Origin of the sequence: Bacillus sp. CH140a_4T (genome assembly GCF_008923725.1) — a bacterium.
Lineage (GTDB): Bacteria > Bacillota > Bacilli > Bacillales > Bacillaceae_G > Bacillus_A.
The window spans coordinates 1,065,109-1,122,779 of sequence record NZ_WBPF01000013.1; the positions used below are offsets into that span (position 1 = coordinate 1,065,109).

Annotated in this window: 58 protein-coding genes, 2 pseudogenes and 1 riboswitch (1 of these 61 running past the window's edge); of the genes and pseudogenes, 21 read left to right on the forward strand and 39 right to left on the reverse strand. The window is 36.3% G+C overall.

Annotation, left to right across the window (positions count from 1 at the left end; genetic code table 11):
* The first annotated feature begins 692 nt into the window (after window positions 1-692).
* Window positions 693-1,730 carry a YdcF family protein gene (locus F8162_RS14415; protein ID WP_151631680.1) on the forward strand — a complete coding sequence of 346 codons (1,038 nt, stop codon included), beginning with the start codon at window positions 693-695 and terminating at the stop codon, window positions 1,728-1,730.
* A 44-nt stretch (window positions 1,731-1,774) separates the two neighbouring features.
* On the opposite strand, the gene F8162_RS14420 is transcribed toward F8162_RS14415, so the two are convergent.
* A complete protein-coding gene (locus tag F8162_RS14420; protein ID WP_151631681.1) occupies window positions 1,775-2,104 on the reverse strand; it encodes a zinc-ribbon domain-containing protein in 330 nt (109 codons plus the stop codon).
* A gap of 240 nt (window positions 2,105-2,344) precedes the next feature.
* Here F8162_RS14420 and F8162_RS14425 point away from each other — a divergent pair, with 240 nt between their 5' ends.
* Window positions 2,345-3,217, forward strand: a complete 873-nt coding sequence (locus tag F8162_RS14425) for a YitT family protein (protein WP_151631682.1) — start codon at window positions 2,345-2,347, stop codon at window positions 3,215-3,217.
* A gap of 160 nt (window positions 3,218-3,377) precedes the next feature.
* Here the strand turns inward: F8162_RS14425 and F8162_RS14430 are convergent, their stop codons facing one another.
* The 5 genes from F8162_RS14430 to F8162_RS14450 all read right to left on the reverse strand — a co-directional run bounded on the left by F8162_RS14430 (window position 3,378) and on the right by F8162_RS14450 (window position 6,357).
* On the reverse strand, window positions 3,378-3,596 hold the full coding sequence (locus F8162_RS14430) for a hypothetical protein (protein WP_151631683.1): 219 nt from the start codon (window positions 3,594-3,596) through the stop codon (window positions 3,378-3,380).
* Between the two features lie 99 nt (window positions 3,597-3,695).
* Window positions 3,696-4,511: a DUF4247 domain-containing protein gene (locus F8162_RS14435; protein WP_151631684.1), complete on the reverse strand. Its 816-nt coding sequence runs from the start codon at window positions 4,509-4,511 to the stop codon at window positions 3,696-3,698.
* 12 nt (window positions 4,512-4,523) lie between these two features.
* Complete coding sequence (locus tag F8162_RS14440; protein WP_151631685.1) at window positions 4,524-5,030, reverse strand: DUF4178 domain-containing protein; 507 nt, start codon at window positions 5,028-5,030, stop codon at window positions 4,524-4,526.
* 22 nt (window positions 5,031-5,052) lie between these two features.
* Window positions 5,053-5,457 carry a DUF350 domain-containing protein gene (locus tag F8162_RS14445; protein WP_000220323.1) on the reverse strand — a complete coding sequence of 135 codons (405 nt, stop codon included), beginning with the start codon at window positions 5,455-5,457 and terminating at the stop codon, window positions 5,053-5,055.
* A gap of 234 nt (window positions 5,458-5,691) precedes the next feature.
* Window positions 5,692-6,357 (reverse strand): PspA/IM30 family protein, encoded by a 666-nt coding sequence (locus F8162_RS14450; RefSeq protein WP_151631686.1) that lies wholly within the window; start codon window positions 6,355-6,357, stop codon window positions 5,692-5,694.
* A 402-nt stretch (window positions 6,358-6,759) separates the two neighbouring features.
* On the opposite strand from F8162_RS14450, the gene F8162_RS14455 reads away from it, so the two are divergent.
* Window positions 6,760-7,338, forward strand: a complete 579-nt coding sequence (locus tag F8162_RS14455) for a lipoprotein BA_5634 family protein (protein ID WP_151631687.1) — start codon at window positions 6,760-6,762, stop codon at window positions 7,336-7,338.
* Window positions 7,339-7,374: 36 nt separating this feature from the next.
* Here the strand turns inward: F8162_RS14455 and F8162_RS14460 are convergent, their stop codons facing one another.
* The 3 genes from F8162_RS14460 to F8162_RS14470 are packed head-to-tail and all read right to left on the reverse strand — an operon-like array spanning window position 7,375 to window position 9,774.
* On the reverse strand, window positions 7,375-7,545 hold the full coding sequence (locus F8162_RS14460; protein ID WP_151631688.1) for a FeoB-associated Cys-rich membrane protein: 171 nt from the start codon (window positions 7,543-7,545) through the stop codon (window positions 7,375-7,377).
* 16 nt (window positions 7,546-7,561) lie between these two features.
* Complete coding sequence (gene feoB, locus F8162_RS14465) at window positions 7,562-9,550, reverse strand: ferrous iron transport protein B (protein ID WP_151631689.1); 1,989 nt, start codon at window positions 9,548-9,550, stop codon at window positions 7,562-7,564.
* Window positions 9,547-9,774 (reverse strand): FeoA family protein, encoded by a 228-nt coding sequence (locus F8162_RS14470; RefSeq protein WP_075311249.1) that lies wholly within the window; start codon window positions 9,772-9,774, stop codon window positions 9,547-9,549. The genes feoB and F8162_RS14470 overlap by 4 nt, the downstream gene beginning before the upstream one ends.
* Window positions 9,775-9,968: 194 nt before the next feature.
* Window positions 9,969-10,070: riboswitch (TPP riboswitch) on the forward strand.
* Between the two features lie 85 nt (window positions 10,071-10,155).
* Here F8162_RS14470 and thiT point away from each other — a divergent pair.
* Complete coding sequence (gene thiT / locus F8162_RS14475) at window positions 10,156-10,824, forward strand: energy-coupled thiamine transporter ThiT (protein ID WP_151631690.1); 669 nt, start codon at window positions 10,156-10,158, stop codon at window positions 10,822-10,824.
* A 208-nt stretch (window positions 10,825-11,032) separates the two neighbouring features.
* On the opposite strand, the gene F8162_RS14480 is transcribed toward thiT, so the two are convergent.
* The 6 genes from F8162_RS14480 to F8162_RS14505 all read right to left on the reverse strand — a co-directional run bounded on the left by F8162_RS14480 (window position 11,033) and on the right by F8162_RS14505 (window position 15,721).
* Entirely contained in the window at window positions 11,033-12,886 is a 1,854-nt protein-coding gene (locus F8162_RS14480) for a sensor histidine kinase (protein ID WP_151631691.1), read from the reverse strand.
* Complete coding sequence (locus F8162_RS14485) at window positions 12,883-13,572, reverse strand: response regulator transcription factor (RefSeq protein WP_000041848.1); 690 nt, start codon at window positions 13,570-13,572, stop codon at window positions 12,883-12,885. The genes F8162_RS14480 and F8162_RS14485 overlap by 4 nt, the downstream gene beginning before the upstream one ends.
* A gap of 39 nt (window positions 13,573-13,611) precedes the next feature.
* Window positions 13,612-14,232, reverse strand: coding sequence for a class D sortase (locus F8162_RS14490; RefSeq protein WP_151631692.1), 621 nt, complete (start codon window positions 14,230-14,232; stop codon window positions 13,612-13,614).
* 89 nt (window positions 14,233-14,321) lie between these two features.
* Entirely contained in the window at window positions 14,322-14,810 is a 489-nt protein-coding gene (locus tag F8162_RS14495; RefSeq protein ID WP_151631693.1) for an LPXTG cell wall anchor domain-containing protein, read from the reverse strand.
* 179 nt (window positions 14,811-14,989) lie between these two features.
* Window positions 14,990-15,322, reverse strand: a complete 333-nt coding sequence (locus F8162_RS14500) for a hypothetical protein (RefSeq protein ID WP_151631694.1) — start codon at window positions 15,320-15,322, stop codon at window positions 14,990-14,992.
* A 183-nt stretch (window positions 15,323-15,505) separates the two neighbouring features.
* On the reverse strand, window positions 15,506-15,721 hold the full coding sequence (locus F8162_RS14505; RefSeq protein ID WP_002073368.1) for a hypothetical protein: 216 nt from the start codon (window positions 15,719-15,721) through the stop codon (window positions 15,506-15,508).
* Window positions 15,722-15,882: 161 nt separating this feature from the next.
* Between F8162_RS14505 and hpt the strand changes: the two genes are divergently transcribed.
* Window positions 15,883-16,410 (forward strand): hypoxanthine phosphoribosyltransferase, encoded by a 528-nt coding sequence (gene hpt, locus F8162_RS14510; protein ID WP_151631695.1) that lies wholly within the window; start codon window positions 15,883-15,885, stop codon window positions 16,408-16,410.
* A gap of 87 nt (window positions 16,411-16,497) precedes the next feature.
* Window positions 16,498-17,400 (forward strand): diacylglycerol/lipid kinase family protein, encoded by a 903-nt coding sequence (locus F8162_RS14515; protein WP_151631696.1) that lies wholly within the window; start codon window positions 16,498-16,500, stop codon window positions 17,398-17,400.
* 95 nt (window positions 17,401-17,495) lie between these two features.
* Here F8162_RS14515 and F8162_RS14520 read toward each other — a convergent pair whose 3' ends face one another.
* A complete protein-coding gene (locus F8162_RS14520; RefSeq protein WP_151631697.1) occupies window positions 17,496-17,675 on the reverse strand; it encodes a hypothetical protein in 180 nt (59 codons plus the stop codon).
* Window positions 17,676-17,750: 75 nt separating this feature from the next.
* Window positions 17,751-18,098 (reverse strand): YxeA family protein, encoded by a 348-nt coding sequence (locus F8162_RS14525; protein ID WP_151631698.1) that lies wholly within the window; start codon window positions 18,096-18,098, stop codon window positions 17,751-17,753.
* A gap of 216 nt (window positions 18,099-18,314) precedes the next feature.
* Here F8162_RS14525 and F8162_RS14530 point away from each other — a divergent pair, with 216 nt between their 5' ends.
* On the forward strand, window positions 18,315-18,773 hold the full coding sequence (locus F8162_RS14530; protein WP_151631699.1) for a helix-turn-helix transcriptional regulator: 459 nt from the start codon (window positions 18,315-18,317) through the stop codon (window positions 18,771-18,773).
* A gap of 74 nt (window positions 18,774-18,847) precedes the next feature.
* Window positions 18,848-19,231: a hypothetical protein gene (locus F8162_RS14535; protein WP_151631700.1), complete on the forward strand. Its 384-nt coding sequence runs from the start codon at window positions 18,848-18,850 to the stop codon at window positions 19,229-19,231.
* A gap of 54 nt (window positions 19,232-19,285) precedes the next feature.
* Here F8162_RS14535 and F8162_RS14540 read toward each other — a convergent pair whose 3' ends face one another.
* From F8162_RS14540 to F8162_RS14555, 4 genes are all read right to left on the reverse strand, one after another.
* A complete protein-coding gene (locus tag F8162_RS14540) occupies window positions 19,286-19,885 on the reverse strand; it encodes a DedA family protein (protein ID WP_151631701.1) in 600 nt (199 codons plus the stop codon).
* Window positions 19,885-20,463: a class I SAM-dependent methyltransferase gene (locus F8162_RS14545; protein WP_151631702.1), complete on the reverse strand. Its 579-nt coding sequence runs from the start codon at window positions 20,461-20,463 to the stop codon at window positions 19,885-19,887. Before F8162_RS14545 ends, F8162_RS14540 begins: the two co-directional genes overlap by 1 nt.
* Window positions 20,464-20,607: 144 nt before the next feature.
* On the reverse strand, window positions 20,608-22,557 hold the full coding sequence (locus F8162_RS14550) for an ABC transporter permease (protein ID WP_151631703.1): 1,950 nt from the start codon (window positions 22,555-22,557) through the stop codon (window positions 20,608-20,610).
* Entirely contained in the window at window positions 22,544-23,314 is a 771-nt protein-coding gene (locus F8162_RS14555) for an ABC transporter ATP-binding protein (RefSeq protein ID WP_000859656.1), read from the reverse strand. The genes F8162_RS14550 and F8162_RS14555 overlap by 14 nt, the downstream gene beginning before the upstream one ends.
* 307 nt (window positions 23,315-23,621) lie before the next feature.
* On the opposite strand from F8162_RS14555, the gene F8162_RS14560 reads away from it, so the two are divergent.
* Window positions 23,622-24,494: an AraC family transcriptional regulator gene (locus F8162_RS14560; protein WP_151631704.1), complete on the forward strand. Its 873-nt coding sequence runs from the start codon at window positions 23,622-23,624 to the stop codon at window positions 24,492-24,494.
* 52 nt (window positions 24,495-24,546) lie between these two features.
* Here F8162_RS14560 and F8162_RS14565 read toward each other — a convergent pair whose 3' ends face one another.
* Window positions 24,547-25,245, reverse strand: coding sequence for a MerR family DNA-binding transcriptional regulator (locus tag F8162_RS14565; RefSeq protein ID WP_151631705.1), 699 nt, complete (start codon window positions 25,243-25,245; stop codon window positions 24,547-24,549).
* 150 nt (window positions 25,246-25,395) lie between these two features.
* Here F8162_RS14565 and F8162_RS14570 point away from each other — a divergent pair, with 150 nt between their 5' ends.
* The 7 genes from F8162_RS14570 (at window position 25,396) to F8162_RS14600 (ending at window position 35,126) form a co-directional block, all read left to right on the forward strand.
* The gene (locus tag F8162_RS14570) at window positions 25,396-26,271 is read left to right on the forward strand and encodes an alpha/beta fold hydrolase (protein ID WP_151631706.1); all 876 of its coding nucleotides are present in this window, start codon (window positions 25,396-25,398) and stop codon (window positions 26,269-26,271) included.
* A gap of 273 nt (window positions 26,272-26,544) precedes the next feature.
* A complete protein-coding gene (locus tag F8162_RS14575) occupies window positions 26,545-27,240 on the forward strand; it encodes a response regulator transcription factor (protein ID WP_000276736.1) in 696 nt (231 codons plus the stop codon).
* 2 nt (window positions 27,241-27,242) lie between these two features.
* Window positions 27,243-28,265 (forward strand): sensor histidine kinase, encoded by a 1,023-nt coding sequence (locus F8162_RS14580; RefSeq protein WP_151631707.1) that lies wholly within the window; start codon window positions 27,243-27,245, stop codon window positions 28,263-28,265.
* Between the two features lie 94 nt (window positions 28,266-28,359).
* Entirely contained in the window at window positions 28,360-30,330 is a 1,971-nt protein-coding gene (locus tag F8162_RS14585) for an FtsX-like permease family protein (protein ID WP_151631708.1), read from the forward strand.
* Between the two features lie 72 nt (window positions 30,331-30,402).
* The gene (locus F8162_RS14590) at window positions 30,403-32,358 is read left to right on the forward strand and encodes an ABC transporter permease (RefSeq protein WP_151631709.1); all 1,956 of its coding nucleotides are present in this window, start codon (window positions 30,403-30,405) and stop codon (window positions 32,356-32,358) included.
* Between the two features lie 18 nt (window positions 32,359-32,376).
* Complete coding sequence (locus F8162_RS14595; protein ID WP_000393250.1) at window positions 32,377-33,129, forward strand: ABC transporter ATP-binding protein; 753 nt, start codon at window positions 32,377-32,379, stop codon at window positions 33,127-33,129.
* Window positions 33,126-35,126, forward strand: coding sequence for an FtsX-like permease family protein (locus tag F8162_RS14600; RefSeq protein WP_151631710.1), 2,001 nt, complete (start codon window positions 33,126-33,128; stop codon window positions 35,124-35,126). Before F8162_RS14595 ends, F8162_RS14600 begins: the two co-directional genes overlap by 4 nt.
* A 54-nt stretch (window positions 35,127-35,180) precedes the next feature.
* Here F8162_RS14600 and F8162_RS14605 read toward each other — a convergent pair whose 3' ends face one another.
* The 7 genes and pseudogenes from F8162_RS14605 to F8162_RS14635 form a co-directional block, all read right to left on the reverse strand.
* Window positions 35,181-35,372: a YjcZ family sporulation protein gene (locus tag F8162_RS14605; RefSeq protein WP_151631711.1), complete on the reverse strand. Its 192-nt coding sequence runs from the start codon at window positions 35,370-35,372 to the stop codon at window positions 35,181-35,183.
* A 168-nt stretch (window positions 35,373-35,540) separates the two neighbouring features.
* Window positions 35,541-36,867 (reverse strand): annotated as a pseudogene (gntP, locus tag F8162_RS14610) (gluconate permease GntP).
* A gap of 109 nt (window positions 36,868-36,976) precedes the next feature.
* The gene (locus F8162_RS14615; protein WP_151631712.1) at window positions 36,977-37,702 is read right to left on the reverse strand and encodes a GntR family transcriptional regulator; all 726 of its coding nucleotides are present in this window, start codon (window positions 37,700-37,702) and stop codon (window positions 36,977-36,979) included.
* Window positions 37,702-38,718 (reverse strand): sugar kinase, encoded by a 1,017-nt coding sequence (locus F8162_RS14620; RefSeq protein WP_151631713.1) that lies wholly within the window; start codon window positions 38,716-38,718, stop codon window positions 37,702-37,704. The genes F8162_RS14615 and F8162_RS14620 overlap by 1 nt, the downstream gene beginning before the upstream one ends.
* Window positions 38,711-39,466: a 2-dehydro-3-deoxy-phosphogluconate aldolase gene (gene dagF / locus F8162_RS14625; protein ID WP_151631714.1), complete on the reverse strand. Its 756-nt coding sequence runs from the start codon at window positions 39,464-39,466 to the stop codon at window positions 38,711-38,713. Before dagF ends, F8162_RS14620 begins: the two co-directional genes overlap by 8 nt.
* A 1-nt stretch (window position 39,467) precedes the next feature.
* Entirely contained in the window at window positions 39,468-40,571 is a 1,104-nt protein-coding gene (locus F8162_RS14630; protein WP_151631715.1) for a DgaE family pyridoxal phosphate-dependent ammonia lyase, read from the reverse strand.
* Complete coding sequence (locus tag F8162_RS14635; RefSeq protein ID WP_151631716.1) at window positions 40,549-41,649, reverse strand: amidohydrolase/deacetylase family metallohydrolase; 1,101 nt, start codon at window positions 41,647-41,649, stop codon at window positions 40,549-40,551. The genes F8162_RS14630 and F8162_RS14635 overlap by 23 nt, the downstream gene beginning before the upstream one ends.
* Window positions 41,650-41,842: 193 nt before the next feature.
* Between F8162_RS14635 and F8162_RS14640 the strand changes: the two are divergent.
* Window positions 41,843-43,070: pseudogene (locus tag F8162_RS14640) on the forward strand (translocation protein TolB).
* A gap of 251 nt (window positions 43,071-43,321) precedes the next feature.
* Here the strand turns inward: F8162_RS14640 and F8162_RS14650 are convergent.
* The 9 genes from F8162_RS14650 to F8162_RS14690 all read right to left on the reverse strand — a co-directional run bounded on the left by F8162_RS14650 (window position 43,322) and on the right by F8162_RS14690 (window position 53,862).
* A complete protein-coding gene (locus F8162_RS14650) occupies window positions 43,322-44,182 on the reverse strand; it encodes a D-alanyl-D-alanine carboxypeptidase family protein (protein ID WP_151631717.1) in 861 nt (286 codons plus the stop codon).
* Between the two features lie 82 nt (window positions 44,183-44,264).
* Window positions 44,265-45,371 carry a sensor histidine kinase gene (locus F8162_RS14655; RefSeq protein WP_151631718.1) on the reverse strand — a complete coding sequence of 369 codons (1,107 nt, stop codon included), beginning with the start codon at window positions 45,369-45,371 and terminating at the stop codon, window positions 44,265-44,267.
* A complete protein-coding gene (locus F8162_RS14660) occupies window positions 45,364-46,062 on the reverse strand; it encodes a response regulator transcription factor (protein ID WP_151631719.1) in 699 nt (232 codons plus the stop codon). Before F8162_RS14660 ends, F8162_RS14655 begins: the two co-directional genes overlap by 8 nt.
* Before the next feature lie 208 nt (window positions 46,063-46,270).
* Entirely contained in the window at window positions 46,271-47,377 is a 1,107-nt protein-coding gene (gene menC / locus F8162_RS14665) for an o-succinylbenzoate synthase (RefSeq protein WP_151631720.1), read from the reverse strand.
* Complete coding sequence (locus F8162_RS14670; RefSeq protein WP_151631800.1) at window positions 47,378-48,823, reverse strand: o-succinylbenzoate--CoA ligase; 1,446 nt, start codon at window positions 48,821-48,823, stop codon at window positions 47,378-47,380.
* Window positions 48,824-49,020: 197 nt separating this feature from the next.
* On the reverse strand, window positions 49,021-49,839 hold the full coding sequence (gene menB, locus F8162_RS14675) for a 1,4-dihydroxy-2-naphthoyl-CoA synthase (protein WP_000963888.1): 819 nt from the start codon (window positions 49,837-49,839) through the stop codon (window positions 49,021-49,023).
* Between the two features lie 68 nt (window positions 49,840-49,907).
* Entirely contained in the window at window positions 49,908-50,720 is an 813-nt protein-coding gene (gene menH, locus F8162_RS14680) for a 2-succinyl-6-hydroxy-2,4-cyclohexadiene-1-carboxylate synthase (RefSeq protein ID WP_151631721.1), read from the reverse strand.
* A complete protein-coding gene (gene menD / locus F8162_RS14685; protein WP_151631722.1) occupies window positions 50,717-52,471 on the reverse strand; it encodes a 2-succinyl-5-enolpyruvyl-6-hydroxy-3-cyclohexene-1-carboxylic-acid synthase in 1,755 nt (584 codons plus the stop codon). The genes menH and menD overlap by 4 nt, the downstream gene beginning before the upstream one ends.
* Entirely contained in the window at window positions 52,468-53,862 is a 1,395-nt protein-coding gene (locus tag F8162_RS14690) for an isochorismate synthase MenF (RefSeq protein WP_151631723.1), read from the reverse strand. The genes menD and F8162_RS14690 overlap by 4 nt, the downstream gene beginning before the upstream one ends.
* A 194-nt stretch (window positions 53,863-54,056) precedes the next feature.
* Between F8162_RS14690 and F8162_RS14695 the strand changes: the two genes are divergently transcribed.
* A complete protein-coding gene (locus F8162_RS14695; RefSeq protein ID WP_098498991.1) occupies window positions 54,057-55,010 on the forward strand; it encodes a 1,4-dihydroxy-2-naphthoate polyprenyltransferase in 954 nt (317 codons plus the stop codon).
* Between the two features lie 109 nt (window positions 55,011-55,119).
* On the forward strand, window positions 55,120-55,851 hold the full coding sequence (locus F8162_RS14700; RefSeq protein WP_151631724.1) for a yteA family sporulation protein: 732 nt from the start codon (window positions 55,120-55,122) through the stop codon (window positions 55,849-55,851).
* A 44-nt stretch (window positions 55,852-55,895) separates the two neighbouring features.
* Here the strand turns inward: F8162_RS14700 and cspD are convergent, their stop codons facing one another.
* Window positions 55,896-56,096, reverse strand: a complete 201-nt coding sequence (gene cspD, locus F8162_RS14705; protein WP_001193052.1) for a cold-shock protein CspD — start codon at window positions 56,094-56,096, stop codon at window positions 55,896-55,898.
* Window positions 56,097-56,417: 321 nt separating this feature from the next.
* Here cspD and F8162_RS14710 point away from each other — a divergent pair, with 321 nt between their 5' ends.
* Window positions 56,418-57,200 (forward strand): TIGR00266 family protein, encoded by a 783-nt coding sequence (locus F8162_RS14710; RefSeq protein WP_001147830.1) that lies wholly within the window; start codon window positions 56,418-56,420, stop codon window positions 57,198-57,200.
* A 163-nt stretch (window positions 57,201-57,363) separates the two neighbouring features.
* On the forward strand, window positions 57,364-57,671 hold the 5' end (the start) of the coding sequence (locus F8162_RS14715) for a lipase family protein (protein ID WP_151631725.1). It continues 415 nt past the right edge of the window; the window shows 308 of its 723 coding nt (coding positions 1-308); the start codon lies at window positions 57,364-57,366; its stop codon lies beyond the right edge, outside the window.

Below are 57,671 nucleotides of genomic sequence, written 5' to 3' on the forward strand. Positions count from 1 at the left end.
CCGATAATAACCATTTAACAATATAACAAATTATATAAATGTAATTTGTCATATTCTGTCGAACACAAAAAAGAATCCAGCAGGATTCTTTTTTGCTAAGCATGAATAGCAAGTTTGGAGACAGTTGACTTCTTCAAAATTTTATTAGGGGTAATATTTTGAAAAAGAAAGCCTTTCATATGTAGGTTAACACTACTGGAATATATAGTAAATTGATAATCTTTATACGGAAGATTGCTAATGTTTAGTATAGATAATTTCCACTATATTAACAGTGGAAACTCATCTACATTAAAACAACAAAAAAAGTGCCTTCAAAGAAGACACTTTCATAAACAGACACTATAAAACAGAATTATTTATTGTTATACGATTGTTAGATACAAAAAGTAGAGGGAAATGTTTGTATAAAATTCTGCTTTATAAAGTCTGTCTACACTTCATATTTTAATCCTCTTCACTTGAAAATAAATATAATATGCATAATTACATACAAAAAAGAAAAGACACTCCATAGAGTGCCTCTTCAACCATTTTACTTTTAATATATCGCCTTGAATACATTGTAACATATGTATCTATATATTTTATTGAGAAAATTCAAAATCATTTTTCCTTTCATTTTCAATTATAACATCATGTATTATAGAAGGTATGTCAAATTATTATACAAATTGAGGTGTACTATATTTATGATGTATTTAGGAATTATTCCCCTTATATTGTTTATTATTTTTCTTATTTCTTACTTAAAGGATCCGCGAAAAATAATAAACGGTTTTTTATTTAATGCCTTTTTCTGTTTTTTCCTTCTTTTTTGCACGGCTGCATCTTATGACTCTGGCAATGATGCCCTACGCTACATTATATTTTTACCCATTTTAGCACTTATCATTATGCTTCCTTTTGCAGTTATCGCTTTAATGGTTGGGTTATTTCTTAATGCTAGAATTTTAATGAAACGCGAAGGAAGACGCTTCACGAACTGTTTAACACTTATTGCGGCTTTAGGGATTTTATTCTTGATGTTAGTCCCTATTATAAATCCAGCAAGCTTAGTTTCACCGCAGTTAACGCCTATTTTTGCTGGAATTTCTCTTATAACCGTATATTTCTTTATACATCTATCTAACTTCTTAACAGCTTATTTCCTATATCAATTCAACAGACCAAGACGTAACCAAGATTTCATCATCGTTCTCGGTAGCGGCTTAATTAATGATAAAGTACCGCCTTTACTTGCAAGTCGTATTAATAAAGCAATCGACTTTTATTGGAAGCAAGCAGCTGTGAATACAGCGCCAACAATCATTTTCTCTGGTGGACAAGGTCCAGATGAAGGCCTTCCAGAGGCAGAAGCGATGCAAAAATACGCTATTGAAAAAGGGATTCCGCTTGAACATACAGTGCAAGAAAATCGCTCTGTAAACACATATCAAAATATGTCGTTCTCTAAAAAAATTATGGATTCTTTAAAGCCAGAAGGTAAATATAGAAGTATTTTTACAACAAATAATTTCCACCTTTTCCGCGCTGGTATATATGCAAGACAAGCGGGTCTTAATAGCCAAGGAATCGGATCCAAAACTGCCTTTTATTACTGGCCTAATGCAATGATTCGTGAATATGTCGCAATTGTTGTGATGGGACGTAAACGTCATATGAAGTTTTGCGGAGCTATTTTAGGATTCTCCTTATTCGTATCCGTAATCAGTATTATATTTTCATAGCAATGAAGAAAGTCCCCTATCTATAGATAGGGGACTTTCTTCATTCAAACAAGTAACATAACCGCATACAACACATTAATAATTCCAGAAACTATTCCAACAATAGCAAATGTTTTACTCGTGCCCGTCACATTTTTATTTAAACCTAATATAGAGAATACGATAGCTACACTACCAATAAGCCCCCATAAGTTAATAAACCATGATATTAATCCGGTTATAAAACCAACTAAAGAAAAAATTTCTATACTACTATTAGAAGTGCTATTCACAAAACCTCCCTCTACCGTTTTATATGTAAGACCCTGACCGCACTGTCCACAAAACTTGTTACCGTCATTCGTTTCATTCCCACATTTCGTACAATATCTCAAAGAATCTCCCCCTTAAGATCAGTGGTCAAAATATACATATCATACTATTATATTTCAATTGAAAACATTCCTATATGTATGCGCATCAACCATATAAGAATGCATTTTAAATAAGAATATGGTGATAATATTCCCTGCATACATCCATTAAAGGAGAATTTTTTCAAATTAAATGTTAAAATGGAATTTAGGTGTGAATTACGTAACAAATAAGAAACTAGTTTGAATCGAGGAAATTATATGGATAAAATTATCAAAAACAAACCCAATAAGCTAAAAATTGCTTCAAAAGCTTTAATGATTATTATTGGGGCATTTATCACAGCGTACGGATTAGAAGCTGTATTAATTCCAAATAACGTATCAGACGGTGGCGTAACTGGTTTAAGTATCGTTAGTTCAAGATTATTTGGATTGCCATTAGGAGCTCTAATCGCAGTTATTAACATTCCTTTCGTTTGGTTAGGATATAAACAAATTGGTAAAAGCTTTGCAATTTATTCTATTATCGGGATTGCTTCATTAGCAATAGGTACCGTTCTCATGCACCACGTACCAACGATTATCGAAGGCGATACACTTTTAGTTACTGTAGTCGGTGGTATTATTATCGGTTTTGGTATGGGACTAGCATTACGTAACGGCGGCGCATTAGATGGAATCGATATGCTAGCTGTATTACTTTCTCGTAAGTTACCTTTTGGAACGAGTGACCTTATTTTATTCTTAAACATGTTCGTATTTATTTTCGTATCAACAGTATTCGGTCTTCAAGGTGCTATCCTTTCGGCAATTGCTTACTTTATCGCTTCGAAAGTCATTCATATCGTTGAAGTTGGTTTAAGTGGTTCGAAAACATTTAAAATCATCACGAAAGAACCTGAATTAATGGTAGAAACAATTCGCGATCGTTTAGGACGAAGCGCAACATATAACGAAGTATATGGTGGTTATTCAAGAGAGAAATTTAAAGAAATTTCTTGTGTAATTAACCGTTTAGAAGAAAGTAAAATGAAAGAATTGATTCATGAAATTGATCCAAATGCCTTTATTACAGTTTATGATGTAGCAGAAGTAAAAGGCGGTAGCTTTAAGAAACGTGATATTCATTAATCATTATGAATAAAGAGGGTGTGCCAACAATTTGGCATACCCTCTTCTTATTATGAACTTGCTATCGTTGTCAGTTTTTGTCGGTAAGTCGATATATTTCAATAATCGCTGATATATTTTGAGTTGTGGTCGATATATTCCGATAATCGCTGATATATTTTTACTCTCCCCATCTTCCCCCGCTCTTAATCCATGCTACGTATTTTTGAAAGGCCGGCACTTCTTGTTGAAAACGCAGCGGAACATATAGAAAGAGAGTACATGTACAAAGTATCCAGAGAATACCTACTACAAAGTGAAATTTCATCGTTGTGCTAATAAACAAACTGAGGAATAAGACGAGGAACATAATTAAACTAAACTTTTTATATGTAGTCATACTAATCTCCTCCTTATAACTTAATTGTACCAGCTACAAGGAATTAATTTCCATAATAAAAAAGACCGAAAAGCAAATTCTACTCTTCGGTCTCTATACCTATCTTCTCTTCGTAATCTTTCCTGAACCACCAACCCTCGTTTTCGGGGGAGATGTATTCTTTGGCGGCGTTTTAATAGATGATTTCGGCTTCACATCTGATCCGCTCGAGCCACCTGGTGTTTTTGTAATTTTCCCTTTGCTTCCAGTAGAAGGCGGAGGTGTACTACTTCCTTTTTTCGTAATACTTCCTGTATCTCCTACCGAAGATTTCGAATCTACATTATCGCCTCGCTTAATGATAGATCCTTTCCCTTCCTTCGTAATTGGAGGTGGGGTTTTCTTTTCTTCTTTCGTAGGCGGTCTCTCTGGAACAACTGGCTTATGATTTTGCCTGTCATTATATCCTCGGTAATCACCGTATGATGATTTTCGTGAACCAAATATATCGTTTAAAATACTCCCCATAATATATCCTTGCAGGAAGGATGGTTGGTAATTTTGACGAACAAATTCTTCATTACTTACTTCAATTAACGTATCAGATGGTTTCTCTTTATCCTTTTGAAGATTGTATATTTTATCAGAATAAACGAGGAACATTTGATTTTCGTCTTCTTTAGATGCTTGCTTCGGTTTCCTTTCAGCTATAAGTTCCTTTGCGACTTCAGGAACTGACCGATTGGCGGCCCTATACACGTAAGATTCTTGTTTACCTTCCTTTGCGACAGATTCAAGCGGATAACGGTCTTGCATCGATTTTGTCTGCCCGCCTTGACAACCTGATAAGGCATATCCAGCAACAACAAGTAATATAACGATAGCAAGTATAGGGATCACGAACGATTTAATCATGGTAAACAATCGGTTTGACATGATTACGCCCCCTTACGTTGCTCTTATAATTTGTACATCAGCAGGAATAATTGCTTCTCCCTCATACATCATTGTGCGACCATTTTGCCATTCAATACGTAATAATTTTCGGTTATCTGATTGAAATTCCCATACGTGCTGTTCTTCTGAAGCAGAGAATGGTGTTTTTCCCATCACAACGACACGTCCGTTATATTGCTCTTCCATATGGTACTCTGTATCATCCATTTCAATGGTCGTCGGAATTTCATCAATCGAATCTAAGCGACCATCAATTGGTGTATATAATTTGTAATACGTATTTTCACGGTCTTCAATTTTTAAATACCGAATATCTTTCCCGTCTTGCAGTGTTAAAACAATTTCTTTACGAGAATGCATACTCGTTTTCCCCGTTAATTCGTACATGATTAATGAAACTTCAACCATATCGCCAGGAGCTAACGTTAACAAACTCTTCTCCGGTTTCGGTGGCTCTGGGCTCTTCATTATATTTTTAATTCGTTTAAATAAACTCACGATCTACCCCCTCCTTCTCTCTTTATAAACAAGCACCTAAAATAAGTGCACCAACGATATGTAATGATCCGGCCAACATCGCATGCGCAACACTGCCTTCTTTCGTACCTTCTTCTAAATCTAAACCAGACATTTTCTTTAACACAAATTCGATAAACATTTCTACCACTAATAAAATAACGAAAGAAACTGCTGATGCAAGTAACGCTTGCCATAAATCATTTGCTTTCGTTATCGATTGAGATAAAATGTACCCTTGCGCGAATAATTTCATAACGAAACGCGTTGTTACAGCTGTATTCCCATTCTTTATTTCTTTTAAATCATTGTATTTCGTAAAAATTGAATCAACCCACATAATTGCAAATAACAGTACTGCACTCGCTCCAGTCCATACAAGCATGGCTAACACATTTGTCCATGTCATTGCAAAACCTCCTCTAAAAAGATAAAGTGAAACTTTAATCGGTGGGGAAATGTTCATTCCCCGCTGATTATCAGCCCCCACCAATCGGGCATTTACGGGCAGTTGACCTCCCACTCCCACCTCTCTGCTTTCACAAAATGTAGGAGTGGGCGTCTTACTGCCCACAAATAGCGGGGTAATAGAAAACCGACATGAATTCTCTTCAGACATGTCGGTTTCTTTGTCTATTCTATATTATTTCTCGTACTGCTTCATAATACGAGCTAATTCATCGTCAACAGCAGAATTTTTGTTTAAGCTTGCGAATTCATCATCTAATGACTTTTCTTTCTTGTAAATTTCACCGCTTGCTTCTGCTTCAGCCTCTAATTGAAGAGCTTTCTCTTCCATACGGCTTAAACCAGCTTTTGCTGAGTTTGAATCAAATCCAGACATCGCCTGATTAATATTCTTTTGTGCTTTTGCCGCATTTACACGTGCTACAAGTGTTTCACGTTTATTTTTCAGCTCTGTTAATTGCTTACGCATTTCTTCTAGCTTCAGGCGAAGGTTATCAGCAGCAGCTTTGTTTTGCTCATAGCTTGCCTTATACTCATTCATCTTTTGCTCTGCATTTTGTTTTTCTTCAAGAGCACGACGTGCAAGGTCAAGATTGCTTGCTTGAACAGCCATATGAGCTTGCTCTTCACGCTTTTTCACAAGTGCTTCTTGCTCTTCAAATAATATTTTGAATTTCTTCTCAAGCGCGATTTGAGCTGCTACACTTTTCTCAGCTTCTTGTACATCCGCTTGCATATCACGTAAATATTGATCCGTCATCTTAACTGGATCTTCCGCTTTTTCAATTAATGAATATACATTCGACATTGTTAAATCTCGTAATCGTTTAAATACAGACATCCAAATTCCTCCTATGATATACCTCATATTTCAAATTCACTACTTGGAAAACTGAAAAATCTCCCTTTACAGTAAAGAATATTCATTTTTACAGCCTATGTGTTTATTATAACAAAACAAAGATGTCCTTACATGTTATTTCCAAAATACATCCAATATAATATGACATTCTAGATACAATATTGTTTTCCCAATATATTCTCATTAACCCTCTTTAGAATTGACTAATTTTAACCTACTTTCACTAAATTACATTATTGTAATGTTACTGTAAGCTAACTCGATAGTTACGTTTCAATATTTCTTATACACTAATACCAGAAGCAACAAACAAGCTTCTCATCATTTCAGAACTAATACAAAAACGTATTTACTATAAAACATATAAAAGGAGAAATCATCATGAAAAAATTAGTAGGAATCGGATTAGCAGCAGCAATTTCACTTGGAGCATTATCAGGTTGTTCTTTATTAGGAGAAAAAGCGAACGGATTAGTATTATACGGATCAGAAGAGCAAGTTCAAAAAATTACAGATCAAAATAAGAAAGAAGTAAAAGAAAAAGACTTCTATAAAATGAAAATGGCAACATTAGAGGGTAAAAAAGTACTTGTAATGGATAAGAAAACTGGTGATGAACTTGTTAAGAAAGCACTACTTAAAAAAGTTGGTAAAAATGATGATACAAAGGCAATCGATAAATTACCAGCTGTAACAGCAGAAGAAGGCGTGCTGTTTGCAAAAGAGAAAGTAGAAAATGCTACGCTTGATGGAGCAAAATTAAAATATGAAGGCAACACAATTATCGGTGATGGCCGTTCTTATGCAGATATGTTTGCTATCGTTGATGATGCAACATATGTAAATGTAAAAGGTGAAGAAAAATCTGTAGGTATTTTGAAATTTGATAAAGACCCAAGCAAAGAGCTACCTGGAGCAAATGGAGTAGAAGCTTCTCAACTTGTAAAAATTAAAAAATAATAGAAAAAAGCTTTGCGAAATTCGCAAAGCTTTTTTCTATTTATTATGAGCCACTTGCTCCATATCCGGACTACAAGTTTGCGACTGACATGATTTATGTAAAGAACATGCTGCGCATTTTCCTTTTTTACTTCTCTTTACAAAATTAACTAACGTGTATGCTGCATAACCAAAAATGATAGCGCCAATTATAATATTGACCATCACCCTAATACATCTCCTTCTAGAATCCGAGTAAGGATCCAACTTGGTATATAATGAACGTTAATACATAAGCAACGACGAGCGGATACACGACAGAGAAAATCGTCCACTTGGTTGACCCTGTTTCACGTTTAATAACGGCTACTGTCGCTAAACACGGAACATATAATAAAATAAAGAACATAAATGCATATGCTGATAACACAGTATAATGTGCTCCCATTACATTACCTAGCACATCTTCTTTCACCGCATAAATAATTGCCATTGTAGAAACGACAACTTCTTTCGCTAAAAATCCTGTTAACAAGGATGCCGCAGCTTGCCACGTTCCAAAGCCGAGCGGTGCAAATAGTGGTGCGATAAACCCACCAATCATCGCTAAGAAACTGTCTCCCATATCAACACCAAATCCTGATGGACCTGCATAGTTTAATAACCAAATGACAACAGAGCCGCCGAAGATAAATGTACCTGCTTTACGAACAAATCCTTTCCCTTTCTCCCACGTACTTAACCATAACGTTTTCGCTTGTGGCACGCGGTAAGGCGGTAATTCAATGACGAAAATAGATTTTTCCGCTTTTAAAATAGTAAGTGACATAATTTTTGTAACGAGTAATGCAAGAACAATACCTGCAACATATAAAGAAAATACAACCGTTGCCTGACTATGAGGGAAAAATACTCCCGCAAATAACGCATATACAGGTAAACGTGCCGAACAAGACATAAATGGTGTTACAAGAACTGTAAGTAAACGTTCTTTTTCTTGTTCAATCGTTCTCGCTGCCATAATACCTGGAACATTACATCCAAAACCGATAATCATCGGAATAAACGCTTTTCCGTTTAAACCGAAGAACTCCATAATTCTATCCATAACAACTGCAATTCGCGCCATATATCCTGAGTCTTCTAATAATGAAATGAAAAAGAAAAGTGCAAAGATTTGTGGAACGAATACTAATACCGCACCAACACCGGCGATAATACCTTCTGTAACGAGCGCTTGAATAAAGTCAGAAGCACCAACACTTGTGAGTCCTGCCGTTACCCAATCCGTAAGCTGTCCGCTAAAAAATCCATCCAACATATCAGATAAAGGTGTACCGATCCACGTAAACGTAACCTGAAAAATAAAAAACATAACTGCTAAAAAGATTGGAAGTCCTAAAATTTTATGTGTAATTAACCCATCGACTTTTTCCGAGAAAGGAATTTTCCCTTCTTTCTCATGCTTCATAACATTTGTTTTTAACTTTTCAATATACGCTTCACGAGTTTTGTAAATGTGCTCTTCTAACGTACCATCAAGTTTTCCTTCTAGACGAGATCGAATGGCTACAAGTTCCTTATAAATTAGTAATGCTTTCATTTCTTTTTCTACTATTTCGTTATTACTTAAAAATTGAAGGGCTAACCATCTCGGATGCTTATAATTCGCTTTCTCTAAAAGAGAAATTACCTCTCCAATTCCTTCATCCATTAGTACACCATATGAAATAATGAATGGCTTTTTCTCGTTTTTGTCATTTTCTTTAAGCGTTGCAAGTAGTTCTTCACAGCCTTTTCCGCTTCTTGCAACAACAGAAACGACTGTCACACCTAATAATTCTGATAATCGTTTTACATCAATTACAATGCCTCGTTGCTTTGCCACATCGACCATATTTAATCCAATTGAAACCGGTTTTCCAAATTCAAGTAATTGCAACGTTAAATGCATATTTCTCTCGAATTGCGAAGAATCCACTATATTTAACATATGCTGAAATTCGTCTGTTAGTAGAAAATTCGTAACAACACCTTCATCACGCGAAACTGGATTTAAATCATAAACACCCGGTAAATCAATTAAGGTTCCTTGTTTATCTTTTAATTTACCAACCTTCTTTTCTACCGTTACACCGCTCCAGTTTCCTACATACTCATAAGAACCAGTAAGTGCATTAAATAATGATGTCTTTCCTGTATTTGGGTTCCCTAGCAATGCTACCTTATTCACGCTAATTCCACCTTTATCATTTTCGCGTCACAATGACGAATACTAATTAACTGTCCACGACACTCCAATGTACAAGGACCTTTGAACATCGCTTTCTGCTTCATACGAAGTTCGCTTCCTTCAGAAAGACCGAAAGCAGCCAGTCTTCTCTTTAGTAAATGATCTAAAGACTGCATACTTTTCACTAGCACTTTCTCACCGATTTTAATATCTACTAAACTCATAACCTTCCCCCTCCGAAGAGAATGATAATTATTTTCAGAAGAATTATAGCACACTCTATTTCTCGAGCACTATCCCCCTTGCCTTCATATTTATTAACATTTTTCTACAATTTTATTTCAATAATTGTCATACGTTATTCATTTGCCATTCTCATCCATTTCGCTTACAATAAACAATAGCAAATAAAGAATCTCGTTATCACTGGGGGAGCCATGTCGCTGAGAGGGAACACTTCGTTCCGACCCTTCGAACCTGTTAGTTAATGCTAACGCAGGGATTGTGCAAACGTTCGAAATACATACCTCTTTTTATTTACGTATTTCGTATCCTCCTATGATACCTATTCTTTTTTGTATAACTTGGATGTAGGGGGAGACAACATGCGTAACACCAATTTACAAGCGATGATCGAATCTGCTATTCTTGCAGCCTTCGCCATGATTATCGACATTTTACCATTATCACTTAAACTTCCAACAGGCGGTTCCATTTCATTTGCTATGATTCCTATTTTTATTATTGCATACCGCTGGGGCTTTAAATCCGCTTTCTTAGGTGGTTTAGTTTGGGGACTATTACAAATTGTCGTGGGAGATGCTTACATTTTAACACCTATTCAAGCATTCATTGAGTACTTCATTGCCTTTGCTTTTATTGGATTTGCTGGTTTATTCTATCGTCCAATCCAAAAAGCACTTTTGACGTCCAATGAAAATAACTTAGAACAATCCAGTTTAGGTAGCCGTAAAGACAAACCTTCATCAAAACAAAACGAAGGAAAGAAAGTTATTGGTTACATTATCCTTGCTACATTTATTGGTAGCTTTGCTCGCTACTTCTGTCACTTCATCGCCGGTATTATTTTCTGGGGACAATATGCACCGAAAGGTCAATCAGCAGTTCTATATTCATTAATCGTAAATGGTAGCACAATGATTGGTTCCTATATTCTATGTACCGTTTTACTTATCTTTTTATTTCTTACTTCACCACGCTTATTCAAGAGCATTGATGCTTATCAACTGAATTCGAAGAAAAAGAGCGCTTAATGAGCGCTCTTTTTTCATATCGTAATATCAATTAAAAATACAATAAATGCACAAAAGAAAATAAATACCATTATACTTAGCCAATTGCTATGCACGGTTCATCGACTCCTTACATAACCTCATTTTCTATCCAAAGTATACTGTTTAAAAATAAAGATTAGGTAAAGATAATATGAAAATAAATTAAAAAAAGCGTAGCATGTACCATCTACGCTTTTTTTGGTAAGTAGAAGTAAAATAATACACCGTCTTCAGTATTCTTTACCCCATATTCAGCATCGTGTAATTCTAAAATATTTTTAGAAATAGCTAGCCCAAGACCCGTTCCACCTTGTGAACGCTGACGAGCTGCATCCACACGATAAAAACGATCCCAAATTTTATCTAATTGCTCTTCTTCAATGTGAGTACCTTTATTTTCAATACACACTTTTATACGATCCTGCTCATCTATTGTGGAAATCATAATATCCTCTTTATTTGGTGTATAACGTATAGCATTCGTAATGAAGTTTACGATGACTTGTTCAATCCGACTTTGATTTGCCATCACTCCAACTGAACATATATTTTTATGCACACGAAGTTCTTTTTTCTCTATCTCCACAGAAAGGTATTCACATATATCTTCAATTACTGAATCAATATAAAATAAATCCTTTTTCATTTTATATGTACCAGATTCAAATTTAGCTAACTCAAGCATATCCAAAATTAAAGTATCCATTTTGTCTACTTCTCTCTCCATCGCTTGAAAATAATACTCTTTTTTATGCTCAGCTACCCCGTCTTTTAAAATGGAAATACAACTTTTCATAATACTCAGCGGTGTTTTTAATTCATGCGAGACACCAGAAATAAATTCTTTCCGCGTATTTTCTAACTTTCTTTCCTTTTCAATATCTTGTTCTAGCTGTCCAATATGCGAATGGAGTTTATTAGATAGTGTATTAATATTTTTCGATAAATCACCAATTTCATCTTTTGAAGTAATCGGAATTTTTTCTGTAAAATCTAAATGAGCTATTTTCTTCGTCGTATCATTTATTTTTAGTAACGGTTTGGCAATTTGTTTTGAATAATAGAACGAAGCTAGGAAGATGAGAACGACTACAAATGCAATGATGTAGATATAGTAATCTTGCACCATTTGTACAGCCTCATCTACAGGCTGTAAAGAAGCCATTGCATATATATATGCTACTGATCCGTCTTTTTCTTCTATTGATTTAATTAATAATTTATATTTTATATCATTTTTTTCATAGTCCATTATTCGTATTGCATCATCTATTTCCTTACCTTCTTTTAAAAATAATTCGGTTTGAAATTCCTTTATATTATCCAAAAATAAAGTGTTTTTATAAATTGGATTTACGGGGCCTTTTACATCTGGAAACTGTACTTTCGTAACACGCCCCTCTATGTAAACATCTCTTTCTTGGATAACTTGCTCCTGAACGGCTGGCTTCTTTTCCTTACCAACTTGTTCCATAGCTGCTTTCTTTTTCTCTTGATCTAAATTACTCATTTTCTCATTAAACGCTTTTTCTAACGGTTTATTAGATCCGCTTAAATTTTGCTTGCCTAGCGTGAAAGAGAATGGAATATAACTATCATCTTTTTGCACGCCAGAAAAATAAATTTCTTGTCCTAAAAACTGCCCTGATGATTTATTATCAATCTCCTCTATATTGACGAGATTACCTAAGGGAATCTTGAATATTTGTTGTCCAAAGCTCTTTTGTTGCATACGATTTATTGTTACTTCAAAATAAAAATCATCCACATGTTTTAAATTCCCATTCTGATCTAATGTCGTAATCCACGTATTATTTTCCCTAAAAAAGTCTTGCTCCAGCTTCTGAATTCCTTCTGCATTTCCTACATAATTTAAATAATTCTTTTTAAAGGAATCTAAGTTCACTTTAATATCTTCTACTTTTCGATTTGCATAATATTGTTTAAAAAATATCGTTTGTCCAATAAATATCGTCGCTAAAATTAACATGCATAATGCTGTTGTGAGGGTAAATAATTTTAGTACAATCCCTTTTCTCATACATTCCCCTCAAATTTATAACCTGTTCGTACTACAGTTGTAATGTACTTTGCTTTCTCTCCTAATTTATTTCTTAAATTACGAATATGACTATTAACCGTTCGATCATCACCAGCAAATTCATATCCCCAAATTCTTGAAATTAATTGTTCCCTTGTTAGTACAATTCCTTGGTTTTTCATGAAATACACTAATATTTCAAACTCCGTATGCGTTAAACTAACATCTGCCTCATCAACAGTAACAGTACGTGACGGAAAATGGACGTGGATGCCATGAATCGATAACGTATCATCTTCGTTCTCTAAAGGTTTCTTCGATGCTTTTCTACTTTCTAATAATCGTTTCGCTCTTGCTAATAGAATGGGTGGACTATACGGCTTCGTCACATAGTCATCTGCCCCAAGTTCAAAACCAAGTAACGTATCATCTTCATCTACGCGCGCCGTCAGCATAATGATAGGAACTTCAGACGTCTTACGGATTCTTCGGCAAACAGACCAGCCATCAAGTTCTGGCAACATAATATCAAGAATAACTAAATCTACCTCTTCCTCCTCAAATACAACTAAAGCTTCTTTCCCATCTCTTGCTTCAAACACTACATATTGCTCGCTCAAAAAATAATCTTTTAATATTTCACGTAAAATATCTTCATCTTCCACAATTAAAATATTTTTTGACATAGCTTATGTATCCCCCTTCCGTTTTCAGAAACTATCACTTCATTTTGAATAACTAGCCGTTAACTTCGCCTCGATAATATATCTATCTGGTGCATCCCCTATATAATCAAATGGATAGCAAGTCGTCAGTGTTAATATCGGTTCTTCTTTTTTTATAATAACAGTACGATCATCTGCATGGGTAATCCATGTCTTTTGAATTTCATATGTGTAAATTTTATTATCATACTCTAAAACAAGATTATCTTTTTCTTTTAACTCTCCTAAATCGGTAAATACAGTATCCCGGTGCCCACTCAAAACAGTATGTCCACCTCCAGATGGTGTTGTCGTTAAATCACTAACGAACATTCCAACGCCTTTCTTCAAAGTTGCATCATCCGCTCCCCAATATATAGAAAACTTCTTCTTTATTTTCGGTATATGTAACATCGCTACCTTTTCTCCTTCTTTATGTTCTGTTTGAGAAGAAGGTACTTGGGAAGTTACAGGTGTTTCGGAAGAAAGTTGATTATCTTGTATATTTTCAAGGCTCTTTAGTTCTTCTTTCGTTAATTGTTGAGCAGAGCTTTTTCCTTTATACCATTCCATAGCGTAATATGATCCCATAAACAATCCTACGGCCATCAATATGATCCCGATATAATTGAGTAACTTCATGTTCCATCCCTCCATGCCAAAAATGGTAGGAATAACCTACCATTTTTAATATATGAAATTATCCCATTCTTTATAGGAGAATATTTGATTTATGCCTTAACTTTATTACGACGCTTCAAACCAAATAATGTCCCTATCCCTACAAGACATGCGCTTAGTGCCATCATTGCTACATTATTGGATGCTGTGTTTGGTAATTTTTCACCTTGTACAACTGGCTTTGCTACTTCTTTTTTTACTGCACCATTTTTTTGTTGTACTTGTGCTGCTTCTTTTTTCGCCATATCATTTTTCAATTGTTCTTGCGCTATTCTCTTTTTCTCTTCTTCACTTTTTTGCTGTTCTTTAATCAATGCTTCTTTTTTTGCCTTATCATTTTTCAACTGTTCTTGTGCTATTCTCTTTCTCTCTTCTTCACTTTTTTGCTGTTCTTTAATCAATGCTTCTTTTTTCGCTTTATCTTGCTGCAGTTGCGCCGCTTCTTCCTTCGTTACTGTTCCAGTATCCGCGCTTGCTACTGAAGAATATCCTACTGTTAACAATGCCATTGCACAGATTGGTAATAGTTTCTTTTTCATCTTCAATTCTCCCCTTATACTTTATTCACATCAACTCGCATCGGATGTATTACTAGCATAAACAAGAGATATAAATATAAAATGCAGATGAAATATATTTCATTTAAAGATTTCATTGTAGAAAAATAAAAAAACATCGCAATATATAACGATGTTTTTTCGGGTGTGTGTCTCAATATTTACATGTTACTTTCGCGTGATGTAGAAGTAGAATGGGCCGGAGCGATAACTAATTGTCTCGGCTCAGTTTTCTTTAAGTGATTTTTGACGTTACACTTACGACGTTGAACAACCCAGGCTTTAATAGGGTTAGTCAAAATAATCTTTTGCTCTTCGTTAGGGGTCTCTTCTTCAAACCTACAACTTTCGCTCCATTTATTCCATTTCATTGTAAATTTAGAAGAAGAATGATCGTTTTCTCGATCAAACAAGTGCAAAAAATCCATTTCGCCAGCTAGCATTACGGTGTTGCTAGTTGCTAAAAAAGAAAAGGTCGTCCAACGTTTCTCCATGCCCTCCTACTCCTTTTTCACATATAGAGTGCCTAAAACTTAATTTACCTAAAATATGCTTGCCTTTTACCTTACACCTATAGTTTATCCAAAACACTACTAGGCAACTATCGATTTGCCTTACAACTACCTTACATTTTTGTAAGAAACAAAAAACCTTCACTCTCTATACGTGAAGGTTTCTCATTTCTCATCTATATGATCTTTCATATGATCGACTCCAGCTTCTTGCAACTGTGACATCATACCGTGGGAAATTGCGCCTAATACTAAAGTCATTCCAATTAGTGAAATCCGAATCGCTGGTACATCAATTATGTAAGCCAAACTACCAAGAACAATTGTTAAAAGCAATGCTTTTATAAATGTTGCACTTGTATACTCTTTCTTTTTCATCATAATCACCCTTTTTGGAAGCGTTTTCTTAATAAAATCAGTATATCATATCATCTGACTATTTTGTGGGGATTTTTGTAAAAAACTTATATCTTCTTTGACTTTTTCCTTTCTATCCTTTACAGTCGAAATGTTCGCAAGTTTTACACTGTAGGAGGACTCCAATGAATATTGAAATAAAAGACACTTTAATTTCTGAACAACAATTACAAGAAAAAGTAAAAGAACTAGCACTTCAAATCGAACGTGACTTTGAAGGAGAAGAAATCGTAGTAATCGCTGTATTAAAAGGATCTTTCGTATTCGCTGCTGATTTAATTCGTCACATTAAAAACGATGTAACAATTGACTTTATTTCTGCATCTAGCTACGGAAATCAAACAGAAACAACTGGAAAAGTAAAACTATTAAAAGATATCGATGTAAACATTACTGGAAAAAACGTAATTGTCGTAGAAGACATTATCGATTCTGGTTTAACACTTCACTTCTTAAAAGATCACTTCTTTATGCATAAACCGAAAGCATTGAAATTCTGTACGTTACTTGATAAACCTGAGCGTCGTAAAGTGGACTTAAAAGCTGAATATGTTGGCTTCCAAATTCCAGACGAATTTATCGTTGGCTATGGTATCGACTGCGCTGAAAAATATCGTAACTTACCATTTATCGCTTCAGTTGTAACGAAGTAATATAATATAATATAATAAACTTCCATCAGTTATTGATGGAAGTTTATTTTCTATCACGATTCGTAAAAGACAAAGGGAGAGAAAAAAATGACAAAAACAAAATTTGAAAAAGTACTCCTCATCGTAAATCCAAAAGCAGGACAAGGCGATTTACATACGAACTTAACGAAAATCGTACCACCTCTTGCAGCAGCTTTTCCTGACTTACATATCCTTCATACAAAAAAACAAGGTGATGCAACAAAATATTGCCAAGAGTTTGCTAGTAAAGTAGATTTAATTATCGTCTTTGGTGGTGACGGCACTGTATTTGAATGCACAAATGGCTTAGCACCTCTTGAAACTAGACCTACACTTGCAATCATTCCAGGCGGAACTTGCAATGACTTCTCTCGCACACTCGGTGTTCCGCAAAACATTGCAGAAGCAGCAAAACTTATTACAAAAGGACATGTAAAACCAGTTGACGTCGCAAATGCAAACGGACAACACTTCTTAAACTTCTGGGGCATTGGACTTGTCTCTGAAGTATCAAACAATATTGATGCAGAAGAGAAAGCAAAGCTTGGTAAAATTGGTTACTACTTAAGCACTATTCGAACTGTCAAAAATGCTGAAACATTCCCAGTAAAAATTACGTACGACGGACAAGTATATGAAGACGAAGCTGTCCTTGTTATGGTTGGAAACGGGGAATATCTTGGCGGGATCCCGTCCTTTATTCCGAACGTAAAGTGCGATGACGGCACACTTGATATTTTCGTCGTAAAATCAACAGGCATTCAAGCGTTTAAAGATTATATCGGAAAGAAACTATTTGAAGACTCAAATGAAAACGACATCTTCCACGTAAAAGCGAAATCCATTCATATTGAAACAGAAGAAGAAAAAGAAGTAGATACAGATGGAGAAAGCTCGCTTCATACACCTTGTCAAATTGAACTATTACAAGGACACTTTACGATGATTTATAATCCTGCGGTTGTGTAATACAAAAAGACGAGCTAAAGTTTCAACGCTTTGGCTCGTCTTTTTTATTAGCAATTCATTTTGATTTACTCTTTAATTTTTAATATAAATTTTCGTTAAAATATTAAATTACATTTCGAACAAAAAGGAGCGGAATTGCCTCTCCTAATTTTCGCATCACATTTTGGGCAATATACATATCGCTCTTCTATCTTTTCTCGCTCTATCATATGTAAAGATACAATTCTCATACTACACATAATCCCAATTAATATAAGGCTAATGATGAGTAGCATCACTCTCTCCTCCCCTCACCAAATTTTACCATAAAATAACAAAACCGATTCCCACATTGAGAATCGGTTTTATATCTATAATCCTAACTTCACCTTCGCTCCATTAGGAATTTTATCTATCGTTACTTGCACTTTATCATATAAGAACTTACCTCTCGTAAGCACATGCCAGTATAAACCTTTTGGTAATTCATCTGCTCCGTCAATTGTAACTTCTTTTTCCTTACCATTTTCATCATAAGCTTTCACTTTATATTCACGACCTTTATTTCCATCTACTTCTTTACCATCGTTATCAATTATTGCATAATGGTGCTCTATATCAAGAAATGGATTCATTCTATCAATCCCAGTACTCCCATTTAATAAATATGCCGCTCCTGCGACGATAACAAGTAATGATCCAAAAATAAATCTTTTCATATATATTCCGCCTTTGATTATGTTTTCTTTAAGATGTTTCTAAGTATAGGGAGTATTTCTTAATAAAAACTCGTACGGTTTCTTAATATTTTCTTAAACTAGAAGTGAAATATTAATTAGTAAGCTCAAGAAATAAAAAAAGAATTCCCCACACCACAATTGACAAAATTACACCTTTAGTGTAATTTTACACTATATTAAAAAAGGAGCTGTATGATGAATAAACAAGAATTTATTGAACTCGTTAATTCCAAATTAAAACTCATCCGTGTTGAAAATGATTTATCACAAGATAAAATGTCAGAAATTATCGGTTTATCGAAGAAAACATTAGTAGAAATTGAAAAAGGCAGACGTACGCTAACATGGTCAGGTGCAGTTTGTGTCGTAACACTCTTCGAACAGAGCGATACAGTCCAGATGACATTTGGGGATGATGTGAATGAAATTATAAAAACAATTGCTTTTACACATTACAATACGAATTTCCCGAAAACGTTGGGAGGAAAAATGTGGTGGCGACAAATAAAAGAATTACACGGTTATCAAATACAACAAAATATTTTATCTCAACACTATCGAATTTTAGATAATGAAGACCGCAGAATATGCCATTCATTCGAATTGAATGAAATTGAAAAGCGATTTATGGAAATGGCAAAAACATCTCAATAAATTGCAACTTTAATTAGTGGGGATTTTACTGCCCACAAATAGAAGGCTAAAATAAATTCCGGAGTATAATTCAGATGAAGAAACAGATACATATCACTATTTTAAATACGTTAATCATTAGCACGTTAGTATTAAATTTATTTATTTTCACATCAAGAATGAGCTTTTTACCTTGGTATATTGAAGATGGATGGGGATATTTAGGATTATTATTTACATCCTTTATTTTCTTACTTTGCTTCTTCCAATCTTCGAAGCTTCATAAAAGTGGAAAGTTAACTACACTACAAAAGTTTATTCCACTTGCTTCTGCCATACTTTCAATCTTCGTTCTTATCACTCCATCAAGTGATTTTATGACTGTATTAGCTAATCTAATCAATACAACCATATTAACAATTTATATAACTGTATTTCAGACTACACCTAATATAAGTAATGAGGAACTATTACATTAAAAGGGAGAGTTATTTTACAAAATAACTCTCCCTAAATGTAAACATTCATTCTATTTACTTACTCATCACTGTACTGCTTCTTTGCTTATACAAATAAGTACCAATCGCAACAACAAAAACAATCCCGCCAAAATACACGCCATATTCTATCGCAATCGCTACAATCTTGTTAATGTGTTGTCCAAATAATGAGCCGAGCACAAAGTAAACGAGTGTCCAAACAAATCCTGTCGTATAGGAATACAAAGCATATGTCTTAAATGACATGTTATTCATTCCAACTAAATACGGTACAATATGTCTTACCACTGGTATGAAGTAACTTGTGACTAACGCATAATGACCATACTGCTCTACCATTTGTTGAGATTTCAAAAGATATTTCGCTTTTTTCTTTTTCATTAGCTTATTAAGTACTTTCGTACCAAATATTTTCCCTAATATATAACCTAATGATAGTCCAGATACAACGCCTAAATATGTTAATAAAAATGCTGGAATGACACTTAATATCCCTAGTGACGATACAAAACCACCACTCATTACGATCATTTCGTCTGGAATTGGCATACCGATAATACCTAACCATAAACAGAAAAATAATGCCCAATAACCGTATTGTTCAATATAAGATAATAATTCATGTAATTCCATTATGCATACGCTCTCCTTAACTCTTTTTTACAACTAAAGACGTACGCTGGTGGGAAATTGAGCCACACTTTCTCTAGCGTAATTTCAGGAAAGAAATGCTGTATAAATCCTTTTTTCACAAGTGAATATTGAAATGTAATAAATTCACCGTTCTTATGTATCGCTTCCATTACATTGTTTAAAATACGCTTTGAAACTTCTTCTGGTAAAGAAGCAAAAGGTAATCCCGATAAGACGTAATCAACGCATTCTATATTGAACTCTTCCATATACTTCTTTATATTTTCAGCTGAACCGTGTACAACAATGACGTTCTGCTCATTTTTAAACTTTCTCTTCAACTCTTTGCAAAATACTTCATTAATTTCAATAAGAAGAAATATCGTTTCCTTCTTCTTTCTCTTCATAATTTCTTTCGTAAAAACCCCTGTACCAGGCCCTAACTCTACGATGCACTTCGCTCGATGAAAATCAATTACATCTACCATTTTCTTTGCTAATATTTTTGAACTTGGCGCAATTGCACCAGTATGTTTCGGATGCTTAATAAATTCATGTAAGAATGTTATGAGTTGCATGTAAACCTCTCCTCATTCGTTCAATAGTTTTTAACTTGTTTCTAAGTATAACTATCGTTTCTTAACAAAAATTGAGGAGATTTCTTAAGATTTTATGAAGAATGAAAAAAACAGCTACCGCTTATAGCGATAGCTGCTCCCTAATTATTTCACACTCACAATCTTATAATAAGAACGAACTGTTATGAAGTAATATCCGATATAAATGATACCATATACTCCGATACTAATTAGGAGCGGAATCATAATTTCGAATGGTAGTAAGTTCGCTAAACCTTTTAGTGCAAATAAGCTGTGCAGAATTCCGATTACTAACGGAATCGCAAAGATAAAGCTTACTTGTTTTGCGATAGCTTTTTTCATCTCTTGTTTCGTTACACCAACTTTACGAAGTACAACGTAACGCTCACGGTCAGCATTTGCTTCCGTTAATTGCTTGAAGTAAATGATAGAGCCTGTTGCTAGTAAGAATACAAGACCTAAGAACATTCCAATAAACATCATTAATCCTGTTCCTTCAAGCCCCATATGGAAACCAGTATAGAAATCTCTAAACGGTGCTACCATTTCTGATTCTCCAGCTGGCATCACTTTTGCTAGTTTTTCTGTTAATACTTTACTGTTTCGTTCATCTTTTACATCAATATTTTTTACAACGCGTGTTCCAAATGCTTGCTTCGCTTGCTCATACATTTCATCTGAAACGACAACAACTAATTCACCTAAATTTGTAAGCGCAACGTCATTCGCACCTTGGATTTTTAATTGCTTCGTTTCCTTTCCAATTTGGAATACTGCCTTGTTTCCTTTATATTTTGGACTAAACTCATGCCCTTCAATATAAGAACTATCATATATAAATGCTTCCCCAGCAGCTACATTCACTGTTTCCACATCAATTTTTTTAGCAAGTTTATTAAATTCTGACTGAGACATAAACTGATACTTCCCTGAAATCGTATAGTTCATATTCAGAAGGAAATCAACTTTATCTCCTTCAAACTTCCCTTTTACAGGAACCGTCTCAATTTCAAATTGGTCTTTGATCGGGTGATCCTGCTTCTCTTCTGCAAAAATCGCATTTACTTTCTTATCAAGCTCTGCATCTTTTTTCTCATAAGAATAGCTGTAGGGCGCTACTGCTTTTGATTGCGTAAATGTGTTGTAATACATCGTAACTGACGTACCAACTGCTGTTAATGTTACCGCGCTTAAAATAGAAATTGTCGCAAGTGACTTTGCATTTCCTTTAATACGATATAGTAACTGTGATGTTGTTACCATATTCATACCGTTATAAAACGATGATTTATTATTTCTTGCACGTTTTAATACGAATACTGTAAAGAACATAAATAGTAAGTACGTACCTAACACTGTTGCCAGTAAAATGTAAAGTGCGACTGTCATAAAGTCTGCATACTTAAGTGCCTTCACGTACATTAACGCTAAGAAATAACCTGAACCGATTAAGAAAACTGAAATTAATGCCATCACTACTGATCCTTTTGGCATTGCTTCTCCTTCGCGTTCCGCCCTGAAAAGTTCAATTAGCTTAAATCGATAAATTAAACGATATCCTTGAAGTGATGTATACAAAATAATCACAAAGAAAATAAGTGCTGTATCAACAATTGCAGCCATCGGTACTTCAAAATGTACATTTAAGTTTAATCCCATCATGCTTACTAGCAGTTCAAGGAATACTTTCGAAAGGACGCTACCAATCGCAATGCCGATAATTAAAGACATTAATCCCATTAACATATTTTCATAAAAGAGCATTTTACCAATCTGTCTTTTTCGAATACCTAATAAGGAATATAGTCCGACTTCTTTTTTACGCTTCCTTGTAAAGAAACCGTTTGAATATATAATGAACACCGCTACGAAAATAATTAGCATGACACTTGAAACTTGAAATGCTCCGCTAATTTTTTTAGAAGCTTCCGCAGCTTTTTCCATTTGTGAATTATACTGTAACGCCTTAAATGTAAAATAAATGACGATACTAAAGATCATAGATGCAAAATATACAAAGTAGTCTTTAAAATTCCGCTGTATGTTGCGGAGGGCAATGCTAGATAAGGTCATCAGCCATACCTCCAGAAATAGAAGACATTACGTCCACGACTTTTTGGAAGAACTGTTTACGTGTTGATTCACCGCGGTGCAATTCTTTATATAACTCACCATCTTTAATGAAAATAACTCGTTTACAATAACTCGCCGCAAACGCATCGTGCGTTACCATTAAAATGGTAGAGTTATCATATTCATTTAACGACTTCATGCTTTCTAATAAATCTGTCGCTGATTTAGAATCAAGAGCTCCCGTCGGCTCGTCCCCGAAAATCATACTAGGATTCGTAACGATTGCACGCGATGCTGCGCAGCGCTGCTTCTGCCCGCCCGACACTTGATATGGGAACTGACTTAAAATATGATCAATACCAAATTTCTTTGAGATTTCAAGAACGCGGCGATCAATCTCACTCGCTTTCACCTTTGATAACGCAAGTGGTAAAGCGATATTCTCTTTCACTGTTAACGTATCTAATAAGTTATAATCTTGGAAAATGAAACCTAAATGATCGCGGCGGAATAACGCTAACTTATCGTCATTCATTTTCACGATATCTTTGCCATCAATTAAAATTTCACCGTTCGTCGCATTATCAATTGTAGAAAGAACATTTAGTAAAGTCGTCTTACCAGAACCAGAAGGTCCCATAATTCCAACGAACTCACCTTCTTTTACTTGTAAGTTAATACCTTTTAACGCTGCAAATTTGTTACCACCCGTGTCATATACTTTTTCAATATTTTTTGCTTCTAACACTGTTTTCATCTCGACATCCCTCATTTCTTCTATTCTCTATTTTCAACTATATACACTCTCTACTCTTGCCACTATCGATGTTTCTTACACAAACATGACAGTTATGTAAGGCACATAAGTAAAGAAATCAAAAAGTTAACATAATGAATTAAAGTACTTTGTTACTATAACATTGGGATATCATACCATCCATTCATTCTCCTTACAGGAACATTACAATTTTGTAAGGTGAAAAATGTACCCTACAAAGTTGTGCACGAAATGTCGGATGGAGCTATTTCATTCCTGCTATTCTATGTACAGAGGAGGTCATAATATGGATTCACTTAAAAATATGAATGCTGCAATGCAGTATATCGAAGACAACCTTACACATGAAATTGATTTTAAGGAAGTCGCAAAAATAGCTTACTGCTCCGAATATCATTTCAAGAGAATGTTTTCTTTTTTAGCTGGCATATCACTATCAGAATATATTCGCTGTAGACGTCTTACTCTCGCTGCCTTTGAACTAAAAAACAACAATGTAAAAGTCATTGATATCGCTATAAAATATGGCTACAACTCACCAGATTCATTCGCTCGTGCATTTCAAAACTTGCACGGTATAACACCTTCAGAGGCCCGAAATAGTAGCCATTCTTTGAAGGCTTATTCACCAATGACCTTCCAATTATCTATTCAAGGAGGAAATGAAATGAACTATCGAATTGAAGAAAAAGAGCCATTTCGAATTATTGGTATTACAAAACGCGTACCGATTGTATTTAACGGTGTAAACGAAGAAATTGCTTCTATGTGGAAAAGTTTAAACCTAGAGTCCATTCAAACATTAAAAATGCTTTCAAATGTGGAACCGAATGGAGTCATTAGTGCTTCTACTAACTTTTCTGAAGGAAGAATGGAGGAAAAGGGAGAACTCGATCACTACATTGGAGTAGCCACAACGAAAGATTGTCCAGAGCAATTCGCGCAACTTGAAGTCGCAGCCTCAACGTGGGCCATATTTGAAGCTGTCGGTCCATTCCCTGAAACATTACAAAATGTATGGGGACGCATTTATTCCGAATGGTTTCCTTCCTCAAACTATGAACTAGCGGAAGGACCGGAAATATTGTGGAATGAACAGAAAGATGTATCCTCTCCAAACTTTAAAAGTGAAATTTGGATACCGGTTTTGAAGAAGTGATAACAAAAGAAAAAGAGCTAAGCATTGCGCTTAGCTCTTTTTACATATTTACTTACTCGTAAAAGTGTATATATTTCATCAGTTCTTCGATTCCTTTTAATTGAAATAATAGTTGATTGTTCAAGTTTTCTAAAGCCAACTGAAAGGAACACTCGACTTCTCCATAGTGTGCTGTGTCTAAATCCTCTAGCAATCTTTTCATATTTTCTATATAGTACACGGTTTTTCTCAAACTACTTATGACTAGTATTTTACGCAATTCAGATATTGAAAACATTCTATAACCGTTTTCTTTATTTCTTTCTGAGTGAACTAATCCTTCATGTTCCCAATGACGGATAGCCGAAGTATTTACTCCTGCTATTTCTGCCGCTTCTCCAATACTCATACGTTCATTTAACTCTACATTTTTATATTTAGTAAAATCAGTATTTCGAATCATGTTTAGTATTTCTTCTACTCGTTTTTTCTCCACTTGAATATTGAATTGCTGTTCATTAACTAACCAAAGTGCTTCTTCAAATTTTGCGTTTTTAATCATTCTCATGACTTTGTAAACAATAGGTATGTCATATCCTTTTAACAATGCTCTAATGGTAATAAATGCTTGGAAGTGTATCAATGTATAGAAACGGTGATTACTTTCCGTTCTTGGTACAACAGGAATGAGATTTTGTTCTTCATATCTTCTCAAAGTTGTTGTGCTAACATTTAAGACATTTGCAATTTGTTTAGGCCTATATATCTCCATTTATTAACTCCTTTTTAAAGTAAAACCTTCAAGTGCTACAGTAACATATTTCAAATAAAATCCGGATATATACAGGATAGAAAAACATAAATCTGGAAGATTGCATGAATGTTATATGATTTTAGTATAAACAATTTAGGAGTGATAGAAATGGAGAAAATCATAAAACTTACGGATGAATCAAAATTAAAGGTTGGTTTGGTTGGAAATCCAAAATTTAGAACAATCATGCTCCCAGTTGCTAAAGAATCTGTATATGGACAAGATGCTGAAACCTTAAAGATGTGGGGATTAGATCCTGAATTTGGAAAACATTTTATTGATGGACTCATGGATAAGTTTCAGATTTTATATTTTGACTACGAAGGCCATCGTTTGCAACATCCAAACCCAGAGAATCTCACACCTGAAAATATAGTAAAAGACCTATTAACAATTGCTGAGGAAATGAACGTTAATAAGTTTAGCTATTATGGTTACTCTTGGTTAGCTTTAGTTGGATTACAATTAGCCATTCGAACAGACAGATTAGAAAGCTTAATCATGGGTGGTTTTCCACCAGTAGATGGTCCATATAAAGAAATGATGGTGGTGACAAATAAAACATACGCACAAGCTGTGCATAATCAACATTCTCCTGTTATTCCTCAAGAACATATTAGTCCCGAAAAAATTGATTGGGATAATATACAGATAAAGATCGACACGAAGCAAACTAAACAGTTTGTTACAATGTACGAAAATTTGATCGAGTTTGATGATCAAGACATTCAACATAAATTAGTTATTCCGAGATTGGCGTTTGCTGGGGAAAAAGACACTATTGTTTATGGAGAAAACTTTGGCAGTGTAGTAGTCGATATTATCGGTATACTTCAAGAAAACAAGCAAAATTTAGAACATCTTGGATGGGATATAGAAATCTTAAAAGGAAACGATATGGATCATACTAAAGCTATGCAGCCTATAACAGTTCTGTCATTGATAAAGCCTTGGTTAATTAAAAATTTAAATATTACTTATTAAAAGCAGCAATCCGAACACCCTAACAAATAAAGTTGCTCTTTCCTAAAAGGAAAAGCAGCTTTATTTACATTTTTAGTTCTTTTTTATAAGCGACATAGGAATATACCATCGTTAGCCCTACTGCATCGATAACTGTCAATTAATATATGCGCCCTTTTTACTTTCCTCACTTTTGACCTATACTGTTTACTAGCTTATCTTTCAACATAATGAAAAGACTTGAAACACATGATACACTATAGCTACAATTGTTTTTTTAGGAGGAATATACATATGTATAAAATTTTAATCGTTGAAGACGATCCAAATATTTCATCATTACTACAATCTCACATTCAAAAATATGGCTATGAAGCTGTTGTTGCCGAGAACTTCGATGATATTATGGAATCGTTTAATGCAGTGAAACCACACCTTGTTTTACTTGATGTAAACTTACCGAAATTCGATGGTTTCTACTGGTGCCGTCAAATTCGTCATGAATCTACTTGTCCTATTATTTTCATTTCAGCACGTGCTGGTGAGATGGAACAAATTATGGCAATTGAAAGCGGTGCGGATGATTATATTACAAAACCGTTCCACTACGACGTTGTAATGGCAAAAATTAAAGGGCAATTACGTCGTATTTACGGTGATTATGCACCAAATATTTCTGAACGTATCGTTGAAGTAGAAGGTTTAAAACTATTCCCAGAACGTCCAGAAATTCATTTCGGCGCGGAGCAAGTTCTTTTAACGAAGAAAGAAGCAATTTTAGCAGAAATGTTATTATCTAAATTCCCTCGTACAGCGAGCCGTGAAGATTTATTAGCCGCTCTTTGGGATGACGAAAGTTTCGTTGAGGAAAATACATTAAACGTAAACATTACGCGTCTTCGTAAAAAGTTCAATGAGCTTGGCATTGAAAATGCTATTGAAACAGTACGTGGACTTGGGTATCGTTTTAACGCAACTTGGAGTGAATAAGCATGAAGCTATTTTTACGTGATCATTTTGCATTTTTCCTACTGTACATATTAAACTTCGGTATCATTTTCGTTCTTTATGATGCAGTAGATGGATTCCAAAATAATAAGTTTTACTTCATCGTTTTAAGCTTATACTTATTCATCTGTTTCCTTGCTTACCGTTACGTTCGTAACCGTAGAATGTACCATAGATTAAGTGAGCAACCAGAGAAAATGGAAGATGCTTTTATTGAGAGAGCAACTGCTCCGATGCCTCACGGTGTAAATGAACTCGTGCGTACGCAATATCGTCTATTCCAAAAAGAGCTACAATCGTATGAAGTAAAACAACAAGAACATCAATTATTCATTAACCACTGGGTGCATCAAATGAAGACACCTGTTTCTGTTATGCAACTTATGGTGCTCGAAATGGAAGATGAACATTTGATTCCGAAATTCAAAAAAGAATTAGAACGATTAAATCAAGGACTCGATATGGCTTTATATATGGCAAGGTTAAACAACTTCCATGAAGATTTCCACGTTGAGACGATTTCATTAAAAGATGCAGTAACAAAAAATATTAATGGATTAAAAGAACTATTCATTCGAAACGGCGTCTTCCCTGTTTTAGAAGTTCATTCCGATTTAAAGGTTGCTTCTGATGCGAAATGGCTAAAATTCATCATTTATCAGTTAATGACAAATGCAGTTCGTTACTCTGGTGAGCGCGGAAAGAAAGTTTTCTTATCTGCTTACCGAAACGGAAAAGATATTATTTTAGAAGTTCGCGATGAAGGCGTTGGTATTCCGCAAGAAGATATTCGAAGAGTATTCGAACCATTTTACACTGGGAAAAACGGTCGCGCATTCGGAGAATCTACTGGTATGGGACTTTATATTGTAAGTAAAATTTGTGATTATTTAGGTCACTCTGTGAAACTAGACTCTGAAGTTGGTAAAGGAACGACGATTAAAATCATCTTCCACAACGCTGCAAATAATCAAGCAGAAACTACGGAGAAGGTGACCGAAGCATGATCGTAACATATGCTAGCAAAATGTATGAGAACTCACTCTCATACATTTTTTGCAATAAAACTACATATTCGCCTTCTAGCGGGAGGTTCCTATTATGACATTTTGGCAATTTGCATTTAAAAATGTAACGCGCAACTCAAGAGCTTATTTTGCCTACTTTGTAAGTAGTGCCTTTTCCATTGCCGTTTTCTTTTCATTTGCCGTTTATTTATTCCATCCGAAATTACAAAATTTCACTATGATAAATGAAGTTTCAGGATTAATGATATTTTCAGAAGTAGTAATTGTATTCTTCTCTTTCTTCTTTTTACTATATTCCATCGGTACTTTCTTAAAAGTCCGGAAAAAGCAATTTGGCGTATTAACTGTTTTAGGAATATCTAAAAAACAATTACACCGTCTCGTCTTCATGGAAAATATGTTAATCGGTATTTTATCTATCTTTTTCGGCATGCAGTTTGGGCTTGTCTTTTCGCAATTTTTCTTATTAGTGACAGCAAAAATCACGCACGTGCCAGGCATATATTTATACTTGCCTACAAATGCTTTCATTTTAACAACAATTGTTTTTCTTAGCCTTTTTATCGTTGTATCTACATTTACACCAATGCTCATTCGAACGAAAAAAACAGTGCATCTTTTAAAAGCAAATGGCGGGAAGCAAAAAGAACGAAAGCCGTCCATACTCATTTCTTTATTTGGTGCTACATGTTTATTAGGTGGCTACGCTTTAGCTAGTAAACCAACATACTTCGTATCAATAAGCCCACAAATAGGGATGGTCTACATGTTCTCTAGTATTTTTGTTATTCCGGCACTCGTTTCAATTGGAACGTATTTCTTCTTTTCACAAATTAGCTTCTTGCTCATTCATATTTTAAAAAAGAGAAGAAAATTTTATATGAAACGGATTAATATGCTCTGGATTTCTGATTTAGCTAGTCGCATTCGATCCAATATTAATATGCTTTTTGTTGTAGCAATGCTATCTACAATTGCTTTTACGATGATCACATTTTTATATGGATTCGGGAAATTTATGAAACTTGATGTTGAACGAAATTCACCATTCGCATTTTCTTATTTCTCATATGATGAAAATCCATTTACTTCTCAGCACTTAAATTGGCTCGAAAAGCATTTACAAAATGAGAAATTTTCTTACGATAAAATTAAAGTAGCTCTATATGATACACCTATAAAATCAGAAAACAGCACAGAAACTTATGGTGGCACATATGCCATCAAACAAAGTGACTATAATAAGCTCGCTACGTCATTACAATTACAAAAACTATTTATGAATGACAATGAAACATATGTATTATTTGGAGCGTCATATGTCCCATTGTTTAGTGCATTCGATCCAAATTACAATAGAACACATATTACACTCGCTAATACGAATGATAAGCTACAAATAAAAGGGACCATAGTAGATAATGCGCTCCCATCTACTTTTACTTATGAAACGTTAGTAGTACCTGATTCTGTCGTTAACAATTTGCCAAGTAATACACAACATGTAACAGCCTATAATTACAACGTAGAAAACTGGGGGCATACATATGCTATTGCGGATGAGTTTGTAAAACGGACAGATAAAGACCGTGCGAGTATGAAGCATGAAGGACCTATCTTCCGCGTTTTCGAATCGAGCAACTCCCTATACCGGATCAAATCTGGCAGTGCTTCCTACTTCCTAATTGGAACGTTCCTCGGAATTATTTTCTTTATTGGTGCTGGTAGCGTACTGTACTTCCGGATGTATACAGATTTAACGAATGAGCAAGAAAAGTATGTAACGATTACGAAGATTGGTTTAACAGAATCAGAAATGAAACGTTCTGCGACCATTCAACTTGGAATCTTATTTTTCGTTCCATACATTATGGCTTCTATTCATACAATGTTTGCAACGAAGATGCTACAAGATGTTATCAATTTATCACTATTCGCTGAAATTACAGTTGTACTTGTCATTTTTGGAACGGTTGAAATTATCTTCTTTCTATTAATTCGTTCACTTTATATGCAAAAATTAACGCAACATATTAAGTTTTAAAAAATAAAAAGAGTATGAGGAAAACTCTCCTCATACTCCTTTCACATTAACTCTATTAGGAGGTTTAGGTGAATGACATTTTGGCAGTTTGCATTTAAAAACGTGACCCGGAACGCCAGAGCTTATTTCGCCTATTTTGTAAGCAGTGCGTTTTCCATCGCAATTTTTTTCTCATTTGCAGTTTATTTATTTCATCCTAAATTGCATATGACAGACGTGAATGTTGCTCTGAACATATTAATGACACTTTCAGAAGTTGTCATTGTATTCTTTTCGTTTTTCTTTTTACTATATTCAATCGGTACTTTCTTAAAAGTACGAAAAAAGCAATTCGGGATTTTAACAGTACTTGGCATATCTCAAAAGCAATTAAAGAGACTCGTATTTCTAGAAAACATGCTAATTGGTGTTCTTTCCATATTTTTCGGTATTCAACTTGGACTTGTCTTCTCACAGTTCTTTTTATTAGTTACCGCAAAAATTACACATGTGCCTGGTTTATATTTATATTGGCCTACAAGTGCCATTATTTTAACTATGATCGTCTTTCTAGGACTCTTCATTCTCGTCTCATCTTTTACGCCGATGCTCATTCGGACGAGAAAGGCTGTACGTCTTTTAAAAGAAGGAACACAACAAAAAGAAAGAAAAGCATCCGTACTCATCTCTCTATTCGGTGCGACATGTTTAATAACTGGATATGCATTAGCGGCAAATCCGTTATATTTTATGTCCCTAGGTGATATGATTGGAATCCTATATGCCGTCTCTAGCATATTTGTCATTCCTTCACTTGTTGCAGCTGGAACATATTTTTTCTTTTCACAAATTAGTTTTTTACTCATTCGTATATTAAAAACGCGAAGAACATTTTATATGAAGCGTACGAATATGCTTTGGATTTCTGATTTAGCAGCGCGCATTCGGACAAATATTAATATGCTCTTTATTGTAGCGATGTTATCGACGCTCGCTTTTACAATGATTACATTCTTATACGGTTTTGGGAAATTTACGAAATTTGATGCAATAAGACAAAACCCTTTCCCTTTTACGTATTTATCACATACTGAAAATACGTTAGCGGATGAACATTTAAATTGGTTAGAACAAAAATTTAATGAAGAGCACTTTACTTATAAAAAAATTAAAACGGATATATATGAAGTATCTTCGGCAGAAGAGAACCAAAAGCCCTATTATGCAATTAAACAAAGTGATTACAATATACTTGCTAAGGCGTTAAACTGGGAACATCTCAACGTAAAAAATAATGAATCTTATATCCTTATGAAAGACATAAATGATCAATTCATTGGCACAATTTATGATACGGAAAGGAAAGATATTCTTACACTTACTCAAAACAGCCTACAGCTACAAGTAAAAGAATATAAAAATTATAGCCCTTTCTCAAATAGCTTAATACCACAATTACTCATACTATCTGATAAGAATGTAGAAGCATTATCAACCGTTTCAAAACAGATGAGTGTGTATAGCTTTACAGTTAACGATTGGGAAAAAGCACATAACATTGGTTCGGCATTTATTACAAAAATTGATAATGATAATGAAGCAATTAAGGCTGAGCACCCACCATTCCATGCAAGTGAAGCGAGCGATTCTCTATACACAACAAAACTAAATGTCGCTTCATTCTTCTTAATTGGTACTTTCTTAGGTGTTATTTTCTTTATCGGCGCTGGCAGTGTTCTTTACTTCAGGATGTATACAGATTTAACAAATGAGCAAGAAAAGTATGTAACGATTACAAAAATCGGTTTAACAGAAGCCGAAATGAAACGATCTGCTACCATTCAACTTGCGATTCTTTTCTTTGTTCCATACATTATGGCATCAATCCATACGATGTTTGCGACAAAAATGTTGCAAGAAATATTACATCTCTCGTTCTTCGCTGAGATTACAGTCGTACTCATGATTTTTGGAACAGTTGAAATTTTATTTTTCCTTTTAATTCGTTCCTTCTATATGCAAAAATTATCACAACACATTAAGTTTTAAGATAGAAAGGTGATTACTATGGAAGAAGTTTTACACATAAAAAACGTCTCAAAAGTGTATGAGGGAAAAGTCCCTCATACTGCTTTAAAAAATATAAATTTACATGTAGATAAAGGGGAATTTGTCGCTATCATGGGACCATCAGGGAGCGGTAAATCTACGTTTTTAAACGTTATCTCTACAATTGATTCCCCTACTTCTGGTGATGTCGTTATTAACGGAAAAAAACCACACACATTTCGTAGAGAGAAGTTAGCTATTTTCCGTCGCCAAGAGTTAGGATTTGTTTTCCAAAACTTTAACCTACTAGACACACTGACAATCGGTGAAAATATCGTACTACCTTTAACATTAGATAATGTTCCATTAAAAGAAATGGACGAAAAACTTGATAACATTTCAAAAAAACTTGGCATTGATCATATTTTAGACAAACGTATTTTTGAAGTTTCTGGAGGACAAGCACAGCGTACCGCAGTAGCACGTGCTGTTATTCATCACCCGTCACTTCTACTTGCCGATGAACCAACAGGAAACTTAGATTCAAAAGCGGCAATTGATGTAATGGAGTTATTTACGAAATTAAATAAAGAAGAAGATGCAACGATTTTAATGGTTACGCACGATCCATTTGCAGCAAGTTATTGTAACCGCGTCATTTTCATTAAAGACGGCGAGCTTTACAACGAACTTCACCGCGGATTATATCGCGAGAAGTTTTATCAAGAAATATTAGATGTTTTAGCATTATTAGGAGGAAGACGTGGATGACATTTTGGCAATTTGCATTTAAAAATGTCTCTCGTAATTCTAAAGCATATTTCGCTTATTTTTTAAGTAGCGCATTTTCTATCATGGTTTTCTTTTCATTTACTGTATATGCGTATCATCCGCGCCTACAAAGTGTACAAAGCTTTCAAGAACGTGATCCTCTAATGAACTTAGCTAGTACGGCACAGCTTGTAATCGTTATGTTCTCGTTCTTCTTTCTCTTATATTCGATTGGAACATTTTTAAATGTACGGAAGCAACAATTTGGGATACTCACTATTCTTGGGATCTCACAGAGACAATTAAAAAGACTGTTATTTACCGAAAACATGATTATTGGGATATTATCTATCTTTATCGGAATACAAGGTGGCCTTGTATTCTCTAACTTTTTCTTATTAGTTACTTCGAAATTAACAGGTGCGAAAGGTCTCTATTTATATTGGCCAACAGAAGCAATCATCGTTATAACAAAAGCAATCATCGTTACAACCGTAACGTTTATCATTTTATTTTTCATCGTTTCTACGTTTACACCGATGTTCATTCGTACTCGTAAAACAGTCCATCTTATTAAAGGTAATAAGAAAATAACAGCTGAAAAAAGACCATCTATACTCATCTCTTTATTCGCTTTAATTTGTTTGGGCCTATGCTATTATATTGCCGGTTACCCGCGAGGCTACATAACAGAAGAAAATGTAAAAAATGGATCTGTCTTCTTTATTATGTTATCTATTTTGCCGCTCGTAGTAGTTGGGACATATTTATTCTTTTCACAAACATTTCTTCTTTTTATCTATATTTTAAAGAAGCGTAGAAAATTTTATTTGAAACAAATAAATATGTTATGGATTTCAGATTTAGTTGCTCGTACTCGCAGTAATATTAATGTACTCTTTATCGTTTCTATGCTATCTGCACTTGCATTTACGATTATTATTGGATTATTTGCTGCGAATAATAATACGAAAGCATCGATATTAGAACGATATCCTACTCCCTTCACATATACATCAGAAGGCAATAATTCACTTGAGCAAAAGCACATTACTACCATTGAAACCGAGCTTACAAATAGCAATTTCGATTACAAAAAATATAAATTTACAGTATTAAAAGATACAGCTGCAAAAGAAGACATTATGCTTATGAAAATGAGTAATTATAACGCAATTGCTAAACAATTGCAGAGACCAGAAATAACGCTAGATTCTACACAAGTTTATATTATTTCCCGTCACTCGCCAGAGCTCTTAAATCTTGTCTCAAATCCATTTGCAAAACAAAATAAACTGACAATCGGATCTAATAAAAAGGAATTTCATATTAAAGGATTTATTAATAAAGGGATAGAACCATCATTTGCATTTCCCTATATAATTGTTATACAGGATTCTGTGATTGATAATATGATTCCTCACATTGAAACAACCACAGTTTATAACTACTTCGTTGAAAACTGGGAAAACGCAATTGTTCCAACGAAAAATATATTAAAAAATATTAGTAATGACACCGAAAAAATTTACGAAGCACATAAAGACGATAAACATGCTTCTCCCGTCCCTTTCAGCATATATACGGCTACCGATGAACTCATTCACAGTAAAGAAAATGCAGTTGCTCAATTCTTTATTTGGGCATTTCTTGGCTTTATTTTCTTTATCGGTGCTGCTAGTGTTTTATACTTCCGTATGTATAATGACTTAACAACTGAAAGACAAAAGTATATTACGATTACAAAGCTTGGCTTAACTGAATCAGAAATGTTTCGCTCTGCAACGATTCAATTAGGAATTTTATTTTTCGTTCCTTACATCGTTGCTGGTGTTCACACGTTATTTGCAGTTAAGTTTTTACAAGGCATGTTTTCTTTCTCGTTACTTAAAGAAACATGTATCGTACTCACTTTATTCGGGATTATCGAGATTATTTTCTTCTTCTTAATCCGCTCTCTTTACATCAATAAGTTATCACAGCACATTAAAATATGAATAAAATAGCCTTGTGCAATATGCACAAGGCTATTTTCAATAGTTTTTAAATAATTAGCAGCAATATCCACCATAGCCGCCAGCATAACCGCCGTAACCACCATAACCACAAGAACCGCCACCGCCGAAGCAGCTAGCACCGATGATGATTAATAAAATAAACAATACGATTAGAAGCGCAAAACCGCCACCGCATCCTTTTCTACGGTTACAATCATCATGTCTGTGTTCATAATTTTCGCCCATTACTCTATTCCTCCTTTAGTATCATTCATAACAAGTTCACCTTGCTCTAAATGAGGGGATTCCATTTATAGTATGTTTTCAGGGCGAATAGGAAGCTTGGCTTACGTAAAAACGGGCTTGTTTTTAGAAATGGGCTTCATCAAAAAAAGATACCAATTAAGGTATCTTTTAAATAAACATATTCAATAAAAGCACAAAACCAAATGCAATAAATGATAACAATGTCTCGAGTACCGTCCACGTTTTAAACGTTTCCTTCACCGTTAATCCTAAATACTCTTTTACAAGCCAGAACCCTGCATCATTTACGTGAGAAAACATTAATGATCCTGCACCCGTTGCAATAACAAGCAACTCCAAATTTACACCAGACATGTGCTGAATAACAGGTGAAACAATACCTGCTGCTGTCGTTAATGCGACTGTCGCTGAACCTGTTGCAATTCGAATTAATCCAGCTACCATGAAAGCTAATACAATTGGTGATAACGATATATGTTCTGCCATTTGTGCAATCGCCGTTCCAACGCCGCTCTCAATTAATATTTGTTTAAATCCACCGCCTGCACCAATAATTAAAATAATGGAACCGACCGGTAATAAACTTTCGTCCGTTAATTTTTTAATGACCTTTTTATTAATTCCTTGTCTTATTCCAAGTAAATAAAACGCTGCGAAACATGAAATAAGTAAAGCAATTACTGGACTTCCTATAAATACAAAAAATTCAGTCATCTTTTTTCGGTAATGAAATATATGGTGCAACTACTGATAAAATCATTAATACAACTGGTAATAAAATAATAAAAAATGAAACTTTACGACTCGGTAAATCAGTTGATACAGTCGTAACTCGAACAAGCTCTGGTTCATTTTCAGGTATAACTCTCTTATGTACCCACTTTGCAAATATCGGTCCTGCGATAATGGCTGCTGGTAACGCGATAATTAACGAATATAAAAGTACCTTTCCTAAGTTCGCGTTATAAATACCGATTGCTGTCATCGCCCCTGGATGTGGTGGCACGAGCCCGTGAACAATAGATAATCCAGCAATAACAGGTAACGCAATTAATAATATATTTTGCTTCGTCGTTTTCCGAATTGAAATAACAAGTGGTAATAAAATGACGATCCCCACTTCAAAAAATACTGGAATCCCTATAACAAAACCTGCAAATAACATAGCCCACGGTAGCTTCTTCACACCGAAAAATCGAATAAAGAAATCTGCCACTTGCATGCCAGCCCCTGAATCGGACATCATTTTTCCTAAAATTGTTCCGAGAGCTAAAATACCGACTAAATGCCCTAGTACACTACCAACACCAGTTTCATAGGCAGTCACTATTTTCGTTAAATTCAGTCCAGACATAATAGCTAAAAATAAACTAGCAACTGTTAAACTAATAAATGCATGCCATTTCCACCATGATACCCCTAAAATAACAATCGCGATTGCAAGTAACGTGACGATTAATAAGTATATATCCATCTCTCATTCCCCTTACTTTTCCCTCGTATTTATGGACAGTAAACATCCGATTGGTGTGGGATGAAATTAAAGTTCACTTTATAAAAAAAGAGGGCAAATACCCTCTTTTTTATACGTCATAATTCACTACATAATGCTGCATTTCTGTATTGTAGTAGCCTTCGCTATATTCAATTACTTCGCCAACTTCATCGTAAGAATAGCGCATACGTTTTAATAGCGGTGTCCCCTCTTTTTCACCTAACGCTTCTGCAACAAAACTAGGAGCGGCTCCGACTGCGAATTCATCTCTGAAATTTTCTAAATGTATGCCTCGGTCTTCCACTAAATCGTAAAGCGATTGCAAGTCAAAGTCCGATAAATCTGTACTTGCCATGCGTGCTGAGAAATAGTGCGTATAATGAATGTACGGTGCATCATTTAAAGCGTATAGACGCTCAATACGAAAACTCTCCTTACCGAATAATCGAAATGGCACTGTTCCTTCTTCATTATGAACGACTTCTGCTTTTAACAATTTCTTCTGTACTTTATATCCTTCTTCCACTAACACTTCTGTAAATTTCTTACCCTTTGATAATTTTGTCGCAGAAGTATTACGGATGACTTTCGTTCCTTTACCGCTTTTCTTTTCTAAATACCCTTCTTGAACGAGTTCTTTAATCGCATTTCGTACTGTAATTTTACTCACTTTGAACTCTTCTTCTAACTGCGGTTCGGAAGGAATATTTGTATGAATTGCATATACACCATGCAATATTCGATCACGAATAATATTTTTTATTTGTAAATATAATGGACCTCTTTTTCTCGTTACGTTCACCGTTACACCCACTACCTTTCTACATCACCTACTGATGCCGTCATTGCCCGAAGTATATCTTTCTCTGATGACATTGGCGTATCACCGACGATTGTATGTGCAAGCATTCCAGCTGCTGACGCAAATGAAACAGCTTTCTCTGGTGCAAACTCTTCTATCTCGCCATGAATAATCCCGCTCGTATAAGCATCTCCAGCACCTATTCTATCATATACAGAAAACGTAAGTGTTTTTGCAAAAGTGAACGCACCATCTTTACATATAAACCCGCGAAGTGAGTGTGTATTATCACTATTAATAGAGCGATGTGTACCAGCAATTGTAGCGATATGATATGTTTCAGCAACCTTTGGAATAAGGTCAACAAGTTGCGCCTCTCGCTCTGTCTCTTCTGTTTTCATTCCAAGAACGAACATTGCATCTTTTTCGTTCATCATAACGATATCAGCAAGAGCTAACATTTCTTCATAGTGCGGTTTCGCCTGCTCATATCCATCTTCTCCCCAAAGAGATGGACGATAATTGCAATCAAAAACAACAGTGCCTCCGCTTTCTTTAACTGCTTTCGCTAAAGATTTCATATGATGTCGCACCTTATCATTCATCGCAAGTGTAATCCCGCAAAAATGAACGATATCAATTTCCTTGGCGATTTCTTCAAATTGATACACCTCTTCACATGCTGTATTGAAGCTACTTTCTAATCGATTCGAATATGTAACGCGGCTTGCACGTGCTCCAAATCCATTTTCTAAAAAGTACATGCCGACATATTTACCGCCTCTTGAAATAAACGGCGCCTGAATGCCTAACTTTTGAATATGTGATACCGCAGCATCCCCAACAGAGTTCTCTGGTAAAGTTGAAATAAGAAAGCCTTCATGCCCTAGATGAGAAAGTGCTGCTGCAACGTTCACACCTGTACCAGAAAATGAGTAATGTAACGTGTTAGCTTGCGATAACAATTCATATCCTGGTACTTGCAGACGCATCATTACTTCGCCAAATGCTGCAATTTTCTTACGCATTTTGATCAACTAACTTCTTCACTACCGCTAATAATTCGCGAACATCTTCTACTTTCGTATTGCCAGTTTCTTTATCAATAATAGAAGAGTACACGTGCGGGATAACTTGCTCTACGTTTGCCTCTAGCGCAATACGTACAATAGTTTCGAAGTTTTCTTTATCAATTCCGCCTGTTGGCTCTAATGCGAATCCTTCTTCCGCACAAGCTTTCGCAACTGCGCGATATTCTTCTTCATGAGCTAAACCTTTCATTGGGAAGTATTTCAATGAATTTCCGCCCATATCACGTACAAGTGCGATTGCGGTTTTAATTGGAACGATTGCTTTTTCTTCTCCTGCTGCACTAATTGGACCAGTAGAAATATTTACGTACCCCACTTTTCCTGTTGGTGATACTAAACTATTAATCCAGCTATCTTTTCCGCCAAGATTTGCACGTGTCGCTCCAACTGAAGGGAACACTTGGTTAATATGGCTACCAGGATAATGCTTCGCAATTGCAGCTACAACTGCCGCTTGGCGATTATCTCCTGCTCCTAGTCCGATTGATACAGCGTCATCAATTTCTTTTCCGTATGCTTTCATCGCTGTCACTGCTTCTTCCACTGTTGGGTAGTCTTTTGATAACACTCCCACTACTACATAACCTTCTGCTGCTTCAAAAATATCTTTTGCATTTTGGATATTGTTCGCTAATACATTTAATGCTACGCGGCCTTTATAAAAACGCTTTTGAATGTTTGTCATTTTAATTTCCCCCTACAATTTCTCTCAATTTTTCTTCAATCACATGTATGTCATCACCTTGAAGTGGACGTGGATCAATATCAAAGAATCCTTGTCTTACTCCGTAATCACGTGTGTAAATGGCAATTTCCCCTTCTCGTAATGCATTTACAACGTCTTTTGCTGATTTATTTAACTCGTTCTCGTTAATATGAATACGTGCTCTAAAAATTGCTCTTCCTGCTTCATCTTGTACGATCGTTACATTTACACCGTTTAATTCTTTTAGCAGCATAAGTACTTGTAGCAACTCTTTTTCTTGCTCACTCTTATCTTCTTTTACTCCGTACTCATCAAGCGCTTGAAGTAAACCAAATGTTGTTTCTTTCCCAACTTTCATACTTCTTCCGATGCAATGTAATTGCACTTTTAGCCATTCGATATATTTTCGTTTACCGCCGACAATACCAGAAGTTGGTCCTTCAATTGCCTTTGAGCCACTATAAATGGCAAGGTCTGCATACTTCACATATTTTTGAATATCTTCTTCAGCTGCCGCATCAACAATAAGTGGTACGTTATTTCGCTGCGCAACTTCCCATGCTTCTTCAACAGAAATCATATTTTTTTGCACGGCATGATGGGATTTCACATACAGAATCGCTGCTGTATGTTCACCAATCGCATCTTCAATATGCTCTGCTTTCCCTTCATTTGCGTAGCCAACTTCTACAAGTTTACCGCCGCCTAAATAAATCATCGTTTCAACAGGAGCACCGTATTGAACGTTATGACCTTTTAACATAATTACTTCGTTTTTCGCGATGACCTCTTGATGAAGTCTTTCACTTTTACGACGATTTCCTTCTGTAACGATACCAGCGATAGAAAGCGCAATTCCGCTCGATGCTGAATTTACAACAACCGCTGCCTCTGAATCTAGAATTCTCGCAATATGGTCTCCTGCTTTATCTACTAAATCAGCAATTTCCACATAATTTTGTCCACCATGTTTCATCGCATCCATAACTGTATCTGTAGGAGCGGATACACCTAAAATACTCATTCTACCGCTCGCATTAATTACTCTTTTTAATCCGTACTTAGCATTCAATGAATGATCCATTGATTACAACCCCTTTCGTATCAATTCTTCTTTCAGCAATGCGCTGATCCCCTTCTGAATCAATTAACGTAACCTTCTCATCTTTCACCGTAAATAAAGTTAAGTTTGCAATATCTCCTTCTTGAATACGGCCAAGCTCCGGTTTCTTCAGCCACTCTGCCGCATTTTTCGTAACCGCATCAATTACTTCTTCTAGCGGATACCCTAAGTAAAGGAATTTCGAAAGAACGTGAGCCATACTATACACTGGACCGTGTATACGATTCTTTCGGTAAATATCTGTACTAATTGTATTAAAAGCAATATCATGACGCTTCGCCGCCTCTGCTACTTTAAAAGAAAAACTAGCATTACCGTGACCAACATCTAAATGAACACCGCGGTTCACTGCATCTAGTAACACAGGTAGCGGTTTGCCTTCTTCATCAAATAAATTATTTTCTTTCCCGTTTAAGTAATGTGTAATGACATCATCTTTTTCTAAAAGAGGTACAACTTCCTCAATGCGAGGAGGCGCTGAACCGATATGTACCATAATTGGTAATGATGTGTCACGGGATAAAGAGCGTGCAACATGAAGCGGTTCAATTCCACTATCACAAACGACACTTTTACTCATTCTCGCCTTTAATCCAACGATTACATCTTTATACTTTTCTACTGCTTCTATTACTTTCTCTTTATCTATCCATTCCATGTTGGATAATTCATCAATTCGTTTCAAACCGATGCGAGAAATATTTAAAAAGGCAAATAGATTCGTTTTCGCCTGCTCTCTACTTTTTACTAAATCTGCAATACGATCAGCTCCGCAGCTACCCGCATCAACAATTGTCGTTACCCCTTGCTTAACGCCAATTTCATCCAGCTCATCGCCATACGGATCAAACTCTGGAAAAGCGTGAACGTGCAAATCAATCCAGCCACTCGATACGTAAGTACCTGCGTAATCAAGAACCTTTCCACCCTCGCCAGCACCAGCTTTCGTCACCTGTGCGATTTTATTATTTTCAATTACAATGTCAATCTCTTCCCCGTTCACACGTTTCACATTACGTAGTACGAATCGTTCTGTCATTGTATTTCCACCCTTTTCTATAAGAAGCCATAAGAATACGCTTACATTAAAGTTTCATTTTTATATCTCTTTCACATGTTTAGCGTAACATAAAAAAAGGGAGAAGTAAATATAACGTTATAATGTTTAAATTTATATTAAAATATGAGTTTCCATTACATATTCGGACACCCTATAAGCAGGAGGGATATTCTTGGGATTTCGAATTTTATTATTTATAATTTTAATCACTTTGTATGTACCAACAACGGTTAGCGCAGCCCCTCCATCACTCACGGCTGCATTTATCCGGGACCATCAGCTATGGATAAAGACAGGAAATCAAGAAATACAAATCACAAAAAATCGATATGTGTATTCTCCAAAATGGTCTTATGACGGTAGGTTTATTGGCTATATTGATAGTGATGAAACCGGTAAAAAATCTAACTTATTCATTTATGATACGGAAGAGAAAATAAACTATCAGCCTTATGTAAGGGTCGTAACATCTGACTTTAAGTGGTCACCTAATAAAAATCAATTGGCTTACACTGATCAAGGTTTATTAAACGTTACAAAAATTAAAAACGGTCGCCCACAAGGTTTTGAAAATGTATCACTTGGGGTTAGCGATTTCGAATGGTTCCCGAACGGAAAGGAATTTATCGTCTCCTCACAATCCTGCTTGCGTCCTACTGGTTGGGGCAAGGTCCCGCTTTATAAAATTCCAGTAGATGCAAATCTTGATACAGATAAAATAAAGCCTTTTTATACGATTCAAACAAATGAAACTGATTTATTTGCGATTAACGCTAACTATTTCAAGTGGAGTTCTGATGGGAAATGGATTAGTTTTTTGGCCAGTCCTACTGCCTCCTTGGCAATGGATAGCAATACATTATGTGTTATCTCATCAAAAGGGAAACACTTTCGAACGATTGGTAACATGCTATGGTTCAAAGACTGGATGAAATGGGCTCCATCAGCCAATCAACTGGCCTATATTTCAGGAGAAGGAAGGTTTTTTGTAGAAAATAAAAAATTTACAGTTGCAGACATGGTAACAGCAAAACAAGAAAAGGTCTACACACCTATCGGTTATGTTGACCTTGATTTAGAATGGCTTTCTCCAAATAAAGTGGTTGTGGCTCGTGCAAAAGAAAATAAGACATGGAAAGAAGGCCCTGTCCCGACGATGTTTACAACACTTTATATGATCAATATAAAAACAGAAGAACAGAAACAAATCTCGTTCCCAAAACAGAATGAACGTGATGAAGACCCTCAAGTTATTGGATCTTATCTTACTTGGCTTCGCAAGAAAGCAAATATATAAAGGCGATATCTGGGTGAAGGATAACTTACATAGTCAGGAGTATATATGGCTGAAGAATATTGATGAGGTTCCGACCTTTTTTACTCGGAATGAAAGTCATTGAAAATATGTTCATTACAATCCTCGTCATATAAAGTGAAACTTTAATCAGTGGGGGTTTTCTTCATCCCCCACTGATTATTAGTTGAACCAATCGGACTTTTATGGGCAGTTAATCCCCCACCTAATTTCTTTGCTTTCGCTGAATTTTGAGGTGGGGGCCTTACTGCCCATTAAAGCGGGATAAAAATTTGTATCTGTTCCCCTATTTGATACCCCCATAATAGAGCACTATTATGGGAGTATCAAGATTATCTATTCCTGTACCGTCACAATAACCCCGTCCATATTGTTCCCCGAAATTTCATACTGCTTATTCGCTGGAACATTCACTTTCCTGTTCTCTGACACTTTATAATAAGAAACCGTATATTTCTTACCTTCCACATTCGTTGTGATTTCCTTTTTCTCTTTTAAGAAGTCTAAGTATTCCTCTAATGTAATTTTCTCTTTTTGCATAATGGCACTATGAGGTAATCCGACATAACGTATGTGCCACGGCTCATATTGAATGCCTGTAATATGACTTTTATTTTTCGGATAACGTAAAACAAAGCCATGCTTCCATACATTCTCTTCAATCCACTTTCCTTCAGGGGCTCTCTCCATTTTCTTTTGCGTAGATCCAATGTCGAGTGATAACCCTAAATTATGTTCACTGTATCCTGCTGGAAGTGCATAGTCAGATCCCATTTCTTTATACAATTTACTTTGCTCTTGAAAATCTCGATACCCGCTACTCATTAAGAAGTGCTGTACTCCATCTTTTCCAGCTGCATCTACAACGTTCAAAAACTTTTTTACAACCCCCTTTGATAAGCGAAGATTTCTATCAAATATTACATAACCTCTTACTAATTCATTATTGTGATTTACATTTATAATGTCAGACCTAATGCTATCTTTTTTAACTGGGTAATCTTTATTAACTAATAACAGATCACCTTTATAAATTTCTTCTTTTGTAATCTCTATATTTTCAGTATTCGCAGCTCTTACCGTATTATCTTTGTCCGCAATTTTAACATCGATCTCTTTTTGAAATAACGGTGATATATAAAAGCCTACGCAGATTGTGCATGCTATAAAAAGAGAAATAAATACCCACTTTTTCATTTCTAGTTCCTCCTTCACGTAACTTACGTATAGAATAGAAAAAACTATTAAAATAAAAAGTGGGGTAAAGTTTAAATTTTTATTAAATTGCTTCGCTCTCTTCTTTTGGCAATCTCACTTCAAATATCGTTCTAATTACATTACTTTCAGCAGAGATCGTCCCGTCATGCTGCTCGACAATATTTTTCGCAATGAATAAACCAAGGCCTGTACCACCTTGCTGCTCTGACCTTGCCTTATCACCTGTATAAAACATATCAAAAAGATACGGTAAATCTTCTTCTGGAATGCTGTCTCCGTAATTAATAATTTGAACGACTACCTCTTCACTCTCAATATATCCGTTCACATCAACAAACTTTCCATCATACCCGTAGCGAATCGCATTCGTTAAAAGATTTTCAAATACCCTTGCTAATAATTTCCCGTCACCGTTAATAGGTAAATGCGGCGTGATATGCAATCTCGCTTCCAAACCCTTCTTTTCTAATAACGGATATAATTCTTCATCCAATTGAATAAGCAATTCCCCTATATCAATTGACCTTTTTTCTAGCTGCAACATCCCATAATTCATTCTTGTGATTTCAAATAATTCATCAATTAAACTTTCCAGCCTTTCAGATTTCGTAAAAGCAATTGTGGAAAAATGTTTAATTTGTTCCTTCGTCAAATTCTCATCTTTAAGAATTAAATCTAAATATCCTAAAACAGATGTTAACGGTGTTCTTAAATCGTGAGCTAAGTTAACAATAAGCTGATCTTTACTACTTTCCGCAAAGTCTCCTCTTTCAACCGCTTCCTTTAATTTTTCACTTGCTACATTAATTTCGCCGGCGATATATCCAAACTCATCATTTGATGAAACGCGTACTTCATTTGTAAAATCTCCGTTCGCCAAATGATGAATCCCGTTTGAAATCTCATCAAAATATTTTACATAAGGCCTAGTAAGAAAGAAGAAAAACATAATGGACAGAGGAATGAAAATAATTAAAAAGAAATTAACATCCCCAATTTGTCTTACCATGGAACGAAATTGAGCTAAAGGATCTTCATAACGAACGACTAATTTATAATAAATCCGTAATCCTGCATAAATGATATACGTTACGCCACCAGCAAATATCATACTTAACGCAAATAGCATAACCATCTTCGAGCGGAAGCTTCTCATCTTTTTAGCCATTGAAAGTATACCCTACTCCCCACACTGTTTTTATTAACTTATTCTTTCTTTTATCTTCCCCAAGTTTTTTCCGCAATGTACGAATATGTACCATAACTGTATTTCCGCCTTCAAAATAATCATCGGCCCATACTTGCTGAAAAATATTTTCCACATTGTATACTTTCTTCGGATGGCTCGCTAATAAATATAAAATATCAAACTCTTTCGGTGTTAATTCAACTTGTTCTCCGTACACATTTACTGTTCTTCGCTCAGGATCGATAACAACTCCGCCTACCGCTAAAGCAGATTTACTCTCCGCTACTTTCGGCTGATTTAACGTCAGAAATCGGCGTAATTGTGCATTTACACGCGCAACTAGTTCAATCGGTGTAAAAGGTTTCGTCATATAATCATCTGCACCTAATACTAAACCTGTCACCTTATCAAAATCAGACGTTTTCGCACTTAAGAAAATGATTGGCATATGATGCTTGCCGCGAATTTGACGCGTCACCTCATATCCATCCATCTTCGGCATCATAATATCTAAAACGACTAATTCGATTGGCTGCGTTTCAATAATATGAATTGCCTCTTCTCCATCAGCCGCTTTTACGACGTGGTAACCCTCTTTTTCTAAATGTATCTCAATTAAATCAGCAATTTCTGCCTCATCATCCGCTATTAAAATTGAAATGCGCTTCATTTTACTCCCCCTGTTTCTCGTTCCCTTTTTATACGATCGATTTTAAACTAGTCTACCCAATTTGTACAATACGAAAAGGTTACTCACGGGAGTAACCTTAGTGAATGAAATTATATCGGCGATTTTTCGAATATATCAGCGCAACTCGAATTATATCGACTTACCGACAATTAACGACGAAATTCGCCCGCTATTTTAAAGATTCAATTCACCGCTCCAAAACTATCCGCTGCTTCGTAATTTCCGCCAGCCTTCCGCGATTTACTTCATACTCAGCGGCAACGCTTTGTGGTACAATCACTTTTCCGCCCTCAAGCATTACTTCCGGTGAAATAATATCCCTCTCCCAGTGCCTACTAGAAGCGGATATATCGCCAGGAATCGTAAAGTTCGGCAATGAAGCAAGTGCAACATTTTGCGCTCGTGAAATCCCCATCTCGACCATACCGCCGCACCAAACAGGGATGTTGTGCTCCATACAATAATTATGAATTTGAATAGATTCTGTTAATCCACCCACTCGTCCTGGTTTAATATTAACGATGCGGCAACTGCCAAGCGTAATCGCAACACGTGCATCTTCTAAACTATGGATGCTTTCATCTAAACAAATCGGCGTTTCGATTTTCTTTTGCAACTGTGCATGGTCGAGAAAATCGTAATCCGCTAACGGTTGTTCAATCATCATCAATTGAAATTCATCTAGTCGTTTCAGCTTCTCCGTATCTGCTAACGTATAGGCTGAGTTTGCATCAGCCATTAACGGGATGTGCGGGAACTCTTTACGAATTTCTTTCAATAATTCGTAGTCATGCTCTGGCTTTATTTTCACTTTAAAACGCTCATATCCTTCTTCCGCATACTTCTCAATTTGTTTTAACATAACCGGAATTGTATTGATACCAATCACAACACCAACTTCAATTTCAGTCCTAATGCCTCCAAGTAATGCCGCTAACGATTTCTTTTCACGCTTTGCATATAAATCCCAAACAGCCCCTTCAATTCCCGCCTTTGCCATTCGGTTTCTTTTTATATGCTGGAACAAACCTGGCACTTCATTCGGATGGGAAATTTCAGCCTTTAATAAATCAGGTAATAAAAAATCCTGAAGTACATGCAGCGCTGTCTTCACTGTTTCTTCCGTATACCACGGTTCAGAGAACGCAACGACTTCGCCAAATCCAATGTGTCCATCCGTATCTTCTAATTCAATGACGATACTCTCACGCTTTTCATACGTTCCGTAGCTTGCAGCAAACGGGATTACGAGTGGCATTTCCGTTATATGAAGGGTCACTTTTTTGATTTCCACTTACATCTCCTCCACTAATTGTCTTAACTCTCGTCTTAACAATTTTTTCGAAGCATTTCGTGGTAATTCCTCTAAGAAACACGCTTTTTTCGGCACTTTATATTTCGCTAATTTCTCCTCGCAAAAATGAAGAATTTCTTCTTCTGTTACCTCTCCGCTTTTTACAACAAAAGCAGCGGGTACTTGGCCCCATTTATCGTCAGTCATGCCGACAACACCAGCTTCCGCTACCATCGGATGAGAAAGCAAAACTTCTTCAATTTGAGCCGGATATATATTCTCTCCGCCAGAAATAATTAAATCACTGCGTCGATCTAATACGTATAAAAATCCTTCTTCATCTAAATAACCGAGGTCGCCAGTATGAAGCCATCCGTTTTGAATTGTTTCACGCGTCGCATCTTCACGGTTAAAGTAACCGCCTGTTACGTTCGGTCCTTTTACTACGATTTCGCCTTCCGCTAACGGCGGTACTACTACGCCATCCTTTTCAATACGAAGTTGGCACTGAAATAGTGGTTTCCCAGCCGATCCTACTTTCGTTAACATGTAGTCTGCGGATAACGTACAAATTTGCGACGACGTTTCCGTCATACCGTACGTTTGATACACAGGAATTCCTTTTTCTACACACGTTTCGAGTAACGGTTTCGGTGCTGGTCCTCCGCCAAGTAACATACATCGTAAAGAAGATGGATATGTCTCTTCTCCAAGTCTCTCTAATAAATCAGTTAACATTTTAGAAACGACAGAAATAATCGTTACGCCTCTCGTTTGAAGTGCTTTATGAATAAAATCAGCATCATATTTCGGAACGAGTAAAATGCGCATGCCGTACATAATATTTTTCATTAAAAGAGATAACCCGCCAACGTGGAACATGGGCATACAAGCTAACCAGCAATCATCATCACGAAGCCCTAAATTAAGCGAAGAACCAACTGCGCTTGCCCAGTGGTTACCGTACGTTAAAATAACGCCTTTCGGTTTCCCTGTCGTCCCAGACGTATAAATAATTGTCATCGCTTCTTCTAAAGAGAATTCTTCTTGTATAGAGGCTTCCGCCTTCGGTCCTTTCATTATTTCAGCAAACGAATAGACGGCAACACCCTGAGCCTCAAAATCTTGATCCGTCACTAAGCATGCAACTTTAGCATCATCCATTTGCCAAAGTAGCTCTTCTCTTGAAAGACGCGTATTTAAAAGTACAGCTACTGCACCTACGTAAGATAGGGCGTGAATAACTGTAATCATCTCCATACCATTTTTCATCAGAACAGCCACCTTTTGCCCACACTTCACTCCTACATGAGTGAGGTGTTCACAAACAGATACTACTTTTTCATGCAGCTGCATAAAAGTAATTTTCTCTTCCTCTATTTCAATTGCAGTGCGATCTGGTGTTAAAAATGCACGTTGCTTTAACCAATTCGGCATTGTCTCCATCATCCATTCTCCTTTCATGAAAGAAAGAGACTTGATATGACATCAAGTCTCTTAGTTGTTTTGTTTCCGGTTTGATCTCATCTAGCTGCAGCGGCTAGAATGTTCGGTGGCTTCGCTTCTTCCTATGAGGCAAAAAGCGTCTCTACGTCAGAAGCTCCATCCCCCTCACATTCTGAACGAGCTGCTTCCGCTTTTGATCAAGGGAAACGAGGGAATTGACCGAAGTCCGGACTGCGTTTTTCTTTGAACGCGTCGCGACCTTCTTTTGCTTCGTCAGTTGTGTAGTACAATAACGTTGCATCTCCAGCTAGTTGTTGAATACCAGCTAGACCGTCTGTGTCTGCGTTGAATGCAGCTTTTAGGAAACGAAGTGCCATTGGGCTGTTTGCTAAGATTTCTTGTGCCCATTGTACTGTTTCTGCTTCAAGCTCTTCTAATGGTACTACTGTGTTTACTAAGCCCATATCAAGTGCTTCCTGTGCGCTGTATTGACGGCATAGGTACCAAATTTCGCGAGCTTTCTTGTGGCCTACCATACGAGCTAAGTAACCAGCTCCGTATCCACCGTCAAAGCTTCCTACTTTAGGACCTGTTTGTCCGAATACAGCGTTGTCTGCAGCGATTGTTAAGTCACATACGATATGAAGTACGTGTCCACCACCGATTGCATAACCTGCTACCATTGCGATAACTGGTTTAGGAATTGCGCGAATTAGACGTTGTAAGTCTAATACGTTTAAACGTGGGATTTGGTCGTCACCTACATATCCACCATGACCGCGAACTTTTTGGTCGCCGCCTGAACAGAATGCACGTCCACCTTCACCTGTTAAAATGATAACGCCAACATTTGCATCATCACGAGCGTGTGCAAAAGCATTGATTAACTCCATTACCGTTTTAGGACGGAATGCGTTATGTACTTCAGGGCGGTTAATCGAAATCTTTGCGATACCATTGTATGTTGAATAAATAATATCTTCGTAATTGCCTTCTTTTACCCATTCAATAGCCATTACAACTACCTCCTTGTATATTTCTGATCTCCTCTATAAGTGTAGCTTCCTTCTTAGATGAAAAAGCATCACTGCATAGTTTTTAGAAATCCCTTTACTATTGTATCAAACTTTTCCGGTTGTTCCACATGAATTGCATGGCCAGCACCATCAATTTTGAAAAATTTCGCGTCAGAGACGCATTTTTCGATGTTTTTTAATATGCGAAAGAACTTTTCATCATGCTCCCCGTTCATTAAAAGAACAGGCATTTTTAAGTTGTGAAGCTCGTTCCACCATGAAGGCTGAGCCCCTGTTCCCATGCCGCGCAAGCTATTTGCAAGTCCTTTTGGATTGTTAGCAAGTCTTTCTTTTCGCACTGCTTCTTGTACGTTTTGTGCTAAACTTTTTTGCGTTTCAAATAGCGGAATATTTTCCCACATCGTTACAAAACTATTGATGCCTTCTTGCTCAATTTTATTCGCAAGTCGCTCATCTTTTTCACAGCGTTCTTTTCTGTCCTCTTCACTTTCAAGCCCAGCTGTACAATTTTCTAATAAAAGAGAATGTATATACTCTGGATATAGGCATGCCATCGTAATCGCCAGTCTACCGCCCATTGAATAGCCAAGTATGTGCGCTTTTTCAAAATGAAGGTAATCTAGTAGTTCTTTCATGTGCAATGCTACATTTCGAATATCATAATGAGTCACACCTTCAGGACTTTCCGTTTTTCCGTGCCCAACAATGTCTACTAAAATGACTTGAAATTGCTCGCTCCAAGAAGGAACGAAAGAACGCCACGTTTCCATACTTCCCGTAAAACCATGAAGAAGTAGAAGTGGTTCCCCGCTTCCGACTACTTCATATTCATACGATACACCTTGCAGCGTTACATTCATTTTGATTCACCTTGCAACGATGTAGTAATTACGTCCTGCGTTTTTGCCCATAATTTACGGTGCAATGTTAAGTTTTCATCACGGTTCGTACAAATTTCTACAACGTGTAAACCTTCCGTTGTCGCTCCTTTTTGTACCTCTTCTCGGAATTGCGCCCAACCATTTACACGGCTAAATGAACCACCGTACATTTTGACAACATGTTCATAATCAAGCCCAATTGGAGTACCAAATAATGATTCGAAGTGTTCCTTTTTCTCATACTGTGGCAAGAATGAGAAAATACCGCCACCATCATTATTTACAACGACAATCGTTATATTTAATTCATGTAATTTTGCGGCTAACAGTCCGTTTAAATCGTGATAAAATGATAAATCACCAATAACTAATACGAGCGGATCGCAAATCATGCTCGCTCCTAAAGCTGTCGAAATGATTCCGTCAATCCCATTTACACCGCGGTTTGCCATCACTTGAATATTTTTATCCGATGTGAAGAAGAATGAATCTGTATCACGAATTGGCATACTATTACTCGCAAATAATGTTGCCCCTTCTGGTAGTACGCGGACGATATCCGTAATCACTTTCCCTTCAAATGCAGTTTCATATGTTTCTATTTCACGAAGCGTTTCCTTCGTTTTTTCGTTTATATGTTGCCACATTCCGAACCAATCATTCTTTTTCATAGCTGGCATTTTTTCTATTAGTGCGCTGCAAAATGCAATATCACTTGCCTGTACAACTTCTGTCGCAACGAGAGCTGGATCTCTCCATTGTCCAGATTCTTCAACAACGATATGAACGGCTTTCGCTTGTTTTTTGATGAACTGCGTTAATGCTTTAGAAACAGGCATACCACCAAAGCGAATTAAAACGTCCGGCTTCCACGTTTCTTTTAACAGTTCATTTCGTAAAAATGTATCGTAACAGTCGATTACCATCGTTTTATCGTGCTGTCCGCTACGCATGTTAGAAAGTGGATCCGCTAATATTGGATATCCCGTTTTTTCAGCTAGTTCTGCGGCAAACGCTGCGATTTCTGAATGACTATCATCTCCACAAATAATAAGCCCCTTTTCCATATGTGAAAGGCGCCCTACAAGAGAATCTACATATTCACTCGGCATCGTCACGTTCCCTTGCTGAACTACTCCTGTATATTCACCACGTCCTTTATCCCATAAACCTTCTAATGAGAAATCTGGGATAAGCGGCTCGCGAACTGGAAAATTAAGATGAACAGGTCCTTGCGGCGCTAGAAGTGCACTTGCTATCATACGCTGCGTCGTCATGCGAGCGTAATGATACATCGCTTCACTCGCTTCTGGAAGTGCCATCTCTGTAAATTGCTTCACAAACGTACCGTATAAATTAATTTGATTCATCGCTTGTGGTGCACCGACATCTCTTAATTCATGCGGTCTATCAGCCGTTAAGACGATAAGCGGCACTCGCGAATGAAAAGCTTCACATACAGCTGGATAATAGTTCGCTGCTGCCGTTCCTGACGTACATAATAATGCAACAGGACGTTTTTTCGCCTTTGCGATACCGAGCGCAAAAAATCCTGCAGATCTTTCATCTACATGTAAATATGTGTTCATTCCTTCATGTTGTTCCATTAGTAGAGCAATCGGCGTTGACCGTGAGCCTGGACTAATGACAACATCACATACATTTAGACGCGTCAGTTCATCTACGAACGCGCCTAAATAATATGATAATGCTTCTATATGATTGTTCATTTCATTAATTCCTCCAAAGCACCAAGCATCGGTCTAAATTTCAAACTTGTTTCTTCATATTCAAGTTGCGGTACAGAATCAATTACAATCCCGCAACCGGCAAATAAGGATGCTTTCGCGCCATTTAATAATCCGCAGCGAAGTGCAACCGCAAATTCACCATTTCCTTCATCATCTATCCAGCCAATCGGTGCGCCATATAATCCTCTGTCTAACAATTCAACATCACGAATCAGTTTCATCGCTTCCAAACGAGGTGTCCCGCCAAGAGCTGGTGTTGGATGTAATTCTTCTACCATTGTTAAAAGACTCGCATCGCCTTTTGCCTCTACAGGCGTATATAAATGAATTAAGTTTTTCGTTGTTAATAAACCCGGACTTTCCGGAATATTAACGGATTCGCAGTGCTCATTTAATACTCCTCGAATCATGTTCACAACATAACCGTGTTCAGCTAAATTCTTTTCATCATGAAGAAGCGCATTACTATTTCGTTTACTTTCTTCTATAGATTGACCATGACCAGTTGAACCAGCAAGACACATCGAAGTAAACTTCTCATCTTCTTTGCGAATTAGTCTCTCTGGCGTCGCTCCTAAGAAGCATGCTCCTTTATAATCAAAAGAAAATACGTAACAATCCGGTTGCCCAATGCGAAGTGCTTCTAAAACAAGAGCAGAATCAATACGTTGATTCATCTCTACTTTTAACTCCCTCGCTAATACAACCTTCTGCACGTTCCCCTGCTTCATTTCATCTTGCACTTTCTCAATGGCCTTCATCCAGCCTTTCGGATCCACTTCTACTTTAGAAGTAACAGTTAATTTTGATCCTTCTAGTGCACATTTACTCTCTTGTAAAACTTTCTCTTCTAAAGAAATAATTTCGTTATAAAGAGTTTCTGCACAATCTGTTGCTGAAACGAATGTATTCATTGTTAACCATGCTTTTTCATTTTTTACAGTTAATAAAAATGCTGGTAGTGAAAATGTCGTATCATCAAATTCTTTCCATAATTCCGTTTTCTCTTTTTCTTGGTCAAATGAAAATCCACCAAATAAAAGAGGACCTGTTCCAAATTCGTATCTTTCTCTTTGTACAAATGCTTGCTCTTTTACTTTATCCCACTCGTCACGAGCAGTTTGAAAGCGTTTGTGAGAAGCAGTTGCTATAGTGAAAACAGAGCCAATTCCAGCAAATATTACATGCTGAGCTGGGTCTGCAAAATAACATCTATTTTCGAATGAGATCCTTTTTCCTGCTGCATAAAACAGAAGCGGATCCATCCAGTCTATTTGTTTTACGAAGCTAACCAATATTTTTTCATCAGTTGCACGCTTAATAGCTGCACTAAGAGCTTCTTGCAAGCCTATTTGTTTCGTTTGAATCACAATTGTCTCCCCCCTATGGGCGAAAAATAGTCATAATTACGCTTGATTTTAAGATACACCTCAAACGAAAGGCCTGTCAACGTTTAGCATTTCTGAGAAATTCACCTTCTCTTCCTAGAAAATAAACGTTGACACTAAATGATGCTTTTTCTACACTTAGTTGTGTACAATATGTGACCAAAGGAGGATTCAACATGGAAATGAACGTCGAAACGAATTCCTCTCCTACGGCGCCAAAGCCAAGTAAGCAAACAGGCTGGCGCATTTGGTGGAGTTTACTACGTCCCCATACATTAACAGCAGCTTTCGTTCCTGTTTTCATCGGAACAGCCTATGCGATGCAGGTCGGAGGTATAAATCAAATACATCTCCCTCTTTTCCTTATGATGCTTCTTGCTTGTCTTCTCATTCAAGCAGCAACAAACATGTTTAATGAATACTTTGATTATAAAAGAGGACTCGATCACGAAGGGTCAGTTGGTATCGGCGGCGCTATCGTTCGCGATGGTATTCAGCCAAAAACAGTGCTTAACTTAGCATTTGGATTTTTCGGCATCGCAATACTATTAGGTGTTTATATTTGTATGAATTCTAGCTGGTGGCTTGCTGCAATCGGTCTTGTTTGTATGGCCGTTGCTTACCTTTATACAGGTGGCCCACTTCCAATTGCCTATACACCATTTGGAGAGTTAACAGCTGGATTATTTATGGGTGTCATTATTATTGGAATTTCATTCTTTATTCAAACTGGAACTGTAACATCAGAAGTCATTTTACTATCTATTCCAAGCTCCATTTTAATTGGTGCCATTTTACTAGCTAATAACATTCGTGACTTAGATGGCGATAAAGAAAACGGCCGTAAAACGTTAGCAATTCTCGTCGGACGCGAAAGAGCCGTTGGTGTACTCGCTTCTATGTTCATCGTTTCTTATATTTGGACAATCGCTCTAATTATCGTTAACATCGTATCACCATGGATGCTTATCGTATTTTTAAGTGCACCGAAAGCATTTAAAGCGACGAAAGGTTTTATCGGCAAAAGCATTCCAATGGAAATGGTACCTGCAATGATTGCAACAGCAAAAACAAATACAATCTTCGGTCTCCTCATGGGAATCGGATTATTGCTTGGATATTTCCTTTAAAAGGAGCTGCTGACGCGGCTCCTTTTTCATATACCAATTTTAGCTCATAATTCCTACTCGCAACGCTCATACTATGTAAAGAAACTGAATTGTAGGAAGGTGGACGACTATGTTAACTCCACAACAAATAAATCAATTTAAATCCGTTTTAGAAAAACAAAAACAAGAACTAGAGCAAACGATACAAACACATGAAAATGAAGATCGTGCATCTGAACGCGATTCTGTTGGCGAATTATCTAGCTATGACAATCATCCAGCTGATATGGCAACAGAACTATATGAACGTGAAAAAGATTTCGGGCTCATCGAATTTTGGCATAAGCAGCTAGAGGATACGAAACACGCCCTACAAAAAATAGAAGCGGGTACGTATGGCATTTGCGAAGTGTCTGGCGAAGAGATTCCGTTTGAAAGATTAGAGGCAATGCCAACCGCTACAACGTGTATTCAGCACACTACAAATAAATTAAATATGAACACGCGACCAGTTGAAGAAGAGGTATTGGCTCCTTCTTTTCACAAGTACGACGAAGATCATTCTGTAGAATACGATGCTGAAGATGCATGGCAAGATGTCGCAAATTACGGGACATCAGAAACACCGTCCGATTTAGAAAGACAGGATTCCAAAAACTATAATGGCATGTACGTAAATAGTGAGGAAAATGTTGGGTATGTAGAGGATTTCGAAAACTTTATAGGAACAGATATGTATGGTAAAAATCCGAAAGTTTTCGCCACAGAAGAACATGAAGAGTATGAACAAATGCTTGATGACTTTGAAGAGCGTACCTTTAAGGGCGAATTATCTTCAAATGAATCTAGTTCCAAAGAATAAAAAAAAGCATTCCGAAAATCGGAATGCTTTTTATCGCTAGCTAATTAGTTTTTTGTAACGTTAGCTGCTTGTGGTCCGCGGTTTCCTTCAACGATTTCGAAAGAAACTTCTTGACCTTCTTCTAAAGTTTTGAAGCCGTCGCCTTGGATAGCTGAGAAATGTACGAATACGTCTTCTCCGCCTTCAACTTCGATGAAGCCAAAACCTTTTTCGCCGTTAAACCATTTAACTTTACCTGTTTGCATGTCATGTACCTCCTAAATAAAAATGAAACTATGAATCCACATGAAAAGGTGGATATAAAGGACATGAATGTATAACAAGCTTACAGCCTTTAATTCAACGTGCTTTATTTCCGTACCACATTATGTAGCTCAATAGTGTTTTCACTATATCATGCTATGTCAAAAACGTCAAATGAGAACACTTTCAAACCATCGTTTTTTATAATCCTAGTATAACCTTAAATTTTCATTCTAGTTTTATTCAAAAATTAACAAATCTACAGTATTCTAATTCCTTTGATTTTTGTACAATATAATTACTACATATGATGGGGTGAAAAAATGCAAGCACATGAAATTGAGTATAAATTATATGGCGATGATATGCAGTTTGTTGAAATTGAATTAGATCCAGAAGAAAGCGTTATCGCAGAAGCTGGCGCAATGATGATGATGGAAGATCATATCGAAATGGAAACCATTTTCGGTGATGGTTCTGGCCCATCTAGTGGTCTATTCGGTAAATTAATGGGCGCTGGTAAGCGTCTTGTTACAGGTGAAAGTATGTTTATGACTGTCTTTACAAATACAGGTCATGGCAAGCGCCACGTATCATTCGCCGCTCCTTATCCAGGAAAAATCATCCCTGTTGATTTAACACAATATCAAGGGAAAGTCGTTTGTCAAAAAGACGCGTTTCTTTGTGCAGCAAAGGGCGTTTCTATCGGAATTGAGTTTACGAAAAAAATTGGAACTGGTTTCTTCGGTGGTGAAGGTTTCATCATGCAGAAACTTGAAGGTGATGGACTCGCTTTCATGCATGCAGGAGGGACTGTATATAAGCGTGAATTAAAACCTGGCGAAAGACTTCGCATCGATACAGGTTGTCTCGTTGCCATGACAAAAGACGTTAACTACGATATCGAGTTCGTTGGAAAAGTAAAAACAGCTCTATTTGGCGGCGAAGGTTTATTCTTCGCAACGTTAGAAGGTCCTGGAACGGTTTGGATTCAGTCCTTAACACTTAGCCGTTTAGCAGCACGCCTGACAAGCCCAGCAGCACAAAACAGTGGTGAAGGCAGCGTTTTAGGTGGACTTGGTCGTTTATTAGATGGAAAAGAGTAAACAGTGCCCTTATGGGGCGCTGTTTTATTTTGTTATTATCCATCAACATCACTTAATATATTTATTTAGATAAACAATACAAACTATTCCCCCTCCAAAAGAATGAATCAAGTCCCTCACTGCATATATTGAACTATACCTTTTCGTAAGGAGGGCTTCCTTAATGCGTACTCCTTTATCCTTCGATAAAGATACTGCCATACTGTTAGCTTCTTGTTGTGAGTTAACGTATGAACAATATAAACAAAATGGGATTTTCGAAATACCAGATGGTTTTCAATATGTACAAGGCTTTCAAGGAAAAACGATTCAAACGACAGAATGGTTCGGATTCATACTAGAATCTGAGGATACCATTATTGTAGCTTTTCGCGGAACACAAACAGATACAGACTGGATTATCGATTCACTCGTTAACCAAAAACCATACCCATATGCTTTAAATAGCGGAAATGTCCATAACGGCTTTCT

Excerpts from the sequence above, each read along its gene's own strand:
- menB (WP_000963888.1), bottom strand. The coding sequence starts at position 49,839 with ATGGCTATTGAATGGGTAAAAGAAGGCAATTACGAAGATATTATTTAT.
- F8162_RS14495 (WP_151631693.1), bottom strand. The coding sequence starts at position 14,810 with ATGAAAAAGAAACTATTACCAATCTGTGCAATGGCATTGTTAACAGTA.
- menD (WP_151631722.1), bottom strand. The coding sequence starts at position 52,471 with ATGAACAATCATATAGAAGCATTATCATATTATTTAGGCGCGTTCGTA.
- F8162_RS14535 (WP_151631700.1), top strand. The coding sequence starts at position 18,848 with ATGAAGAAACAGATACATATCACTATTTTAAATACGTTAATCATTAGC.
- F8162_RS14540 (WP_151631701.1), bottom strand. The coding sequence starts at position 19,885 with ATGGAATTACATGAATTATTATCTTATATTGAACAATACGGTTATTGG.
- F8162_RS14555 (WP_000859656.1), bottom strand. The coding sequence starts at position 23,314 with ATGAAAACAGTGTTAGAAGCAAAAAATATTGAAAAAGTATATGACACG.
- F8162_RS14425 (WP_151631682.1), top strand. The coding sequence starts at position 2,345 with ATGGATAAAATTATCAAAAACAAACCCAATAAGCTAAAAATTGCTTCA.
- F8162_RS14515 (WP_151631696.1), top strand. The coding sequence starts at position 16,498 with ATGACAAAAACAAAATTTGAAAAAGTACTCCTCATCGTAAATCCAAAA.
- F8162_RS14590 (WP_151631709.1), top strand. The coding sequence starts at position 30,403 with ATGACATTTTGGCAGTTTGCATTTAAAAACGTGACCCGGAACGCCAGA.
- F8162_RS14435 (WP_151631684.1), bottom strand. The coding sequence starts at position 4,511 with ATGTCAAACCGATTGTTTACCATGATTAAATCGTTCGTGATCCCTATA.
- F8162_RS14580 (WP_151631707.1), top strand. The coding sequence starts at position 27,243 with ATGAAGCTATTTTTACGTGATCATTTTGCATTTTTCCTACTGTACATA.
- F8162_RS14695 (WP_098498991.1), top strand. The coding sequence starts at position 54,057 with ATGGAAATGAACGTCGAAACGAATTCCTCTCCTACGGCGCCAAAGCCA.
- F8162_RS14575 (WP_000276736.1), top strand. The coding sequence starts at position 26,545 with ATGTATAAAATTTTAATCGTTGAAGACGATCCAAATATTTCATCATTA.
- F8162_RS14505 (WP_002073368.1), bottom strand. The coding sequence starts at position 15,721 with ATGATGAAAAAGAAAGAGTATACAAGTGCAACATTTATAAAAGCATTG.
- menH (WP_151631721.1), bottom strand. The coding sequence starts at position 50,720 with ATGAATGTAACGCTGCAAGGTGTATCGTATGAATATGAAGTAGTCGGA.
- F8162_RS14565 (WP_151631705.1), bottom strand. The coding sequence starts at position 25,245 with ATGGAGATATATAGGCCTAAACAAATTGCAAATGTCTTAAATGTTAGC.
- F8162_RS14500 (WP_151631694.1), bottom strand. The coding sequence starts at position 15,322 with ATGGAGAAACGTTGGACGACCTTTTCTTTTTTAGCAACTAGCAACACC.
- F8162_RS14620 (WP_151631713.1), bottom strand. The coding sequence starts at position 38,718 with ATGCGTAAGAAAATTGCAGCATTTGGCGAAGTAATGATGCGTCTGCAA.
- F8162_RS14415 (WP_151631680.1), top strand. The coding sequence starts at position 693 with ATGATGTATTTAGGAATTATTCCCCTTATATTGTTTATTATTTTTCTT.
- F8162_RS14635 (WP_151631716.1), bottom strand. The coding sequence starts at position 41,649 with ATGACAGAACGATTCGTACTACGTAATGTGAAACGTGTGAACGGGGAA.
- F8162_RS14455 (WP_151631687.1), top strand. The coding sequence starts at position 6,760 with ATGAAAAAATTAGTAGGAATCGGATTAGCAGCAGCAATTTCACTTGGA.
- F8162_RS14670 (WP_151631800.1), bottom strand. The coding sequence starts at position 48,823 with ATGGAGACAATGCCGAATTGGTTAAAGCAACGTGCATTTTTAACACCA.
- F8162_RS14445 (WP_000220323.1), bottom strand. The coding sequence starts at position 5,457 with ATGACATGGACAAATGTGTTAGCCATGCTTGTATGGACTGGAGCGAGT.
- F8162_RS14710 (WP_001147830.1), top strand. The coding sequence starts at position 56,418 with ATGCAAGCACATGAAATTGAGTATAAATTATATGGCGATGATATGCAG.
- F8162_RS14490 (WP_151631692.1), bottom strand. The coding sequence starts at position 14,232 with ATGAAGTTACTCAATTATATCGGGATCATATTGATGGCCGTAGGATTG.
- F8162_RS14585 (WP_151631708.1), top strand. The coding sequence starts at position 28,360 with ATGACATTTTGGCAATTTGCATTTAAAAATGTAACGCGCAACTCAAGA.
- F8162_RS14550 (WP_151631703.1), bottom strand. The coding sequence starts at position 22,557 with ATGACCTTATCTAGCATTGCCCTCCGCAACATACAGCGGAATTTTAAA.
- F8162_RS14525 (WP_151631698.1), bottom strand. The coding sequence starts at position 18,098 with ATGAAAAGATTTATTTTTGGATCATTACTTGTTATCGTCGCAGGAGCG.
- F8162_RS14530 (WP_151631699.1), top strand. The coding sequence starts at position 18,315 with ATGAATAAACAAGAATTTATTGAACTCGTTAATTCCAAATTAAAACTC.
- F8162_RS14660 (WP_151631719.1), bottom strand. The coding sequence starts at position 46,062 with ATGAAGCGCATTTCAATTTTAATAGCGGATGATGAGGCAGAAATTGCT.
- F8162_RS14450 (WP_151631686.1), bottom strand. The coding sequence starts at position 6,357 with ATGTCTGTATTTAAACGATTACGAGATTTAACAATGTCGAATGTATAT.
- dagF (WP_151631714.1), bottom strand. The coding sequence starts at position 39,466 with ATGACAAACATTCAAAAGCGTTTTTATAAAGGCCGCGTAGCATTAAAT.
- F8162_RS14595 (WP_000393250.1), top strand. The coding sequence starts at position 32,377 with ATGGAAGAAGTTTTACACATAAAAAACGTCTCAAAAGTGTATGAGGGA.
- F8162_RS14480 (WP_151631691.1), bottom strand. The coding sequence starts at position 12,886 with ATGAGAAAAGGGATTGTACTAAAATTATTTACCCTCACAACAGCATTA.
- F8162_RS14605 (WP_151631711.1), bottom strand. The coding sequence starts at position 35,372 with ATGGGCGAAAATTATGAACACAGACATGATGATTGTAACCGTAGAAAA.
- F8162_RS14650 (WP_151631717.1), bottom strand. The coding sequence starts at position 44,182 with ATGAAAAAGTGGGTATTTATTTCTCTTTTTATAGCATGCACAATCTGC.
- F8162_RS14545 (WP_151631702.1), bottom strand. The coding sequence starts at position 20,463 with ATGCAACTCATAACATTCTTACATGAATTTATTAAGCATCCGAAACAT.
- F8162_RS14570 (WP_151631706.1), top strand. The coding sequence starts at position 25,396 with ATGGAGAAAATCATAAAACTTACGGATGAATCAAAATTAAAGGTTGGT.
- F8162_RS14470 (WP_075311249.1), bottom strand. The coding sequence starts at position 9,774 with ATGAGTTTAGTAGATATTAAAATCGGTGAGAAAGTGCTAGTGAAAAGT.
- F8162_RS14430 (WP_151631683.1), bottom strand. The coding sequence starts at position 3,596 with ATGACTACATATAAAAAGTTTAGTTTAATTATGTTCCTCGTCTTATTC.
- F8162_RS14485 (WP_000041848.1), bottom strand. The coding sequence starts at position 13,572 with ATGTCAAAAAATATTTTAATTGTGGAAGATGAAGATATTTTACGTGAA.
- cspD (WP_001193052.1), bottom strand. The coding sequence starts at position 56,096 with ATGCAAACAGGTAAAGTTAAATGGTTTAACGGCGAAAAAGGTTTTGGC.
- thiT (WP_151631690.1), top strand. The coding sequence starts at position 10,156 with ATGCGTAACACCAATTTACAAGCGATGATCGAATCTGCTATTCTTGCA.
- F8162_RS14600 (WP_151631710.1), top strand. The coding sequence starts at position 33,126 with ATGACATTTTGGCAATTTGCATTTAAAAATGTCTCTCGTAATTCTAAA.
- hpt (WP_151631695.1), top strand. The coding sequence starts at position 15,883 with ATGAATATTGAAATAAAAGACACTTTAATTTCTGAACAACAATTACAA.
- F8162_RS14520 (WP_151631697.1), bottom strand. The coding sequence starts at position 17,675 with ATGCTACTCATCATTAGCCTTATATTAATTGGGATTATGTGTAGTATG.
- F8162_RS14560 (WP_151631704.1), top strand. The coding sequence starts at position 23,622 with ATGGATTCACTTAAAAATATGAATGCTGCAATGCAGTATATCGAAGAC.
- F8162_RS14655 (WP_151631718.1), bottom strand. The coding sequence starts at position 45,371 with ATGGCTAAAAAGATGAGAAGCTTCCGCTCGAAGATGGTTATGCTATTT.
- F8162_RS14700 (WP_151631724.1), top strand. The coding sequence starts at position 55,120 with ATGTTAACTCCACAACAAATAAATCAATTTAAATCCGTTTTAGAAAAA.
- F8162_RS14630 (WP_151631715.1), bottom strand. The coding sequence starts at position 40,571 with ATGGATCATTCATTGAATGCTAAGTACGGATTAAAAAGAGTAATTAAT.